Below are 57,671 nucleotides of genomic sequence, written 5' to 3' on the forward strand. Positions count from 1 at the left end.
TCGGGGACCGCGGTGGACTCCACAGCGGTCATGAGACACGCACCTTCGGGTTGAGCCAGCCGTACGCGATGTCCAGCAGCAGATTGACGGCGACGACGATGGCGACGGTGACCACGACGGTGCCGAGCAGCACGGGGGCGTCACCGCGTACGGCGGCCGAGTTGGCGAGGGAGCCGATGCCCGGCAGGCCGAACACCTTCTCCACCACGACGGCGCCGCTGATCAGCCCGATGAACTGCAGGGCGAGCACGGTCAGGGCGGGCGGGGCGGCGTTGCGCAGCGCGTGCCGGAACACGACGCTGCGGGTGCTCAGGCCCCGGCTGCGCAGGGTGCGCACGAAGTCGGCGCGCAGGACGTCGATCAGCGCGCCGCGCACCTGCATCGCGGTGGCCGCGGTCGCTGCGACGGCCAGCGACACCGCGGGCAGGATGATGGAGCGGAGCCAGTCGGCGCCGGAGGTGCCGAGGGCGACATAGCCGGTGGCGGGCAGCCACCCGAGCTTGACCGCCAGGGTGACCGCGAGGACCAGGGCGATCAGGAAGCTGGGCACCGCGGTGCCGAGCACCGCGGCGAACTGCACCACGCGGTCCACCCAGCCGCCGCGCAGCGCCGCCGCCGTGCCCAGGGCGACGCTGAGGACCGCGGCGATCAGCAGGCCCACGAGCACGATGGAGAGGGTGACCGGCAAGGTGTCCACCAGGGACTGGTTCACCGGGTTGCCGGTGAACCACGAGCTGCCCAGGTTTCCCTGGGCGGCCTGTTCGACCCAGTGCCAGTAGCGCTCCACCAGGGGCTGGTCCAGGCCGAGTTCATGGCTCTTGGCGGCCACGGCGGACGGCGAGGCCGTCTCGCCCAGGACGTTGCGGGCGACATCGGTCCCCGTGAGGTTCAGCAGCAGGAACGTCGCGGTGGCCACGACGACCACCAGGACGGCACCGGCGACGATCCGCCGGAACAAGAACGCGAGCACGGTCAGTTCCTCCTTCCGCGCGTCGGAATGGTCGGGTGGCTACTTCGCGGCCGGCGCGTAGTTGCGGATCGGCGGGTACTGGGTGCCGGGCTGCGGTGTCACCTTGACGTCCTTCGCGGTGGCGTACGCGTTGGCGATGACGCTCCAGGGCGCGTTCCAGGCCTGGTCGACGACATAGGTGTTGAGCTCCTTGAACAGCGCCGCCCGCTTGGCTCCGGTCGCCTTGCCGATGCGCGCGACGAGGCCCTCGGCCTTCGCGTCGTGGTACTTGAGGGGGTTCCAGGTCGACTTCGTCGTCAGCTGCAGCTGGACCTTGTCCCAGGCCGTGGGCGCGCCCAGCTTGAAGTACGACATCGCGTACTTGCCGGACAGCATGCTGCTGAAGATCTGGTCGCCGGGCAGGTTGTCCAGCTTCACCTTGATGCCGATGTCCTTGAGGCTCTGGGTGAGCGCGGCCTGCTCCTGCGGGAAGTTCGCGGAGAGGTCCGGCAGGGTGACGGAGAAGCCGTTCGGGTAGCCGGCCTCGGCCAGCAGCTTCCTGGCCTTCGCCGGGTCGTAGGAGTAGGTGTCGTCGAGCCCGGCGTCGTGGCCGTCCTCACCGGGCGCGAACAGCTGCGTGGTGGGGGTGCCGAGCCCGGTCTTGGCGGAGGTGATGATGGCCTTCCTGTCGAAGGCGTAATTGAGCGCCTGGCGAACCTTCAGCTTGCCGAGGGCCGGGACCTTCTTGCCGGCTCGGTCCCAGATGTACAGCCCCTCGATGTCGCCGGGCTGGTAGGTGACGACGTTCAGGCCGCGGCCCTTGACGGTCTTGACCCGGTTGAGGTTGAGGGTGGCGCCGTCGAGCTGACCGGACAGCAGCGCGTTGGTGCGTGCGGTGGGGTCGGCCAGGTACTTGATGACGATCTTGTCGTAGGGGAAGGCCTTGGTGTTCCAGTAGTCCGGGTTGCGGGTGTAGGTGTACGCCTGGCCCGCGGTGGTGGCCGAGGCGTCCAGCCGGTACGGGCCCGAACCGACCGGAGCCTTGGGGTCGGTGAGCGACTTGGGGCTGGCGATCATGCCGGAGACCTGGCCCAACGCCGTCAGCAGGGACGCGGTGGGGTGGCTCAGCCTGATGGCCACCGTGTGGGTGTCCACGACGTCGACGCCGGTGATGTCCTGGATCTCGCCCGCGGCCGAGCCCGTGCCGCTCTTGGTATGCAGCAGGCTCCGCTTGACCGCCTCGGCGTCGAGTGCGGCGCCGTCGGTGAACTTCACGCTGGTGCGCAGCTTCAGCGTCAGGGTCGTCTGCGCCTTGTCGTACGACCACGACGTGGCCAGGTTGGGGGTGGGCTCGCCCTTGGTGTCGAGCCGGACCAGCGTGTCGAAGACCGGCTGGTAGTACTGGGCCTCGGGGCCCATGCTCGCCTTGGCCAGGTCCCACGGCGTGGCCGTGACCGACTCGGCGAGGGTCAGTGTCTTGTTGTCGTTCGCTGCCTGCGTACCGCCGCCGCAGGCCGTCACCGTGGCCGTCAGAAGTCCGGCGCCGATGAACGCCACTGTCTTGCGCATGGTCTCTCCACCTGGTTCACGTGTCGGATCACCTCGATGTCCCCCCGGGTCGTCCCGCCTCCGGCCGTGCGCGGCCGGTCCCGCTCCGCGACGCTCGGTCGATGGCTACGCGTGCGCCGCGGCCCACTCCCCGCACAGCCGCACGCTCTCCTCGGGGGTCGGTCGCGCCCCCCGGTCGACCTCGACGATCAGCCAGCCGTCGAAGGCCTCGGGCAGCGCGCCGACGAAGCCCTCGATATCGGCGTTTCCGCGGCCCGGCTCCGACCACAGCCCGGCCAGCACCGTCTTCCGGTAGTCCCAGCCCGCTTCCCTGGCCTTGGCCGCGAGGCCGAGGTCCAGATCCTTGATGTGGACGCTCGCCACGCGGTCCGCGTAGTCGCGCACCAGTCGCTCGGCGTCCGCGCCCGCCCAGGACAGATGGCCCATGTCCGGTCCGAAGGCGAGGACGGACGCGTCGACGGTGTCGAGGACGAAGCGGGTCTCCTCCTCGGTCTCGGCCCAGGTGCCCACGTGCGGGTGGAAGGCGGGGGTGATGCCCTGCGCCCGGATGATCCCGGCGATCTCGGCCAGCAGGTCCCGTACCCGCTCCAGCCGGCCCCGGTCGGCGAGGTGGCCGACCGCGGGGCGGGCCACGCGCTCGGCGTCCTTCGCCATTCCCATGGCGAGGAACACCGTGTCCACGCCGAGCGCCGCGTGCTGTTCGGCGACGCGCGCCGCGGTGTCCCGGAACGCCTGCCGCTCGGTCTCGTCCTCGGTGAGCCGGACGGCGACATAGCCGGGCGCGGGGCTGATGCCGTGGTCGGCGAGGCGGGCCGCGTACTCCTGCGGGGTCAGGTCGCCGGGCACCGCGCTGTGCAGGGCCTTGATGCCCGCGTCGCGGATGACCGCCAGCTGCCGGTCGAGCGGCGGGGCGAGCGTGGGATCGATCCAGCCGTCGGCGCTCGCGACCCACTGGAGGGGGTTGATGGCGAGGCGGTCCTGCCTGATCTTCATCGTCTGTGGTCCTTTCAGTGGGCGTAGCGCGGCTGGGGGCGTTCGCAGCTGCTCCGCAGCTGGACGACCCGGTTCTCCTGTTGTGCGGTCTCGAAGCTCGCCAGCACCTCGAGGGTGTGGAAGGCGAACCGCGGATTGGCGCGGTGCGGGCCGCCGTCGATCGCGCCCGCGAGGTCCTGTACGCCCAGTCCGCGGCGGTGCTGCTCGGGGGTGTCCACGGCGCCGAAGAGCTCGGTGACCGGGGTGAGCACCTGCCAGTGGCTGTCGTGGTGGCGCTTGATGCGCACATCGCCGTCGAAGAAGTTGGGGTTGGGCAGCGCGAGGGTGCCCTCGGTGCCGTAGATCTCCATGCGCGGCAGTTCGGTGTCCCAGACGTCGAAGCTCATCAGGGTGGTGCCGATGGCCCCGGAGGCGAAGGTCAGCACGGCCGAGGCGTGAGTGGGTACCTCGACGGTGATCTCGTCGACCACCCGCTCGGGGCTGGTGACCGTGCGGGTCTTCGCTCCGATACGGGTGGCGGCGGACACCTGCCGGACCGGGCCGAGGCAGTTGACGAGGGCGGCCACGTAGTAGGGGCCCATGTCGAGCACGGGCCCACCGGCCGGCCCGTAGAAGGCCCGCGGGTCCGGGTGCCAGGTCTCGGCGCGGCTGGACCGTACGAAGGCGGTGGCGCCGACGGGTTCGCCGATCAGGCCGGTGTCGATCGCGTGCCGGGCGGTCTGCACGGCGCTGCCGAGGAAGGTGTCCGGGGCCGAGCCCAGCAGCTTCCCGCCGGCCGCGGCGGCTTCGAGGACCTCGCGGGCCTCCTCGACGGTGGCCGCGATCGGCTTTTCGACATAGACGTGCTTGCCGGCCTCCAGGGCGGCGATGACGGTCTTCGCGTGGAACCGCGGCGGAGTGATGTTGATGACGATCTCGACGGCGTCGTCGTCGAGCAGCTCGTCGGCGTCGCCCCAGGCCGGGATGGCGTGTTCGGACGCGGCCTGCTTCGCGCGGGCCGTGTCGACGTCGGCCACACGGACCACTTCGAGCTCCGGAAAGGTGCGCAGGCCCTCGGCGTAGCGGCCGAATATGTTGCCGGCGCCCAGAATCCCGATGCGGTGCCGTGCTTGTTGCTGAGCCATGAATCTCCTGCGGTCGTGAGTCGTGAGTCGTGAGGGGGACGTCAACCGGCGATCAGGCGACGATCAGAGGCCGCAGGGTCCGGTGGGCGATCTCCAGACCGGTTTTGACCCGCTCCTCGGTGCCGCTCCACACCGGGTCCTCGTGCTCGACGGAGAGCGTCCCGGAGAAACCGTTCTCGTACAGCGCGTCCACGACGGCGTTCCAGTCGACCTGGCCGCGGCCCGGGACGCGATAGCGCCACCAGCCGGTGTCCCACGGGTCGTCGCGCCGGACCGCCTTGCCGAAGAAGCCGTAGCGGTCGACCGTGCCGGGGAGGATCTGGAGGTCCTTGGCCTGGGCGTGCACGATCTTGTCCGCGTAGGGCGCGATGGTCGTCACCGGGTCGATGCCGATCCAGGTCAGATGTGACGGGTCCCAGTTCAGATACAGCCCGAGGGAGAACATCCACTCCCACAGCTCGGGCGAGTAGGCGAGGTTGCCCGGATAGCCGTCCGGGTGCCAGCCCTCCATCACACAGTTCTCGATGATGATCCGCACCCCGCGCTCCCCCGCGTACTCGACGAGCTCGGGGAAGACCTTCTGGGCCTCGTCGAGGTTGTGGGCGACCGGCCTGGTCCAGTCGCGGCCGACGAAGGTCCCCACGTACGGGACCGCCAGCGCCTGCGCCGCGTCCACCACCGCCTTGAGGTGGGTGTGGATCTCGGCCCGCCGCCCGGGATCGGGATGGAGGTTGTTCTCGTAGTAGGCGAGCGCGGAGATGTCGAGGCCGTGGCAGCCGAGCAGCGCCCGGGTCTCGTCGGCCGCGCGGTCGTCGAAGCCGGTCACCGGCAGGTGGGCCGCCTCGAAGTCACGGCCGCCGGTGCGGGGCCAGGCGGCGACCTCCAGCGCCTGGTATCCGGCGGCGCCCGCCCAGGAGGCGATCTCGGCGAGGGAGAGCTGGGGCAGGCAGGCGGTGAGCATGCCGAGTTTCATGCGGTGGACTCCAGGGCTGTCAGTGCTGTCGGGGCTATCGGGGCTGACTGGGCTGTCGGGGCGCGGTCGACATCGACCCAGGTGAGCGAGGCGGAGGAGGTCAGCACGGCCTCGACGAGCCGCGCCGAGCGGACGCCGTCCTCCCCGGTGGGCAGACCCTCGGGCGCTTCGCCGCGGATCGCCGCGTAGGCGTCGGCGACAAAGGAGGTGAAGCAGTCGGCGTAGCCCTGTACGTGGCCGGCGGGCAGCCGGGAGAGCCTTCGCTGCTCGGCCGATCCGTGATTCGGGTCCCTGACCAGCACACGCGCTCCGTCCGGGGCGCCGAGCCATACGGTCTCGGGGTTCTCCTGGTCGAAGACCGCGCTCGCGGCCGAGCCGTCGAGCTCGAACCACAGCCGGTTCTTGCGGCCGGCCGACACCTGGGAGACGGTCAGCGTGGCCAGGACACCGTCGTCGGTGCGCAGCAACACCGTCGCCACGTCCTCGGTACGCACCCGCACCCGCGGGCCCTCGCCCGCCGTAGCGAAGCTGGCGCCCGTACCGGCGGGGCGCGTGGCGACGGTGGTGCCGAGCCGCGCGGTCAGGGTGGTGAAACGGACTCCGGCGACCCATTCGACGAGGTCACACCAGTGGGATCCGATGTCCGCGAACGCCCGCGACGGTCCGCCGTCGGCCGGGTCGACCCGCCAGGACATCGCGTCCTCGGAGAGCATCCAGTCCTGGAGGTAGCTGCCGTGGAGCAGCTGCCACGCGCCGAACTCGCCACGCAGCCGACGGTCGCGGATCTCCCGGACGAGGGGGTGGTAGCGGTAGACGAAGGGGACCGCGAGCACCAGGCCCGCCTCCTCCGCCAGCCTCGTCAGCCGTTCCGCGTCGGCGGCCGAGGTGGCGAGCGGCTTCTCGCAGATCACATGCTTTCCCGCGCGCAGCGCCGCCTCGGCCTGACCGACGTGCAGCGCGTTCGGGGTGCACACATGGACCACCGAGACGCTGTCGTCGGCGAGCACGGCCGCGAAGTCCGGATAGCGGGCGGGCACCCCCCACTCATCGGCGACCCGGGCGCCGCGCTCGGGGGTCGAGGCCACCACTCCGGCGAGTTCGCCCCCGGCCGCACGGATCGCGGCCGCGTGCACGGCACCGATCATCCCGGCGCCGGAAACCACCGCTCGCAGCGAGTCATTCATCCTGCCCACCTCCGCCGTTCAGCAGCCGAACCGCGGTCTGAACGCCGCGCTGCGCATCACCATCGTTTAGTTCACGCAGCAAGCACAAGATGGGATATTTAATTTTTTTCAAGGCCTAAAATCGGCCAATCTTCGGCCGTCATGCCCCATTAACTCCCTATGGGCACCGTCCGAGAAGAGAACCGTTGACGGACCCAGGGAGGCATCATTACGGTCACTTGAATGCATAAAGACGACGGCTACGCGGAGGAACCGGCCCCCGGATCGGTCTCCCAGGCCCTGCGCCGGGTGTTGGGCCTCGTGGTCTCCGGGGAGGCGACCAACCGCGCCGAAATCGCCCGGCGCAGCGGCCTGGCCCGGTCCACCGTGGGCCAGCAGGTCGACCACCTCGTCGGCACCGGCATCCTCCAGGAGGTCGAGTCCAGGCGGTCCGTCCGGGGGCGGCCGCCCCGGGTGCTGACGATCAGCCCACAGGCCGGAACCGTCGTCGTCGCGGACATCGACACCGCCGCCTCCCACGTGGCCATCGCCGATCTCACCCGACGGCTCATCGCGCAGAGCACGGTCGCCGTCCGGATCGACGCCGGCCCGCAGGCGGTGCTGGACGCGGTGACCGAGCGGCTGCGCGAGCTGCTGGAGAAACACCACCGCGACCCCGACCGCGTGCGCGAGGTGGTCATCGGCCTGCCCGGGCCGGTCGACTTCCAGCAGGGCTGCGCGGTACAGCCGACCGGCATGCCCGGCTGGGACGGCTACCCCGTCGCCGACTACCTCCGGACACGTTTCCGCGCCCCCGTCGTGGTGGACAACGACGTCAACCTGATGGCCCTGGGCGAGGCCGTACAGGGCGGGGCGGAGACGCCCCTGCTGTGCATCAAGATCTCAAACGGCATCGGGGCCGGCCTCATCACCGCGGCCGGCGATGTGTACCGCGGCGCCGACGGGGCCGCCGGCGACATCGGCCACATCCGGGCCGTCGGCGGCGGCAACGTCCTGTGCGTGTGCGGCAACATCGGCTGTGTCGGAGCGGTCGCCTCCCACCGGGCCGTCCTGCGCGGCCTCGGCATCCCCGAGTCGACCGACGACGACCTGCTGTACGGCACGCGTGTGCTCGCCGAGCTCATCGCCAACAGCGAGCCGACCGCCCTGCACGCCGTGCGTCAGGCCGCCACGGAGATCGGCGAGGTGGTGGCCATGCTGGTCCACATGTTCAACCCGCGCAGCGTGATCCTGGCCGGCCCGTTGAGCGAGCTCCGCGACGACCTGGTCTCCTCCGTACGAGCCGCGGTGTACCAGCGCGCCCTGCCCCTGGCCACCCGCAAACTGACCATCACCGCGTCACAGCTGAAGGGCGGCTCCGGGCTGCATGGTGGCGTCGCCCTCGCCACCCAGGACGTCTTCGGGCCCGCGGGCATCGCGCGACTCCTGGCCGACGCGTCCGGGGTGGCTGATTAGGCGCGGGCGGCGCCGGGGATCGTCGTCGGCGCGCTGCCGAGCAGAAAGGCGCCCACCGGAACCTCGGTGTGCGCGGCGAGGCCGAAGGCGCGTACCGGGGTCTCGCTGTCCCCGCCGCCCACGGCACAGCCCGACAAGCCCATCGCGGTGGCGACGAGAGAGAGGGTCTGGAGCAGGACGCCGGTGTTCTTGAGGGTCAGGGCGTAGGAGTGCGCCGCGTACTTCCACGACAGCCGCTTGATGCGGGACACCAGGGTGAGGTGCACATCGGGCGGGGGCGCGGCTCCGGTGGCGGCGGAGGCCTCGCGCAGCAGGTCGTCGACGGCTCCGGCGACGCCGGGCAGGGCGGTCAGGGCGTGGCCCAGCGGGTCGTAGTGGTACAGGCCCCGGTCCAGCCCGTGGCAGCGGTGGACGGCGGCGTACAGCTCCAGTTCGTAGGCGGAGCCGGCGCTCGGGTAGGGGCGGCTGGTGACCGGGTAAGGGCGGTCGTCCTCGGGGTGGGCGTCCAGCACGGTGCGCACGCGGGCGGCCCGGTACAGCAACTCCCCCAACTGGTCCCTCGTCAGGGGCTGTTCGCCATACGTACGCCGGGAGGCCCGCGATTCGAGCACGTCGGTGAAGGTGCGGTCCTCGCGGGCCGTCCTGTCCAGGTCCGGGTGGCGGAGGGGGATCGTACGTCCCGGGGGAGGCCGGGTGACGGGCGGAGCCGGTGGCTCGGTGTCGCGCAGCGGAAAGACCGGCCCGTACAGGCGGTCGCGCGGGCCGGCCCGGGCGCCGTCGTAGGCGAGCAGTTCGTGGAAGGTCCAGCCGGGCGGGAGGTCGGCGGCGTCAGCGTGCCCGGCGTCGTCGGCGGGGTGCAGGAAGCCGGTCGCGTGCAGGAGGGCCAGGAGCGCTGTCAGGGCGTCTTCGGGCAGATCGCTACAGTGGCGGCCCAGCTCCGCGCGGGAGGCGGGGCGGGCGAGCAGGGCGAGCGGCGTGGCGGCGCGGGGGTCCTCGACCCGGACCCGGAAGTGTGACCGCGGTGACTCCAGGGCGAGTTGGCCGTCCACCGGCCGCAGATGGGCGGCGCGGTCCAGGGTGAGTGGGGTGTCGGGGACGGGCCCGGGGCGCGGTGCGGCTTCGGGGGCGAGCGGCACGGCGGTCGCCAGGCGGCGAGAGCGGCAGGTGGCGTGTCGCCGCAGGGTGTGCCCGAGCCGCTCCAGGCAGTGGTGGAGCAGGGCGAGTTGGGGTTCCGGCGGCAGCCCGGCGCTCCGCGCCATGGCGCGGAGCCGGTCCGCCACCTCGTCGACGGCCGCGGGGCCCGCCGCGAGGGTGCGCAGCGCTTCGGCGAGGGGCGGGGTGTGCGGGCCGAGCGGCGTGTGGCCCCAGCGGTGGCGGGCGGTCAGCAGGCCCTGGTCGTCGTGGAGTGTGGTGCCGGGGTGCAGGGAGAGAAGGAGCGGGCTCATGGTCGGCGGGCCTCGCTGTCGGCGGCGTGCAGATCGGCCGCCGCGCGTGCGGCGAAGTGGCGCAGCAGCGCTTCCTGCGGCCCGTACAGCCCGAGTCGGTTGCACATCAGATGGGCGCAGCGGTTGGCGGTCAGGGCGGCGCGGGGGCTGGGGAGGGAGAGCAGGGAGGGATCGTCGCGCAGCGCGCCCAGGTCGGGCGTGAACTCCCCCGTTTCCTCCAGGGCTTCGAGCGAGGCGTGCAGCCGGGAGACGCTGTGGTGCCATGCGGCGATGGGCCCCGTGGGACCCTCGGGCCGCGGCCGCGGGTCGGGGGCGAGCAGTCGTCCGGCTCGGCGTACGAGGGCTCCTCGGCCGTTCTCGTAGGCGCGGTCGAATGCCTTGGTGTCGTACGCGGGGCCGAGCATGCGGCGCCACGCCTCGGCGCCGGCGCGCAGCGCGTCGAGGCGCCGACGCGGGTCGGGTTCCACCACGGCCCAGGTGAGCAGGGACACCGCGAAGCCTGCCGAGAGCCGCTCGGCGGGCCCGGGACGCCCGGTGAGGAGGGCTTCGGCGCAGTGGCTGGCCTCCATGAAGTGCCGTTCCACCGCCGTGAGCGAGGCGCCGGTGCCGTAGCGGTCGTGTTCGGGCAGATAGGTGCGGGCCTCCGCGCGGTCGTGCAGGCCGCGCCACGGCTCGTAGCCGGGCAGCCCTTCGCGGGCGGCGGCCTCGGTGGCGAAGCTCAGATAGGCCGCCTCGTCGACGGAGCGCGGCGAGGGGTGGTCCTCCAGCCAGGCGTTCCAGCGGTCGATGAGCTCGGTGGCGAGGTCCTGGGAGCCGTCCCGCGCGGGTGCGCCGGAGAGCACACGTACCCGCAGGTGCGGACCGCCCTCCCAGTAGCGCAGAAAGAAGTGGCCCTGGATGCGGCCCGCCTGGGCGAGGTCGGCCAGGGCGGGGGCGACGGCGTCCAGCAGCAGCGTGTCGAGGTCGCCTTGGTGGAAGAGGTGCACGGCCACCCAGTGCCCGGACGGCGTCGGCGGATCAGACGGCCGGCTCATGGAAGTCTCCCGGGAGTTCGATGACGAATTCGCTCGTATACGGGCTGTCGCCGTCGGTCGCGGCCGGGTCCGGCAGCGCCTCCTCGATATGGACGACGGTGTCCGGACCGCCGAGGGAGCGGGTGAAGGCGGTGGTCAGGAGGGGGGAGGCGAAGTCGACGTACGCGGGTTTGTAGCCCTTGTCCGCGAAGGTGTCCGCGCCGTGGCTCCCGGGTGCGCGGGTGCGGACGAAGCAGGAGGCGGGAAGCCCCAGCTCACGGCGCCAGGCGAGCAGCTTCAGGAAGTGTTCGTGGTCTCGCTCGCCCGGCGTACGGCGGGGCACGGCCGCGGCCCGGGTGAGCCAGGCGCGGCGGCGCAGCACCACGCGCCCGGCCTCGATCCGGGGCAGGCTCACCACGCCCCGGTCCGGCACGTCGTCGGCGAACGGCCCCGGCAGCAGTGGGTGTCCGGTGCGGAAGAGCGTATGCGGGTCGCCGAAGAGGCGCAGCAGGGTCGCCAGTGGCGGTGGCAGCAGCAGCGGGCTCATCAGGCCGAGGTGGACGGGCACCGGATCGGCGTCGCACCGGGGTGAGCGGAGCGCGGGCAGCCCGGCCCGGTCGAGGTGCACGGTCAGCTCTCCGAGCGGAAGGCGCCCGGGGCCGTTCCGGGCGCCGCGGGTGAACGGGTGGTCGAAGGCGTGGGGCAGGGTGGGATGGCGGAGGTTGGTGTTCGAGGCGTACAGGCCCCCGATGTCGACGGGGATCCGGCCCTGGCCCGCACGGACGGTGGGGGCCGGGGCCGTGGGCACGGGGCCACCGGTGGCGCGGGCCCGCATCCGGTCGAGGCGGCCCTGCCAGTGGCCGTGGCCGACGGTGACGGAGTTGAGCACGGCGCGCGGCCGTCCGTCCGGGCCGGGCAGCGGCTGGAGGTAGTAGGCGAGGCTGAGGGGCGGGCGGGGCGCGGTGACGTCGGTGGGCGGTTCGCCCGCGTACAAGGCGCGGAGGACGGTGGCGCGGTGGTCGGCCAGGCGCTGGAGTGCGGGCAGCGGACTGCCCGTCAGGAGCGTTTCGTCGATGCCGAATCCGGGCCGCAGCAGGGCCCGGACGTGCTCGGCGGCGGGCGACCGGTCTTCCTGCAGCTCGTGCAGGACAAGCAGCAGCGGCACCCGGGGGCGCGGGCCGTGCCGGCCGGCGAGCCACGCGGCCGCGGCGTACCGGGCGGGCAGATCGCGGTCGAGCACGGCCAGGGCGCGTCCGACCGAGGCCAGGTCGGCGAGCAGCGGCCGCCAGGGTTCGCGTCCGAGGGTGAGGGCCGTGCCGTCGAGCACGGAGTCCTCGTGGACGGGGTGGCGTTCGTACGGCTCGCCGGGGGGCGGGAGGCGCAGGGCGCGTTCCACGGCGAGCAGCCGGTCGCGGACCGTGCGGGCCCGGTGGCGGTGGTCGGCGTGGTCCGCGGCGCGGGGGCGGCGTGGCAGCGCGGAGCGCAGGGCCGTCAGTTCACCGAGCGTGTCCCTGAGCGCGGTGGGGCCGTTGCCGGTGGGGTTGTTGCCGGTGTGGTTGTTCTCGGTGGGGTTGTTCTCGGTGAGCCAGGCGATGAGGGCGTCGAGGTGGCAGGGCTCCAGATCGTCAAGCGGAAGGTCCTCCTGGAGGATTCCGGCGGCCACGAAGCGCCGGACTCCGGGCCCCGCGTCGGCCGGGGTGGCTCCATCGAGGCCGCTCAAGGTGTCCAGGAGCCGCGGTGTCCGGTCCGCGGCCGGGAGGGCGATGACGCGGGTCCCGGGGCCGGGGGCGATGAGACGGAGGGTGCCGGTGGCGACGTCGAGTGCCGGGTTGAGGCGCAGCCGCAGGGTGTCCCGCAGGGTCGGATGGGCGCGCAGCAGCCCGTCGGCGATGCGGCGCAGCCGGGCGAGGTTGAGTTCGGCGGTCGTGGCGCGCCGCTCCAGGTCTCCGGTGCGCAGCCAGGGGCCGTGGGCGGTCCAGCGGGCTTGGCCGGTGGCGGTGAACGTGCCCTGCGGGCTGGTCTTCACGGCGGCCCGGGACAGGTAACGGGCCAGGCTCACCAGGGCTTTGGTGCCGGGTGGCGGGTGGCCCGGGGCGGCGATCCAGCGGTTCAGGACGTCGTCGAGTTCGGGGGTGGCGTGCAGCAGTCCCTGCCGGAAGCGAGGGTGCGCGAGGGCCTCCCGCAGGGCGGCGAGTAAGGCGTGTGTCTCCTCCTGGAGTACGGCCGCCAGGGAGTCGACGTGTTCCGTGCACTGTGCGCGCCGGTCGAGCCAGCGCCGGATCCGGTCGGCGAGCGGACCGGGCAGCGCGGCCCGTACGGCCGTGTCCCATTCGGCGGCCCGCGGGGAGCGGCCCTGATGAGCCGCCCGGCGCAAGCCGATGATCCGGGGCTTGAGGGCGGGGTCGGGCAGTGCCCCGATGACCGGGTGCAGGGCGTCGGCGATACGGCGGCCCTCCTCGGCGGCCTGTTCCCGCGCCTGGAGGATGTGCTCGGCGAGCTCGAAGCTCTTCGGGGTGTTCAGGACGGCGAGCGTGGAGCGGGGGACGCCAGCGACGCGCACCACCGGGTCGGGCGGGGTGTTCATGGCAGCGCTCCAGAGGTGGCGAGGCGGACGGGGACACGGAGGCGGGGTTCGGGTCGCGCGTGGCCGACGGTGATGTGGCACGCCACGTCCGCCACGCCGGGGGTGAGCCCGAGGAGCGCGGCAGCCGCCGGAGTCGGCGCGCCGTCGCACCATGCGGTGAGCCCCGCGGCGGACGCGGCGACCCGCACCCGCAGGGCTTCGGCGGCGCGTGGGGTGCCGTCGCCGACGAGGTGCACGATGGCCGCGGCGGCGGCGAGAGCCGCGGCGGCGGGGTGTCCGCCACGGGTGAGGACATGGGCGTACGGCGCGGTGGGCCCGCGCCAGACGGGTTCGAGCGGCCCCTGAGCGGTGTCGGCCCGGTACACACCGGCGTCCATGCCGTCCACGGAGTGGACGGTCACGCGGTACGGCGGGTCGGGCGCCGCCTTGCGCAGCAGGGTCAGCAGGTCGCGGGCGGTGAGCCGGCCGGGTGCCGCCGGGTAGGCGGGAGGCTCGACGGGCAGGGCGGCCAACGCGTCCGCCATGCCCACGGAGACGGGGCCGGGCGAGGGCGCTCGGGGCGCGGAGGCGACGTACAAGAGCAGGGTGTCCGGATCGCCCGGCGCGGGGTGGGCGCACAGACCGCAAGCGGCGGCGGTGAGCCGTACGCGTGCGGCCGTCTCCCCCGCGCCGTCGTCCAGACGCAGCGCGAGCGCCCCGTCGGGCGCCCGGGCGTGGTCGGCGCCTTGCGGGACGAGCTGATGCGCCATCGGGTCGTACGCGTAACGCCCGTGCGGCACCGACGAGTTGGGTCCGACGGTCAGCCGGGTCTCGGCGCTGTGTCCACGGAGGCCGGGGCGCTCACCGGGCCGCGCCTCGAAGGGGCCGGCGCCGCAGGCGTGGCCGAGCACGGCGGCCCATCGCGCGAGGGCCGCCGTGCCCGGCGTCCCGGCGCCGCAGGTGCAGCGGCGGGCGGCCCACAAGGCGTCGTCGACCGTGCCCAGAGCCGGCGGCGGGGGCAGCTGAACGGCGCCGGGGCGGCGGCCGGTCATGGGAAGGGGTGGGGGTCGGCGGACAGGTCACCGGTCAGCCGGGGCAGCCCCTCGGTGCGCCGCATGAGGGGCCCGTAGGTGACCGCGGCGGTGCCGGGAACGACGACCTTGGCCGCCGCCAGGTCCAGCGCGGCCACTTCGGCGGTGGTCTGGTCGACGGCGATCACATCGAGTCCGGTGTCCAGGTATCTGCGGATGAGGTCGCGCAGGTCGTCCGTGAGGTCCCGGTGGTGTCGGGGCAGGCGCCGGCCGCGGTGCACCTCGGTGAACGCCCGGGGCGGCTTGCCGTCGAGCAGGAACGCCAGGCGTGCGAACGCTTCGGGTGCGGCGGCGGCCAGGGCGTGGTCGGCGGGGTGCGCGATGAGCGAGGGGTCGAGCGCCAGCCGACGGGCGCGTGCCCGCTCGGCCCGGTAGCGGGAGATCAGCAGGGTCAGGTGGGGCACGAGCTCCATCAGGGCGCGTACGGCGGCCCGTTCCGGATCGGGATGGGCGCCGGCCGCGACGGCCGCGCGGGGCGTGTCCGCTCGCCCGTCCTCGTCCACGGCGAGGGCCACGACGCAGGGGATGTGCTGTTCCTGGGTGGCGTCGAGGAGATGGACGCGGTGGCCGGTGAGCTGGGTGAGGTGTTCGACGAGGAGCGGTACGGCGCGGTCGCGGGCGCTGTCCGGGTCGATGGCGTCGAGCGGGGTGCGCCGGTACCAGGTGGTGAAGAAGGCGTCCCGCTCGGCCACTTCGAGCAGCCCGTGCAGCTGGGCCTCCTCGGGGCAGCTGCCCAGCGCGCAGCCGTTGGACACCTCGAAGACGAAGGCGGGGTCCCGCTCGGTGGCGGACAGGAAGTACACGTAGGACCGCGGCAGCAGCACGGGCCGGGCCCGGCCGTACGACCAGCCCCACACCCAGTCGGTCACCGCCGCCTCGTCGAAGCGGCGGAAGGGGAACCCGGGCAGGTCGTAGTGGCCGTCCGGGTGGAGCCCCAGCGTGCGCGGGTCGACGGCGTCCTCGCGCACCTCGGCGTACGCGGCCCGGACCGCCGTGCGCCGCGCCCGCGGCCGGACACTCCCGTACCGCTCGACGCCTTCCAGCAGCGCCGCCGCCCTCGCGGAACTCCAGTCGTCGCCCGTCCCCAGACCCGCCTCGGGTTCACCGCCACCGGGCAGCGCGAGCGGAGCCCGCGCGAGCGGCACCCCGGCGGACACCGCGCTGACCCCGCGCAGAAGCCCGGTCTCGGGGTCGGCGAGCGCGGCGCGCAGCCGGGTGGTGTCGGGGCGGTGCAGCCGGTGGCCCGGGCGGGGCTTGGGGCGGGGGCGGAGGGTCCGGGGCGCGGCCTGGGGGCTGTCGTCCGGCAGCCCACCGCATCCGGGGCAGCAGGGATCGGGGAGGAAGGCGTGGCTGCTCACGTCGAGGGTGCGCAGGCCGATGACGGTCAGTTCTCGAAAGGAGCGGCCGGGAGTGGCCGTGCCGGGTACGGCCCTGACGCGCGCGGCGACGAGGTGGGCCGTGACATCGGCGGCCACCGCGGTGAGCAGCGGAGACCGCTCGGGCACCGGCTCGGTGGCGTACCGTTCCCGCACCGCCCGCACCGCCGGCCAGTCCTCGCGGGCGTGGGCGCGCCGCATGCGCAGACAGCGGTGGCAACCGGGGGTGTCCGGACGGACCAGCGGCCCGATCAGGACGCGGGCGCCCTCGGTCCACACGGGAAGCCACGGGACGCCGGAGGCGAGGGCACGGTGCCGGTGGCGGTCGTGTGCCGCGTCGCTCTCCCATCCGTCGCTCACGGTCAGCAGGACGGCGTGCCCCCGCAGGTCCCGCCCCTCCCCCGGGCCGTCCGCGGGCGCCGACTCCGGGCCGTCCGCGGGCGCCGGCTCCGCGCCCGCGGCCAGATGTTCGGCGATGGCCCGGTGCAGCAGGCCGCCGTCTCCGGCCACGGCGGCAGGGAGTTCAGCGGGCCTCATCGAGAACCACCCGGGCGACGAAGGGGACAAGCGTGTGGAAGTCCGGGTCGTGGTCGAGCGGCACGGCGTACGCGGTGTATCCCTCAGCCGCCAGGCTCGTGGCGAGGAAGGCGACGCGCTCCCGGGGCCCGGGGCCGGGCAGCGGCGCGGGCAGGTGGCCGGCGGGCGGTGTCGATGCGGGAAGGAGCGGCGGGCCTCCAGCCGCCGGCTCGGTACCCCGTTGCCGGGCGAGCAGCAGCTCCTGTGCGGCCTCGGCGAGCGCTCCGGCCGCGGTGGCGGCGCAGCCCACCGAGACGAGACGGTCCCCGGCCACCAGACCGATGACCGGCGCGACCAGCCCACCGGAGAGGTCCCGCACCTCGGGTACCGGGCCGAGCGTGCGCAACAGCCGCCAGTGGCGGACCGCTTCGGGGTCCGTCAGCAGCCCTTCCGGCAGCAGCGTCGCAGGCGGCGGCGTGTCGGCCGCGCGGCGCCGGGCGAGCGAGCGTACGGCGTGGAGGAGGGCGGCCTCCACCGCGGCATCCCAGCTCTCGGCACAGGCGGTACCCGCGCCCGCGGGGCGGCCACCCCGCTGCCCCTCCCCCGCCGGACACGGCAGCACCAGCGGCGCGGGCAGAGCGCGCACGCTGCCGTCCGTCAGGCGCTCGGCGCGGAAAGAGGCGGCGGCCCCGGCGGCTTGACCGGCCGACCGCGGTGGTACGAACCCGGCGGCGGACAGCGCGTACGACGCCCCGGCACGGCGCAGCGCGACGGCCGTGGCGGCCCGTGGGTCCAGGGAGGCACCGACCACCGCGCCCGCGCCCGCGACGACGCATCGCGCGACGGTGAGCGGTATCTGGCCGCCGTAGTCCGTGGTGGGCGGTGTGTACGGTCCCGTGATGTCGTCGGCGCAGTCGGCGAGCCGTTCGGTGAGCTCGTGGGGGTCGAGCGCGGGGGTTTCGCGCAGCTCTTTCATCCGGCGCTGGGCGTCCTCCGGACCGTGGCCCGGTGGGGCGGGGAGCACACGGTGGCGGCGCGCGGCGAGTGTGGCGAGGTCGACGCGGAGGATCTCGGGTACGGGGCCGGGGGCGGCGGCGTCCTCGTCGGGGACGCCGGTGAGGAGCCGGAAGACGGCCAGGGCGAGCCGTCCGCCGACGAGGGCGGCGGCCGCCGCCGTCATGGGTCCGGCGCTGTCCGGGGTGGCGGCGGGCCGTATCCGGTGTCGTACGTCGGCCCAGCTGAGGGGGGTGGTGGGCGGGAGGAGCCAGCAGTCGCCCGGCCGGCTCAGGGCGCGGAACAGCGGCGCTCCGCCGCAGCCACGTTCGACGGCCGCGACGTCCGGCCCCGCTTGGGGCGTGGTCGCGTCGCCCGTGTACACCACGGCGTCGGCGGTGTGAGCCGCCGCGCGCAGGATGTCGTACGGAGCCCGCGCGTCCTCGGTGAACACCTGGCGCAGTCCGCAGGCGAGGAGGGCGTGCCGGGCGGCGGCGTGCAGCGGACCGTCGCCGAGCAGCAGCACGCGGGCGGTCCGATAGCGCTCGAAACGGTGTTCAGGGGAGTCCAGCCAGTGCCCGATGTAGGCGATCTCGTGGCGGTGGCGGTGCAGCTCCGTGGCGGTGAGGCCGTGCGGGCGTGGCTCGGTGGCCTCCCTCAGGAAGCCCCGCCGCTGGAGGGTTTCCAGCAGGCGGTTGGCGACCGCCCGGTGTCCGTCGGGGAGTCGGGCGAGGACGGCGTCCACGTCCTGAGCGCCGTCCAGGAGCGGCCACAGCCGCTCCAGCCACGCGTACACGGTGGCTCCCCGCAGGGCGAGCGCGCCGGACGGCCCGAGTACGGCGGCGCCGTTCTCGGTCGGCGCGTACCGAACCTGCCGCACCGGCTTCAGCCGACGGCCGCCCATGACGGACATCCCCTCTCCCGACCCCTCTCGCCCATCTCCCGGGCTCTCCGGCCCGCGCCACCGAGGGGGCCGGTCCCCGGCGGCGCGACATCCGCGCCGCCGGGGACCGGCCGATGTGTCACGACAGCGCGCAGGAGCTGCTCGCGCTCTGACAACAGGCGTACGCCCACGCCGAGCCCGCGCCGCCGTTGTCCTCGGTCGTGTCCGACTCGACTACCTCGAACATCTCGTCGCCGAGCTGTTCGAGGTCGAGGAGAGAGGTGTTCTCCATTTCCTCATTCCTTTCGATGGACTGCAAAGGACATTCGAATAGATATCCCGCTCCAAAGACTTCGGACACCCCTCTTACATATTTCTTGCACGGCGCTTGCGGAAGCTTGTTTCACCGCTGTCCCTCCGCTGACCTCCGTCTGCCCGATCGTTTCCGTACAAACACCGATGCTGATGCACAGCCTTGGAGCGGGAGGAAGCGGGAGGAGATGACGGGTGAAGAAGGTCCATTTCGATGGCACGCATCGAGTCCGGCATCCAGAGGAGACCTGGGCGCTCATCAATGGGCTGCGGGACAGGTTCGGTATCACGCGGGTCGCCGATGTCACCGGACTGGACACGCTGGGCGTGCCGGTGGTGATGGCCGTGCGCCCGGCGGCCAAGACCCTCACCGTCTCGCAGGGCAAGGGGACTTCGCTGCTGCTGGCCCGCGTCTCCGCCGTCATGGAGTCCGTGGAGCTGTGGCACTCCGAGTACGCGTGTCCGGCCCCCGAGCTGAGGCACACCCCCGCGTGCGAGCTGGAGTTGCCGTACGACGTGTGTGATCTACAGCAGCACCACGGCAGCCTGCTGAGCGACCGGACACCGCTGGACTGGGTCATCGGCGTCGACGCCGTCAGCGGCACCAAGACCCTGGTGCCGCGGGCGTACGTCGGGGTCGACTACCAGGTGTCCCGGGCCTGGCAGCCACCGCTGCTGCACGGCTCCACCAACGGCCTGGCCAGCGGGAACAGTTACGACGAGGCGGTGGCCCACGCGCTGTACGAGGTGATCGAGCGGGACTGCACGGCGACCATCGGCTCGCTGCCCGTGTCCGAGCGGCGGCATGTGGACCCCTCGAGCGTGGACGATCCGCTGTGTGCGGCGGTGCTCGAGCGGATCGCCGGCGCGGGCGCCTGGGTCGAGATCGTGGAGGTGCCCAACCGCTGGGGGCTGCCCTGCTTCGTCAGCTACGTCTGGTCGGAGGACTTCCCGGCGCTGGCGGTCGGCTCCGGGGTGCACGGCTCTCCGGCCGTGGCGCTCAGCCGCGCCGTGACGGAGTCGGCTCAGAGCCGGCTGACCGCGATCGCGGGCAGCCGCGACGACCTGGCCGCGGTGCTGTTCGCCAACGGCCCCTCTGCCGTCGGGCCGCCACCGGTCACCGAAGGCGAGATCGTCCCCTGGAGGGACATCTGCGGGCGGGGCGTTGAGTTCGTGGAGGACACCGAGGAGACGCGCTGGCTCGCGGGCGAGGTGCACCAGGTGACCGGCCGTCCGCCGGTGGTCGTCGACCTCAGTACGGAAGGAGGCTTCAGCGTGGTCAAAGTGGTGGCCGCGGGGCTGGAGTTCGACGGCCGCCACGAGATTCCACGGCCTCTCACGGCCGCGTCCTCGTCCATCGCCGGTCCGAAGGGGGCCTCATGACCATCCATGTGTTCATCGGGCCCACCCTCTCCGCGGCGGACGTCCTGGCGGTGGTGGACCGCGCGGTGGTGCACCGCCCGGTGCGGCACGGCGATCTGCTCGCCCTGGACACGGGCGCGACGGACACCGTGCTGATCATCGACGGGGTGTTCCACCAGACCGCCCCGGTGCGGCACAAAGAGATCATCGATGTGCTGGCCCGGCGCACCCGTGTCATCGGCGCCTCCAGCATGGGCGCGCTACGGGCCGCCGAGCTGTGGCCGTACGGCATGGAGGGCGTGGGGCTGGTCTTCGGCATGTACGCGCAGGGCGAGCTGGATTCCGACGAGGAGGTCGCGGTCGGCCATCTGCCTTCGGGTGCACACCGGCAGCTGACCGTTCCGCTGGTCAACGTGCGGTGGACGATCTCCAACGCGGTCACCGGGAAGGCGCTGGCTCCCGAGGACGGCGCGGCGCTGCTGGACGCGGCCCGGGCCCTGCACTACACCGAGCGGAGCTGGGCGGCGATCGTGCACACCGCCCGGCGGCTGCACCCGGCTTCGGCCGAAGCGGCCGAGGCGCTGCGCGAGTTCGCGGGGTGCCACCCCGACCTGTCCGACCTCAAGCGGCGCGACGCGCTGCTGGCGCTGTCGCACTGCTCGACCCCGCGCGGCTCCGCCTCCTTCCCCGGGTTCACGCCTGCCTGGATGGTGCCGCGCACGATGTATCTGGAGCGCTGGCGCGGCACGTACCGCCCCGCGGTGCGCACCCGGCGCGCGGCCGCGGTCTCCGAACTCGACGTCCTGCGTTTCCAGCAGCTGTACGCGCCGGACTTCCCCCTGCGCTACCGGCGGTTCGCGCTGACCCGGATCGCCGACGTCCCGTCAACCCCCGCCTCCCTCTCCGCCCCCGACCCCGCCGACCCCGCCTCCGCCTCCGCCGACTCCGGCCTCACCCGCCTCGTCCACGCCGCGCTGGAGGCCGCGGACCGGCGCGGCATCTCGGCGCGGACGTTGCCGCAAACCGCCTGGGCGTACTGGCTGACACCGCGGGAACAGCGCGAGGGCAGCCCCGAACACCGCCTCTCGACGCTCCTGGTGCGCTCGTTCCGGAGCGCCCCGGGGGCGGTGCCCTTCCACGGCGCCCCCGCGGAGCTGCGCGGCGCGGACGAGGCCTGGGCCGCGAGCGCCGACGCCGTGGCGGCGGCGGACCGCCTCAACGAGCAGATGGCCCGCACCGGCGAGCGCCGCACCCCGCGTCATCTGCCCCAGGCCCTGGTGCGGAGGCACCTGGTGGACGCCTGGCGCGTCGAGGAGCCCGCCGCGCTGACGGCCGTGGCGCGCGACCGGGGGTTCATCTCCCTCGGGGAGGCCGAGGACGCCGCCCGGCGGTTTGTGCTGCTGCGCCGGGCACGTGGGGAGCGGCGTCCCGAAGCCCCTGCCTGCTGAACGGACTATTCACCGCACCCCTGGGCGAAGACCTTTCATCTTCATCTCCATTGAAAATCAGACGACTCGCTTGATAAACAAGAGCCAGGGGAAAAACCGTTCGGTCAGGACAATCGCGGTATCGATATGCGGCTCCGCCGCGTGTCGCGATCGCGCTCCGCCCATGGGGGAGGACCAGATCCATGAACATCCTGATCGTCGAGGATGACGACAGAATAGCCGAGGCCCTTAAGCAGACCTTACGCGTCCACGGTTACGCATCGAATTGCGCAGGCACCGGCGCGGAAGCCCTGGCCCGATTCGCGGACGCGGGCCTGGTCCTGCTCGACCTCGGCCTGCCGGACCTCGACGGCCACGAGGTCTGCCGGCGCATCCGCGAGCTGTCGTGCGTACCCGTCATCGTGCTCAGCGGCAGAACCGAGGAACTGGACCGGGTGATGGCCCTGCACATGGGCGCGGACGACTTTGTCGCCAAACCCTTCAGCCGCTACGAGCTGGTGGCCCGCATCCAGGCCGTCCTGCGCAGGGCAGGGGGCTGCCCCCGGCACGGAGCCGTCCAGGCGGCCTCCGCCGCCGTCCCCCTGGGGACGCCCGTTCCGCAAGCGGAAGCGGAGCCGGAGCCGGACCGTACGAGGCAGATCCCGCCGCAGGCCCCGCTCCAGGTCGGCCCGGTCCGGCTGGACCCGCGCGCCCGCAAGCTGTTCGTGGACGGATCGGAAGTGCACATCACCCGCAAGGAGTTCGATCTGCTGGCGATGTTGCTCGAAGAGCCCGGAGTGGTGATGGAGCGCCAGGACATCATGTGCCGGGTATGGGACGAGAACTGGTTCGGGTCCACCCGGACCCTCGACGTCCACGTGGGCTCGCTGCGCAGCAAGCTCGGCCATACGGAGTGGATCGAGACCGTGCGCGGAGTCGGCTACCGGTTGACGGTGCCGACCGCCGCGCACGCCTGAGACTGGACGTACCGCGATGACCAAGAGCCTGCCCGCCCCCGCACCGGTCCCGGCACCGTCGCTCCCCGGTGTCGGCTCCCCCTCCATGGCCGCGGTGGCCGCGCATCAGGTGCGCGGCCCCCTGTCCTCCGTACGACTCCGTCTGGAGCTGCTCCAGGACAGACTGACCGGTGCGTCCCACACGGCCGCCAGACGCGAGGTCTCCGGCGTGCTCCACGAGATGGACCGCCTCTCCCATGTGCTGGAACAGGTGCTGGCCTGGGGCACCGTCGACGGCGGCGCCGACACCCCGGTCGAGACGGTCGACGTCCTGAGCGTGGCCGCGTCCCGCGTCGACGCCTGGTCCGCCCTGGCCTCGGACCGCGGCGTGCGGCTGCGGATGGACGGGACCGCCGTCACCGGAACGCACGTCCGCAGTTCCCTGGAACAGGTCCTGGACGTCCTGCTCGACAACGCCCTGCATATGACGCCGGGCGGCGGCAGCGTGCTCGTGGCGGTGCACACCGCCGCCTCCGAGGCCCGCGTGGAGGTCCGCGATCAGGGGCCCGGAATGACGAACGAGGAGATCTCACACGCCTGCGAACCGTTCTGGCGCGGGAGCTCAGGACGCGACCGCAAGGGAACGGGCCTCGGGCTGACGATCGCCGCGGCGCTCCTGGCCGCCTCGGGCGGCCGCCTCGAACTGGGCCGCTCCCCCCGCGGCGGGCTACGGGCGGTGGCGGTGCTGCCACGGGCCGAGTGACGATCGCCGCTGGTGCGCGAGGTATTGACGCGATCGGCGAGTCCCCTATCATCCATGACGTCCGAAAGCCCGACATGTATTCGAGATATCGAACCAACGTGGCCGGGCCGGCTTGTACGTGCCGCACAAGCCGAGCACGACAGCACCCGCGTCATCCGTTCCGGTAAGGCCCTCCCCACGCGCCACCGTGCCGGACTCGCAAGGGAGCACACGGTGTTCGTCTGGCGGGCCCCGACCGCCCCTTGGAGCCCCGCATGCTTCTCCCGCGACAACGCCCTCACTTACGCCCCGCTCACGCGGCCCTCGTCCTCCTGTTAGGCCTGGCGATGTCCCTGTTCGCCATCCCCATGGAGTCGTCCGCCGCCCCGGCCCCGAAGACACAGCCGGCCGCGAAGGCACAGCCGGCCCCGAAAGCCACCGCCGCCCAGCTACCGGGCAGCTTCCAGTGGTCCTCCAGCGGCCAGCTGATCTCCCCCAAGCCCGACGCGAGCCACCCCGTCGTCTCCGTCAAGGACCCGACGGTGATCCAGGCGAACGGCAAGTGGCACGTCTTCATGACGACCGCGAACACCTCGGGCGCCTGGAGCATGGCCTACACCAGTTTCACCGACTGGTCCCAGGCGAGCTCGGCCCCGCTGACCTATCTGGACACCAACCCCAACATCGGCACCCGGTACGCCGCCGCTCCCCAGGTGTTCTACTTCGCGCCGAAGAACCTGTGGTACCTCGTGTACCAGACCGGCCCGCCGTCGTACTCCACCAGCACCGACCCCGGCAACCCCAAGAGCTGGTCGGCGCCCAGGACCTTCACCAACGCGGCCCCGTCGGGCACGCTCGACTACTGGGTCATCTGCGACAGCGCCATGTGCTACCTGTTCTCCGCGGACGACAACGGCCACGTGTACCGGTCGGAGACCACCGTCGCCGAGTTCCCGAACGGCTTCCGCAACACCCAACTCGTGCTCCAGGACTCCAAGTTCGCCTTGTTCGAAGGCGGCGCCGTCTACCGCGTCCAGGGCGGCAACACCTACCTGCTGATGATGGAGGCCATCGGCAGCGACGGCAGGCGCTACTACCGCTCCTTCACCGCCCAGGGCCTCACCGGCCAGTGGCAGCCCCTGGCCGCCACCGAGGCCAACCCGTTCGCCCGCAGCAACAACGTGACCTTCCCCTCCGGCGCATGGACGAAGGACATCAGCCACGGCGAACTCGTCCGGACCGGAAACGACCAGACCATGACCATCAACCCCTGCCGGCTGCAATTCCTCTACCAGGGCATGAACCCCTCGGCCAGTGGCGACTACTCCCAGCTCCCCTGGCGCCTGGGACTGCTCACCCAGACGAACAACACCTGCTGACCACCCCGGGCCCCGCGCCCAGCGCCCGGGAGACCGTCCCGGTCCCGCAAGAAGGCCCCGTCTGACGCGCACGCCAGGCGTCCGCGTCAGACGGCGTGTTCGGCGCACAGACAGCTCACGCCCCTCTCGATCCACTCCTGCCCGGCCCACTCCGGGTGCCGTTCGATCATCACCGCCCTGACCTCCTCGATGATCGTCTCTTCGCTCATGGCCGAGTCCCGGCGCACCCACGTCTCGTCGCGCAGCGACTGGAGGTAGTCGCGGACATCGGCCAGCAGCCGCGAGCCGCCGATGTCGCCGTGGCCGGGGACCACCACCCGCGGGTCCTCGGCGGCCAGGTGGCGCATCACCTCGATCCAGCGGGTGCCGGACACGTCGGTGTCGTGCGGCGGAAACCAGGGGAAGATCGCGAACTGCCCGGTCTCCGCCAGGTCGCCGGTGAACATCACCCCCGCGTCGGGGACCGTGACCACCTGGTCGCCCTTGCTGTGCGCCCGGCCGGTGGCGCGCAGCCGCACCACCCGGCCGCCCAGGTCGAGGTCGTACGAGGTGTCGTAGACGACGTCCGGAGCCGCCAGTTCGACGCCCTCCAGCCGCCGGGCGACCGGCTCGCCGAGTCCCTTGAACATCTCGAGGTAACCGGGGCCCTTGGTGGCCAGGTCCTCGGCCTGCGCCTTGTTGATCAGGAACGTCGCCTGGCCGGCGAACACCCGCGCGCCGAAGGCGTGCTCCGGGTGGAAGTGCGTCGTCGTCAGGTAGAGCTTGCGGCCGCCCGCGTAATCGGCCGCGAATTTCAGCACAGTGCCGGCGTTGCCCGGCCCCATTCCGGTCTCGACGACCAGCACGGAGTGCGTGCCACCGATGACTCCGATGTTGGGCACCAGCTGTACGCCCCGGTTCGGGATCACCACCAGATCACGCGCGAGCTCCCGCGCCTCCGTGGTCCGCACCACGGGATCGGGCAACGTGTATTCGGTCATGACACGGGCTCCTTTCGGGTCTGTCCCAGTCCAGCGCGGGACACCCGGGCGGTCCAACACCCGTTCCGTACGCCCGATACCGTGCGGGTATCGTTGCGGATGATGGACCTACGCTCGCTCCGCTACTTCGTGGCCGTCGCCGAGGAGCGCCACTTCGGGCGCGCCGCGGTCCGTCTGCACATGACCCAGCCGCCGCTGAGCCGGGCCGTCAAGCAGCTGGAGAGCGAGCTCGGCACGCCCCTGCTGCACCGCTCCGCCACAGGGGTCACGCTCACCGCCGCCGGAAGCGCGCTCTACGACGAGGCGCGCACGCTGCTGGCGCGGGCCGAGCAGGCACGCGCCCGGGTCACCGCGGCGGCCGGCACCGCCACCATCACCATCGGCACCCTCGCCGACAGCGCCGAGCAGGCCGGTCACCGCCTCGTCGCGGCCTTCCGCCGGCGTCACCCCGACGTCCATGTCGGCATCCGCGAAGCCGACTTCACCGACCCGACCACGGGCCTTCGGGCCGGTCTCGTCGATGTCGCGCTCACCCGGACGCCGTTCGACGACACCGGAATCAGCATCCATGTGCTGCGCTCCGACCCGGTCGGGGTGGTCCTGCGCGCCGAGGACCCGCTCGCCCGCCGCGCCACCCTGCGCCTGCCCGATCTCGCCGAGCGCCGGTGGTTCCGGCTGCCCGAGGGCACCGATCCCCTCTGGCACGCCTACTGGACCGGCGCCACGCCCCTCGGGGAGCTCCGGGACGGCCCCGTGGTGCGCACCGCCCAGGAGTGTCTACAGGCCGTTCTCTGGAACGGCACGGTCGGGGTGATGCCCCTCGGGCATACGCTGCCCAAGGGGCTCACCGTCGTTCCGCTGGCCGACATGGCGCCCAGCCGCCTCGTGGTCGCCTGGAAAACCGGCGACGCCGATCCGCTCGTCCACTCGTTCAGCCGCATCGCCGCGGCCCTCTACCGCCCGGCGGGGCCGACGGCCGGCGCGGCGGCCACGGCAGGCGGACCGGCCTGAGACCCTGCCGCAGGGAATCAGAGGGACAGGCCGAGCTTGCGGCGCAGACCCTCCGCCTTGGACTCGGTGTCACGGGCGGCGCGGGCCCGCAGAGCCAGCAGGTAGTTCTCGCGCGTCCGCATGATGTGCGACTTGAGGATCTCTTCGAGCTCGTCCGTCCGGCCGGCGGCGAAGATCTCGATGATCCGCTGGTGTTCCTCGAAGGAGCGCGCCGGTTCCGTCGCGGCGAGGAAGGTGAGGTGGACGCGGAGGGCCGAGACGCGGGCCAGGCTCATCTGGTAGGCGTCGCTCAGATAGCGGTTGCCGCACTGGGCGAAGAACGCCTCGTGGAAGGCCGTGTCGGCGGTGTTGTAGGCCTTGGTGTCGTTGCCCGCCCGGGCCTCGGTCATGACGGCGACGGCCCCGCGCATGGTGGCGAGGGCGGCGTCCGGGTTGCGCTCGAGGGCCAGCTCGGCGGCGCGGATCTCCAGGGTGGTGCGGTACTCGCACAGCTCGAAGATCTCGTCCTCAGTGGGCTGGAAGACATACGTGCCCGACTTCGGCACGATCTCGACCAGCCCCTGGAGCTGGAGCATGCGCAGCGCCTCACGGACCGGGGTGCGGCTCACTCCGAGGGCGGAGGCGAGGCCGTCCTCGGAGAGGGCCTCGCCCAGGTCGAAGTCGCCGTCCACGATCGCCGCGCGGAGACGCCGGGCCACGTCGGAGGCCAGCGACGAGGACCGTTTGCCGCTCGTCGTGTGTGCCATGCCCCTCCCAGCGATCACTGCCACTCCCGCGGATATCCCGGACGCTAGCTTATCGCCGGATCCGGCCCGGCCAGTGGCGAGACGGGGTGGACACCGTGGTTGACCAAGTACGTGGGCAGCCGCCCCTGGGCGACCTCCACCACATTGCGGGCCGTCTTCGTACGGATCTCGAGCTCGGAGTCCTCCGAGTACCAGGCGGTGTGCGGGGAGAGGACCACGTTCTCGCACCGGGCCAGCGGGCTGTGGGGCCCGAGGGGTTCGTGTGCGAAGACGTCCAGACCGGCGCCCGCGATGCGTCCGGTCCGCAGCGCCTCGATGAGCGCGGCCTCGTCCACGACCGGTCCGCGTGCCGTGTTGACCAGGCAGGCGGTGGGCTTCATGGCGGCGAACTGCGCGCGCCCGATCAGCCCTTCGGTCTCCGCGGTGAGCGGAGCGTGTACGGACAGCACGTCGGACGCGCGGCAGAGGGTGTCGAGGTCCACGAGCCGGACGCCGAGTGCCGCCGCCCGGGAGGGGTCGGCGAACGGGTCGTGGGCGAGGACCGTCATCCCGAAGCCGGCCATCTTCTCGGCGAGCAGCCGCGGGATGCGGCCGAACCCGACCAGCCCCAGCGTGCGCCCGCGCAGCCGCCGCAGCGGCGCCGCGACGGTGTAGTCCCAGGTGCCGCGGCGGATCGCGGCGTCGTAGCGGCGCAGCCCCCGGGCGAGGGCGAGGATCAGCGCGGCGGCGTGGTCGGACACCTCCTCCAGGGAGCCGTCCGGCACATTGGCGACGACGATGCCCGCCTCGGTCGCCGCCGGGACGTCGATGGTGTTGAGCCCGATGCCGTAGCGGGAGATCACCCGGCAGCGGGCAAGGTTCCGGATCACCTTGGCCGTGACGGGGGCGTACTGGTTGATCAGGGCGTCGGCGTCGGCGCAGAGCTCGATCAGCTCGTCCTCGGTGCCGGCCTGTGCCGGTACGAGGGTGAGTCCCGCCGCTTCCAGGATCTGCCGCTCGGGCTCCAGGTCGGCGAATTCGTAGTCGGTCACGACCACCTTGAACATGGCGGCTTTGGGCATGGCGGCTCTCAGCTCCCGAAGCGGTGGTCGAGGTCCTGGTGGAAGCCGAGGTCGACGAGGTCGCAGAACTCGGCGTAGGTGTGCTGGGCCGGGCCGCCCGCGGGGGTCCCGGCCGCCCGCAGGTGGTCCAGGGCGTCGGCGATCGCGCGGGTGGCGGTGAACAGCGCCGTGACCGCGTAGAACACCATCGAGAACCCCATGTCGGCCAGGTCGGTGGCGGTCAGCCGGGTCGTCTCGTTGCCGTCCACGATGGAGACGACCTTGGGTCCTTCGATGGCCTTGGCGACCGCCTCCACCTCCGCGATCCGTTTGATGCCGTCGACGAACACCAGGTCGGCGCCGGCGTCCTGGTAGCGGCGGGCGCGGCGGACCGCCTCCTCGATCCCGGCGGCGGGCAGCGCGTCGGTGCGTCCGATGACGAGCAGGTCGTCCGCGCCCCGGGCCTCGACGGCGCAGGCGAGCCGCGCGGCGCTCTCCTCCACCGGCATCAGCCGGATGCCGGTCATCTGGCCGCACCGCTTCGGGGCCACCTGGTCCTCGAGGTGGATGGCCGCCACCCCGGCCTGGATGTACTCCCGCACCGTGCGGTGGATGTTGGACGGGCCGCCGTATCCGGTGTCCGCGTCCGCGATGACCGGAATGGCCACCGCGCGGGTCATGTTGCGGGCGTGTTCGGTCATCTCGGTCTGGCTGAGCAGCCCGATGTCGGGCGTGCCCAGCCGGCTGGCCGTGGCGCCGAAACCCGTCATGTAGACGGCCGGGAAACCCGCGGCCCGGACGAGGCGGGCGGTGACCGAGTCGGGCGCGCCCGGGGCCTGGACGATGCCGGGACCGTCCAGGAGGGACGCGAGCGAGGTGGCGGCTGACAACGGTCGGCTCCTTAACAGGTGGGGTCGGGGTGCGTCAGCGGGCGGCGGCGGGTGCGTCGGCCGTCGGCGCCGGGTCGGTCTCGGCACCCGGCTGCCGGGCCGGGCTGCGCCACAGCAGGATCAGCACGGTCGAGAGGACCAGGGACACCACGGGGATCAGCAGGCCCGCGGTGACGGTGGAGCCGTCGGTCTCCTTGCCGACGATGTACGGGCCGATGAACCCGCCCAGGTTGCCGATGGAGTTGATGGTGGCGATGCCGACCGCGACATGGGTCCTGGAGATGCTGTCGGTGGCAAGCGACCAGAACGGCGGCAGCCAGGCGAAGGCCCCGATCCCGGTCACCGCGAGCGCGACCACCGCGAGCCCGGGGTGGTGGCGCAGCGCGATCACCCCGGCGAGGCCCGTGGCCGCGAGGGTGAGCGGCACCGCGACCAGGTACTTGCGCTCGCGGACCCGCTTCGACAGCTGGGCGGTGACCAGCAGCCCGATCGCGGCGCAGACATAGGGGACGACCGCGATGAAGCCGATGTTCGTGGCCGAGTAGTCGGGGTTGATCTGTTTGATGATCAGGGGCAGGAAGAGGTTGAACCCGTAGGTGCCGACGGCGAGCGCGAGATGGGTCGCGGCCAGGTGCAGCACCCGGCGGTTCTTCAGGGCGGCGAGCTGGGCCCGTACGCCCTCGTCATGGCCGGTGCCCTGCTCGGCCTCCAGGGAGGAGTGCAGCCAATCGCGGTGGGCGGGGTCGAGCCAGCGCGCGGTCGCCGGGGAGTTGGGGAGGAACACGAAGGTCACGACCGCCATCAGGATCGCCGGTATGCCGGTCAGGATGAACAGCCAGCGCCAGCCGGGCAGGCCCAGCCAGCCGGTGTGGTCCAGGATCAGGCCGCCGAGGAGCCCGCCGCAGATGAACGAGATCGGCTGGGCCAGCACCAGCCAGCCGAGCGCGACGGCCCGGTCCCCGGAGCGGAACCACATGGTCAGGTAGACGATGATGCCGGGGAAGAAACCGGCTTCCGCGACGCCGAGCAGAAAGCGCATCACGTACAGCATCTGCACGCTGGTGGTGAACCCGGTGATGACCGTGATGATCCCCCAGGTCGCCATGATGCGGGCGAGCCAGGCGCGGGCGCCGAAGCGGCGCAGCAGCAGGTTGCTCGGCACTTCGAAGAAGAAGTACGCGATGAAGAAGATCGAGGCGGCGAGGCCGTACGCCGCGGCCTTGATGCCCAGTTCCTCGCCCATGCCCAGCTGGGCGAAGCCGACGTTGGTGCGGTCGATGTACGCGATGACGTAGCCGACGGCGATGAGCGGAAGGATGCGCCAGGAGATGTGCGCGACGGCTGCCCGCTCCCCGGCCTCGTCCAGAGTCGTGGTGGGGGGCCCGCTTGGTGCGTGTGTCATGTGCTTCCTCGATCCGGCGGGGATGCGGGGGTCTGGCGGAGGTGGGGGGTTCTGGCGGAGGTGGGGGGGTCTGGCGGGGGGTCTGGCGGGGGGCCGGCCGGTGGGGGCGGCTCAGCTCATGATCAGTCCGCCGTCGATGTTGACGGCCTGCCCGGTCATGTAGTCGGAGTCCGGTGAGCAGAGGTAGAGGGCGAGGCCCGCGACGTCCTCCGGCGTCTGCGGGCGGCCCATCGGGACGACGGCGGTGCGCCGCTGCCACGCCTCGCCCGCGGCCCAGCCCTCGGCGGCGGCCCACTCCTGGTCGATCTGGCGCCACATGTCGGTCTCGACCAGGCCGGGGCAGATGGCGTTGACGGTGATGTCCGGGGCCAGCGCGTAGGCCGCGGTCTGGGTGAGGCTGATGACCGACGCCTTGCTGGCGCGGTAGTGGGGGGTGAGGGGTGCCATCGGGCCGGCGCCGTACCGTCCGGCGATCGACGACATCGTGATGATCTTTCCACGGGGGCGGGCGGCGGCCAGGGGTTCCTGGGCGCGCATCCGGGCGGCGGCGGCCTGCATGGTCAGGAACGCACCCTTGACGTTGACGGCGAAGGTGGCGTCCCAGTCCTCCTCGGTGATCTCCAGGAAGGGCTTGACCTGCACGATGCCCGCGTTGCAGACCATGACGTCGAGCCGCCCGAGCCCGTCGGCGGTGCGCTGGACCATCTCGGCGCAGTCGGCGGCGCGCGTCACATCGCCCCGCACGGCGAGCGCCGGGCGGCCGAGAGCGGCCACCTCGGCGCGTACGGCCTCGGCGCGGGAGGCGTCGCGGTCGATGACGGCCAGGTGTGCGCCCGCCGAGGCGAGCCGCAGGGCGATCGACCGTCCGATGCCGCGCCCGGCACCGGTGACCGCGATACAGAGACCGGTGAGGTCTGCCACTCTCGTCCCTTCGTCGATGCGCCCGGCCGCGTCAGCAGGGCCGCTCGAGCTGGGACACTAGAGATCCGTAATCTTGGATACAAGACTTGTGTACTAGATATTTCCGCGAGACATCGGTGCGCGAGGCGCCGGCCGGGATCAGCGGTCCGCTGGCGAGCCCCCGACCACCGCGGTATTTCTGGAGAGTGTCCTGGCTCGCATGACCGGTATCGCGAAGGAGACGAACCGATGACGACATGGACGAGCGACGAGCTCAGCAGAATCGAGGCGGCGGACGAACTGGAGATGGCGCCGCTCCGCGGCGACGGCACGCCGCGCACACCGGTGCCGATCTGGGTGGTGCGCGAGGGTGACGACCTCTATGTCCGCTCGTACCGAGGCAGCGAGGGCTCCTGGTACCGCGCGGCGCGGGCCAGCCACGCGGGCCACATCCACTCCGGCGGCATCGACAAGGACGTCACCCTCGTCGAGGCACCCGATCCCGGCGTCAACGCCCGCGTCGACGCCGCCTACCGCTCCAAGTACAGCCGCTACAGCGGAACGTACGTCAGGCCCATCGTCGCGGACACGGCGCGCGCCACAACGCTCAAGCTCGTGCCGCGCTGAACGCACCCATCGGTCCCACGACCGCCCCTCCCCGACACCTCCACGGGAAACCCGCTCGGCCGTGTCGACGCCGGCAGTTACAGTGGCTCATCCGGGAGGCGCGACGGCTCGAGGGTGCCCGGTGCGCAGGCAGCGGATACTTCTGGATCACCGATCCTCGCGGGTTCGAATCCCGCCGCCGGCCTCATGGCCGGCGTGGCCGAGCGGCCGAAGGCAAGGTCACCGCAGCCGACGACTGATCTCGGGCACCCTCGTCCTCGTCGCGACCGGTGATACCGGCCTACCGCCGGTCAGCGGGCGCGCTCCGGCGGGGGCGCGGCGACGCTGTCGCGTACGACGATGTGGGTGCCGAGCAAGTGGTGGGCTCCCGCGGCGTGTTCGGGGTCGCGCAGGGCGATGCGTACGGCGGCGCGGCCGAGTTCCTCGGCGGGGGTGCGGACCGTGGTGAGCGGGGGGCTGAAGTCCTCGGCGAGGGGGATGTCGTTGTAGCCGACGACGGAGATGTCGTCGGGGACGCGCAGACCCGCGTCGGCGATGGCGCGCAGGGCACCCGCGGCGACCATGTCGTCCCCGGCGAACACGGCGGTGAACTCTGGTGTGTCCTTCAGGAGTTCGCTCATGGCGCGGTGTCCGGCGGCGCGGCCCAGGCCGCAGTCGACGACATGCGCGGCCTCGGGCGGCAGGCCGTGTTGGGCGAGGGCGGCCCGGTAACCGGCGACGCGTGCGTCCAGGGCCGTGTTGCCGGGCAGCCCGCCGAGGAAGACGATCCTGCGGTGACCCGCGGAGAGCAGGTGTCCGGTGACGGCGTGGGCCCCGGCCTCGTTGTCGAACTCGACGACGAGCGCGGGGATGTCCGGGTCGGGCGCGGGCCGTCCGCACAGCACGAGCCGGGCGCCGGAGGCGTCGAGGGCCTGCGCGTAGTGGGCCACGCGCTCGCGGTAGGCGTCGTCCTCCACGACCCCGCCCACCAGCACCACCAGCCGGGCGCCCTCCTCCCGCATGAGCTGCACGAACTCCAGCTCACGCTGCGGGTCGCCGCCCGTGGTGCCCACCAGGCACAGCCAGCCGCGCGCGGCCGCCTCCGCCTCCACGCCCTCGGCCACCTGCGCGTAGAAGGGGCTGGTGACCTGGCGCAGCACGACGGCCACCATCTTGCGGCCACCGCCGACCAGGGCACGGGCGTGGGCGTTGGCGACGTAGTCCAGGGCCCGTGCCGCCCGCACGACCCGGGTGCGGGTGGCCGGCGGGACCGGATAGTTCCCGCTCAGCACGCGCGAGACCGTGGCCACGGACACGCCCGCCCGCTCCGCCACCTCGCGGATCGTGACCCGCCCCTTTGCCGCCATCTCGCGCCCCGCTCTCTTCGCCTCGTACGTGTCCGCGTCCATTCTGTCGCCGACCCTCGTCAGTGATCGGTGGGTCCAGTCCCAAAGCTTGAACACAAATTACACACATCCCCTCTACATATACTGGCCCCGATGGTCTAGATTGACCGTGCTTCAGCTGTTCGGGCACGAGGCGACCCATAATGATCTATAGGTCCGGCACTACGGAAAGCCAGCAGTCGCGTCCCCCGCGCCAGACGTGGGGGTGATCAATTCTGGGGGCCCGAGAGGGGGCCTTGGGTGCGGGGAGCACCCGAGGTTTCGACGGGTTCCCGCGCACCTCGAGAGTCTGGCAGGACATGCGAGTCTGATGCCGCCAGGGTGGGTTGTTCAAGTAGCTCCGAAACAGCCGGGATGTCATGCGCGGGGGGTGGGGGCCTCCCGCGGGGAGAAACAGCGCGGCGCGGGGGGCGGGGGCCTCCCGAGGGGAGAAACAGTGCGGGGGGCGAGGGCCTCCCGGGGGGAGGAACAGTGTTAGGCGACCACGTCGAACCACTGGGGACCTGGGGGGTTCTGTGCGGCGAGGGGGATTAGTCAGCCCGTTTCCGTCAGCGCGCGGGCGTCTGGCGGACGGGGCAATCAGCCAGCCCGCGATCGACTGGGAGCAGCGGTACCGCCGTACCGTGATCACCAGCGATACCGTGGCCACCGCCTTCGTGGTGGCGGCGATCGGCAACTTCTTCGGGGCCCGGGACGCGGCCAACTGGCACGAGAAGTGGGGAATTCTCGCATTCGGCACCGAGCTGCTGGTGCTGGGGGCGCTTGCGGTGAGCCGGTCGTGGGCTCCGGCCGTGCTCGGCCAGGGCGCCGAGGAATTCCGCCGGCTCGGACGCTCACTGTTCACGGCGACCGTCGTACTGGCGCTCGGCGGGATCGCCCTCACCTCGCGCAACATCAAGCTCTGGATCTTCGTCGCGATCCCCGCGATCGCGCTCATCACCATGACCGCGCGGTATCTGCTGCGCCTCTGGCTGCACAAACAGCGGCAGGAAGGACAGTGCCTGCGACCGGTGCTCGCTGCCGGGAGCCTGGCCACCGTGCGCGACCTGATCACCCGAACCCGCAAGTTCCCGCACCTCGGCTGGCGGGTGGATGCGGTGTGCACGACGGACGGTCTCGGGCTCGACGGTGACCAACTGGACGGAGTGCCGGTCGTCGGCCGACTGACGGATGTCGCGGGCCACGTCCGCCGCGACGGCTACCGTGTCGTCGCGGTCACACCGGACCCGCACTGGTCACCGGACCGGCTGCAGCGGCTGGCCTGGAACCTCGAAGGCAGCGACGCCGAGATGGTCGTGGCCCCCGTGCTGATGGAGGTGGCCGGCCCGCGGCTGCACGTCGACGCGGTGCTCGGGATCCCGCTGCTGCGGGTCAGCATGCCGACCTTCACCGGGGGCCGCCGGGCGGTCAAAGGGGTCGTCGACCGGATGGGCGCAGCGATCCTGCTGATGCTGTTCGCGCCGCTGATGGTGTTCGTCGGGCTGCTCGTGGTGGTGGACAGTCGGGGTGGGGTGTTCTACCGCCAGCGCAGGGTCGGCAAGGACGGCCGCGAGTTCACCATTTTCAAGTTCCGCACCATGGTCGCCGGGGCCCACGGGGCACGTGCCGGACTGGCCCACCGCAACGAGGGCGCCGGCCTGCTGTTCAAGCTCCGCCGGGATCCGCGGGTGACCCGGGTGGGAGCGGTGCTGCGCCGGTACTCGATCGACGAGCTCCCGCAGCTTTTCAACGTGCTCACCGGCTCGATGTCGCTCGTCGGCCCGCGGCCTCCGTTACCGGAGGAGTCCGCTGCGTACGGCCCGGACATCCGGCGGCGGCTGCTGGTCAAGCCCGGGCTCACCGGCCTGTGGCAGATCAGCGGACGCAGCGACCTTCCGTGGGAGGAGGCGGTCCGGCTGGACCTGCGCTACGTGGAGGACTGGTCGCTCGCCCTGGACACAGTGATCTTGTGGAAGACGCTGCGTGCGGTGCTCCAAGGGCAGGGGGCCTACTGATGCGCGGGGGGCAGCGGCGGGGCGGACCCGCCGGAGTGTGGACCGCAGGCCGCAAGGGCCTGCCTGGGGGGAGGAACGGGTCATGAGGATCAGCGTCTTCGGGCTCGGCTACGTGGGCTGCGTGTCGGCCGCGTGCCTGGCCGGCATGGGTCACGAGGTCATCGGAGTGGACGTGAACCAGGTGAAGGTCGACCTGGTCAACGACGGCAAGGCCCCGGTGGTCGAGGAGCGGATCGGCGAGCTCATCGCCGACGTCGTGCGGACCGGAGCGTTACGCGCTACCGGCGACGTCCGCGAGGCGATCATGGACAGCGAGGTGTCGCTGGTCTGCGTGGGCACGCCCTCGGAGCCCAACGGCAGCCTGTGCACCACGTATTTGGAGCGGGTCACCGAGCAGATCGGCGCCGTGCTGACGGATCGCAGTGGGCGCAGTGGGCGGCACACCGTCGTGTTCCGCAGCACCATGCTCCCGGGCACCTGCCTGAACCTGCTGGTGCCGATCCTGGAGAAGTACGTCGGCGGCACGGCCGGGGTGGACTTCGGGGTCGCGGTCAGCCCGGAGTTCCTGCGCGAGGGCACGAGCGTGCGGGACTTCTTCGACCCGCCCAAGACCGTCATCGGCGAGCTCGACCCGGCAAGCGGCGACGTGGTGGCGGCGCTGTACGACGGCTTACCCGGCGAGGTGTTCCGGGTGCCGGTCCCGACGGCCGAGGCGATCAAATACGCGGACAACGCGTTCCACGGCCTCAAGATCGGCTTCGCGAACGAGCTGGGCGCGGTGTGCCAGGCGCTCGGGGTGGACTCGCACCAGGTGATGGACGTTTTCCTGGCCGACCGCAAGCTGAACATCAGCCCCGCCTACCTGCGGCCCGGCTTCGCCTTCGGTGGCTCCTGCCTGCCCAAGGACCTACGCAGCCTGGTCCATGCGGCGCAGCGGGCCGACGTCTCGGTGCCCATCCTCGCCCACGTACTGCCCTCCAACTCCGACCATCTGCAACGCGCGGTGGACCTGGTCGAGCGCACCGGCAAGCGCCGGATAGGCATGTTCGGGCTGTCCTTCAAACCCGGCACCGACGACCTCCGCGAGAGCCCGCTCGTCGAGCTGGCGGAGAGGCTCTTCGGCAAGGGTTACGACCTGCGGATCTACGACGCCAACGTGAACCTCTCCCGACTGATCGGCGCGAACCGCGAGTACATCGAGAACCGGCTGCCGCACCTCGCGCAGCTGCTCGCGGACTCCGTCGGCGAGGTGCTCGAGCACGCCGAGGTATGCCTGGTCGGGACCAGGGATCCGGCCGTGCTGTCGGCGCTGCCCCAGGGCGACGGCCCGGTGCTTGTCGACCTCATCCGCCTTCCCGACGCCGAGGCGCGCCGGGCCGAACCGGGGTATATGGGCCTTGCTTGGTGACACATCGTTTGGTGACACAGTCAGCGGCGACGGGGCGGACCGGCGCGCGCTGATCCTGGTGGAGAACCTGTCGGTGCCGTTCGACCGGCGGGTGTGGCAGGAGTGCACGACGCTGCGCGACGCGGGCTGGGAGGTGCACGTCATCTGTCCCCGGGGGGAGAAGCGGGACACGGAGCCGGAGGCGGTGATCGATGGGGTGCGGATTCACCGCTACCCGTTGCGCGCGGCCACCGGAGGGCCGGCCGGGTACCTGCGGGAGTACGGATCGGCTTTGTGGCATACGATCCGGCTGGCCCGCAAGGTCGGCCCGGTCGACGTGGTCCACGCCTGCAACCCGCCAGATCTGCTGTTTCTGCCGGCACTGTGGCTGAAGCGGCGCGGGGCGCGGTTCGTCTTCGACCAGCACGACCTGGTACCCGAGCTCTACCTCTCCCGGTTCGACCGCGGCGAAGACCTGCTCTACCGCGCCGTGTGCGCGCTGGAACGGCGGACCTACCGGGCCGCGGACATCGTGCTCGCCACGAACGAGAGCTACCGGGACGTCGCGCTGCGCCGTGGCGGTCGGCGGCCGGAGGACGTCTTCGTGGTGCGCAGCGCGCCCGCGATCGACCGGTTCCAACCGGTGCCACCGGAGCCGGAGTTGAAGCGCGGCAAGCCTCATCTGCTGTGCTACCTCGGTGTCATGGGCCCTCAGGACGGCGTCGACTACGCCTTGCGGGCCCTTGCGAAGCTGCGCGACGAGTTCGGGCGGACCGACTGGCATGCGGTGTTCGTCGGCGCCGGCGACGCCTTCGACGCGATGGTGGAGCTGTCCCGGCGGCTCGGGCTCTCGGAGCAGGTGCAGTTCACCGGGCGCGTTCCGGACGCCGACCTGGTGCGCTACCTGTCCACCGCGGACGTGTGCCTCTCCCCCGACCCGCGCAATCCGCTCAACGACGTGTCGACCATGAACAAGGTCCTGGAGTACATGGCGATGGGGCGGCCGATCGTCTCGTTCGACCTCCGGGAGGCGCGAGTCTCCGCCGGTGACGCCGCCGTCTACGCGCCCGCCAACGACGAGGCCGAGTTCGCGGGGCTCATCGCGCTGCTCCTTGACGATCCGGAGAAGCGGGCCCGGATGGGCAAGATCGGCCAGGAGCGGATCAGCGGGCCGCTTGCCTGGCGGAACTCGCAAGCGTCGCTGCTCGCCGCCTACGCCGCTGCCTGCCGTGACCACGCTCCGGTGTCGGCGGGCACCCCGGACCGGACAGGGAGGAGGCCGCGCCGTTGAGCGATGACACGATACGCCTGGTCACGATCGGGCGGATTATCCGTCGGCGCTGGCGGCTTCTCACCATCCTCGCCCTGGTGGGTGCGCTCGTCGGCTACGGCGCCTCTTTGCTGTTTCCGCCGCGTTACACGACGTCGGCACCGGTACTGCTGCCGGGGGCGTGGCAGGAGCGCGAGCTGCTGACTCAGGTGGAGATCGCGACCAGTTCGGCGGTGGTCGACCGCGCGGCTGCCACGCTCGGCTGGAAGGGCGTCAGCGGCGGCGAGCTGCGGGATCGAGTGAGCGCCAAGGCCGCCGACGGGAACATCATCAAGATCTCGGGTACAGCCGACACCCCGGCGCGCGCGCAGCAGCTCTCCGACCAAGTGGCCCAGGAGTTCGTCAGATTCGCCGCGCGGATCGCAGGCGGCAGCACCGACCCCGAAGCGGCTACGGGGTCCGAGGCGCTGCGGCAGAAGGTGGCGGAGACCAACCGCCGCATCACCGACCTGGCCAATGCGGCCGATCCGGGGCAGACCGTGGAGAGCGTGCAGGCCCGCACCGAGCTGGAGAAGCTGCGCACCGCGCTGCAGGAGGCCATGAAGAAGCTGGACGAGGCCGACCCGGCGGCCAACAAGGCCGGCATGGTCGTCATGGGGCCGGCGGCCCGGCCGACCGACGAGGCACCGCCGACGAGGATGCAGCTCATCGTCACGGGGGCGCTGCTGTTCTTCCTGCTCACGGTCATCGGCCATCTCGCCGCCGCACGGGTGAATCGCCGACTGCGCACCGAACCGGAGATCGCCGCGGCGCTGGGCTCGGCGCTGCTGGGTACCGTCGACGTGCCTGGTGAACGGCGCGCGCACCGGCCGGAAGGCCGTGGCCCGCGGGCCCGGATCCGCCGGCTGCTGGGCGTCGACGTCCGGTGGGACATTCCGACCCCGCAGACGTCCGGCGACGAGGCCAGCAGGCAGATCCGCTACCGGCGGGTGTGCGCCCGCCTCCGGGACCAGCTGCCGGCTCCCCGGCGGCTGCTGGTCGTCGTACCGGAGGACGACGAGACCGCCCGCCGGGCCGCCGGGCAGCTCGTCGCCGAGGCCGAGAGCGGTCCGCTGCTGCGGGTGGTGGGAGTTTCGGTGTCCCAGCCCCTGGTGCCGGACCGCGACACCGAGTCCGGCGCCCTGGTCGTGCTCAGCGCAGGCAGCTGGACCGCGGAGGAGCTCGCCGGCATCGCCGAGGCGTGTGCGGACGCAGGGCATGAGGTCGTCGGCATCGTCGTCGCCGTCACGGTCCGGGCCCGTCCGACACGGGCTGCCGGCCATCCTCCGGACGACGCCACTCCGGCGCTCGCGGTTCGCGGCCACGCGACGGGGGGTTCTGTGTGACGACGAGCAAGACTTCGGAGCCGTCGGCCGCCGCTCCGCTGCTTGACCTGCATGCGCTGGTGGTGGCGGTGCGCAGGCGCCGCCGCTTCTGGTGCACCATGGCGCTACTCGGGCTGCTGATCGGCGCGGCGATGTCGGTCGTGCTGCGGCCGCCGCCGGCCGCGGTGACCAAAGTGCTGGTCGCGCATCGGGAGGACCAGCCGAACGACTCCGGAACGCTGATCCGCACCGACGTCCAACTGCTGGGGACCACGCGGATCGCCGGCAAGGCCCTGAAGTCCCTCAAGTCCCGTGAAAAACCGGAAGACTTCATAGGCGACTACCGGGGTACCGGCTTGACCAACAACCTGATGCAGATCGATGTGACGGGCGACAGCGACGCGGAAGCGGTGGCCCGGGCCAAGGCGCTGGCCGACGCGTTCATCGCGGACCACGTGGAACGGATGCAGGAGGCCGCGAAGGCCGAGGCCAAGGCCCTGCTCGACCAGCGTGACCGCATGCGGGGCGAGCTCGCCCAGGTCAACAAGGCGATCGGGGACCGACCGCCGGGAAGCGACCCGAAAGCGTCGGCGAGCAGCGAGTCGCTCTTCGCCCGCCGGGCCGAGCTCAACTCGCGCATCTCCGACTTCGACCAGCGCGCCGCGGAGGCGCGCACCGGCACGCCCAAGGTCATCTCCGGCACGCAGATCGTGGACGCCCCGCGCGCGGTGCGGCACTCCCTGCCCAAGGCCGCTGCCACCAACGCCGCGATCGGGCTCGTCCTCGGGCTCGTCCTCGGGCTCGCGCTGGCCGCGGTCACCACGGTGGTCGCGGACCGCCCCGTGCTGCGCCGGGAGATCGCGGCGAACCTGGGCGCCTCGGTCATCACGGAGCTGCGCCGCGCGTCCTTGCGGCCGGCCAGGCCGTGGCAGCGCCGACGGACCCGGGCGGCACGGACAAGGCTCACCGCAAGCCTGGCCCGTACCGTGCGCGCCTCCGCGGAACCGGTGTCGCTGCTGGAACTGGGCTGTGCGCGCAGCACGAGCGTGATCGCCCTGGACCTCGCCGAGGCACTGGCACCGGACGGGCCCGTGGTGATCGTCGACGGTCTGCCCGGCCCGCAGCTGGCCGACCACGGCCAGAAGCCAGGAGGCCCGACCGTGGTCAGCGGCAAGGACGCCGCGGACGTGTCGCATCCGGAGCGCCGGTTCGGCGTCGGCTCGGTCGCGCCCGGCACGGCGTGGACCGACCTCCAGTACCTCGGTAGCCAGACCGTGCTCGTCGTGCGTGCCGGGCACGGCAGCGCCGCATGGCTGCACACCGTGGCGCGGCAGCTCGCGGACCTGAGCATTCCGGTGATCGGCGTGGTGCTGATCGACCCCGATCCGCGTGACCGGACCGACGGCACGCTGTGGGACGGGCTGCACACCGCGTTACGCGGCCACAACGAGCGGCTGTCCCGGCAGAACGGGACGGGCCTGCGGCGGACGGAGCGGCTGCCGATGTGGGCCACACGGGTCCCGGACAACGACCAGGAGGCACGGTAGGACATGTGTGGCATCGCAGGCACTTACCGATGGCCGGACGGGAAGGTCGTGACCGACCGGCTCACCGATACCCTCGCCCACCGCGGTCCGGACGGGGCGGGCTCGTACAGCCACCCCGCCGGTGACGGCGAAGTGCACCTCGGGCACCGTCGGCTGGCCATCATCGACCTGTCCGAGACCGGCGCCCAGCCGATGGTCTCGGGCGGCCTCGTCCTGACGTACAACGGCGAGCTGTACAACGCGCCCGAGCTGCGTGCCGAGTTGGCAGCCGCCGGGGTGCGCTTCCGCGGTACCTCCGACACCGAGGTGCTGCTGGAGGCCTGGCGGCGCTGGGGCACGGACTGCCTGCCCCGGCTGCGCGGCATGTTCGCGTTCGGGATCTTCGACGAGCGAACCGGTGACCTGGTGCTCGCCCGCGACCAGCTCGGCATCAAGCCGCTGTTCCTGCTCCGCCGCGGCGAGGGTCTGGTGTTCGCCTCCGAGCTCAAGGCGCTCGCCGCGGTGACCGGCGGGTCGCTGCAGGTGGACCATGCGGCGCTGGTGGCCTCGCTGCTGTACTACTGGGTGCCGGACTCACGGTGCGCGTTCCGCGAAGCGGAGAAGCTGCCGCCGGGGAGCTGGCTCCGGTGCCGGCCCGACGGCCGGGTGGAGCGCGGCCGGTACTGGCACCTGAAGGACGTCGCCGCCGAGGGCCGGGAGCGGGCCCGGAGCGGCGAGCAGCCGGACCTGGCCGCCATCGTCGAGGAGTCGACCCGGCGCCACCTGCTCTCCGACGTACCCGTGGCGACCTTCCTCTCCGGCGGGCTGGACTCCAGCTACCTCACCGCGCTGGCGGCCCGCGACCAACCCGGGATCTCCGCTTACACCATCGGGTTCCGCGCCGAGGACGCCAGGTTCGAGGCGATGCCGGACGACCTGCGCTATGCCCGGCGGGTGGCCGAGCGGTTCGGCGTCGACCTGCGTGAGATCGAGATCGCGCCGAATGTGCTCGACCTGCTGCCGCAGATGACGTACCACCTGGACGAGCCGATCGGCGACCCCGCCGCGATCAACACGTTCCTGATCTGCTCGGCCGCCCGGGAGGCCGGGGTCAAGGTGATGCTCTCGGGGATGGGCGCCGACGAGCTGTTCGCCGGTTACCGCAAGCACCTGGCCAACCTGATCGCGCTGCGCTACCAGCGCATCCCGCGGCCCCTGCGGCGCGGGGTGTCCACGACCGTGGACCGGCTGCCGGTCGCCACGGCCCGCCGGGGGTACCGGTCGGTGCGCTTCGCGAAGCGGTTCCTCTCCTTCGCCGATCTACCGGAGGAGACCGCGTTCCGGCGCAGCTACACCATGTACGACCAGGACGAGTTGCTCGCCCTGGTCGATCCGGACCTGGCCGGGACGGTCGACGACGTGCTCACCGAGCATGCGGACATCTACCAGGACAACGACCTCGACGACTTCGTCAACCGCATGTGCCTGGGCGACGCCCGGATGTTCCTGCCGGGCCTGAACCTTGCGTACACGGACCGGTCGAGCATGGCCGCGTCGACCGAGGTGCGGGTGCCGTACGTGGACGTCGAGGTGGTCAAGGCGGCGTTCGCCGTGCCCGGCAATCGCAAGATCGTCGGACGGCAGGGCAAGGCCGTCCTCAAGGAGGCGGCCACCTCGATCCTGCCCCGGGAGATCGTGTACCGGCCCAAGGGCCTGTTCAGCGCCCCGCTGCGGGCCTGGATGAGCCGGGATCTGGCGCCGCTGGTGCGCGAGGTGGTGAACGACGGCGTGCTTGTGAGTTCCGGGTTCCTGCGCCGCGACGCGCTGCAGCGGCTGGTCGCCGAGGACGCCGCCGGGCAGCGGGACTTCTCCAAACATCTGTGGCATGTGCTGACCCTCGAGTACTGGTATCGCGGCGCGACCTCCGGGGCCGGCCAGAACTCTCCCTTGACGGCGTAGAGACAAGAGGACTTCGGGTGAAACAGGTTGTGCAGAACTACAAGAGCGGCGAGCTGGCGCTGCTCGACGTGCCGGTGCCGGGGTGCAAGCCGGACGGTGTGCTGGTGCGGACCGCGTACTCGCTGATATCCACCGGGACCGAGCTCATGAAGGTGTCCGAGGCCGGCATGTCGATGCTGGGCAAGGCCCGCTCCCGTCCTGACCAGGTGGCCAAGGTCATGCAGAGCGTGGCCACCAACGGGGTACCCGCCACCTACCGCAAGGTGATGGGCAAGCTGGACTCCTATACGCCGCTGGGCTACTCGCTGTGCGGGGTGGTCGAGCAGGTCGGCGCCGGGATCGACGATGTGAAGGTCGGCGACCTCGTGGCCTGCGCCGGCAATGAGCACGCGCTGCATGCCGAGCTGAACTGGGTGCCGAAGAACCTCTACGCCCGGGTGCCGGACGGCCTCGCGCCGCGGCACGCGGCCTTCGGCACCGTCGGGTCGATCGCGTTGCAGGGCGTCCGCCGCGGCGAGCCACAGCTCGGCGACGTGGCGCTGGTCATCGGCCTCGGGCTGATCGGGCAGCTGGTGGTGCAGCTGCTGGCCGCCTCGGGAGTCCGCGTCGTCGGGGTCGACCCCGACCCGGTGCGCTGCGAGCTCGCCGAGCGCCTGGGCGCGGCGGCCTGCGGCGATCCCGCCTCCGCGGCCGTGGAGAACTCCGTCGCCGAACTCACCGGCGGTCACGGCGTGGACCAGGTGTACCTGGCCGCCGGCGGCGGCAGCAACCAGCCCGTCGAGCTGGCCGCCCGGCTGAGCCGGGACCGCGGCCGGGTCGTCGACATCGGCAAGTGCCGCCTGGACCTGCCGTGGAACGCGTACTACGAGAAGGAGCTCGACGTCCGGTTCTCCCGCTCGTACGGCCCCGGGCGCTACGACCCGGAGTACGAGCTCGAGGGGCGGGACTACCCGATCGGCTACGTGCGCTGGACCGAGCGCCGCAACCTGGCGTGTTTCCTCGATCTCCTCGCCCGCGGCCGCGTCGACGTGGAGCCCCTGGTCTCCCACATAGCCGACTTCGATGACGCCGTCGAGACGTACCAGAGCCTGAAGGACGGCGACCTGAAGGCCGTGGCTGTGCTGTTCCGGTACCCCGACCACCCCAACCAGGCTGCGGAAGCGGGGGCCCCGGAGGTGGCCGTGCCCGCGGTGCGACGCAGCGGCACAGTGCCCACCCCGGCCCGGTCTGCCAAGGCGTCGGTGCGGCTGGCGTTCGCCGGCGCGGGAAACTACGCGACGTCGATGCTGCTGCCGCACCTGGCACAGCGCGACGGCGTCGAGTTGTCCACGGTCGTCACCACGACGGCGCTGTCCGCGGCCAACGCGAAGCGGAAGTTCGGCTTCGCCAAGGCGACCACCGATCTCGACACCGTGCTCGGCGACCCGTCCATCGACGCGGTGTTCGTGGTCACCCGCCACAGCTCGCACGCCGAACTGACCCGAAGGGCGCTGCTGGCCGGCAAGGCGGTGTTCGTGGAGAAGCCGTTGGCGCTTGACCAGGACGAGCTGGCCGGCGTGCTCGCGGCGGTGGAGGAGTCCGGCAACGACCGGCTGCAGGTGGGCTTCAACCGCCGGTTCGCGCCGCTGTTGCAGGAGGCCAAAGAGCGGTTCGGCGCCCGGACCGGTCCGGCGAGCCTCCGCTACCTGGTCAACGCGGGCCGGCTGCAGCACGGCAGCTGGTACCTCCAACAGGGCACCGAGGGCTCGCGCTTCGCCGGCGAGGGCGGACACTTCATCGACACGGCGAGCTGGCTGCTCGAGGCCGACCCGGTATCGGTGTACGCGGTCGCCACGCCCGGCAACGAGGGCAGCGGTGACATTCAGGTCGTGCTGCGCTACCCGGACGGGTCCACCGCCACCATCAGCTACGTCACCACCGGCGCGCCCGCCTTCCCCAAGGAGACGCTGGACCTCGTCGCGGACGGCAAGGTGCTGCGGCTCGACGACTTCGTCCGTGCCTCGGTGTACGCCCGTAAGCGGTGGGTCAGTTCGCGGCTGCCCAAGGCCCGGGACAAGGGCCAGTCCGCCGAGCTGGCCGCGTTCATCAAGGCCGTGCGGACCGGCGGGCCGATGCCGGTGCCGCTGGAGTCGCTGGTCGCCACCACGTCGGCCACCCTCGCCGTCCAGACCGGCCTGGTCGGCGGCGCGCCGGTGACGTTGGCGAGAGCGCGATGACCATGAGTGCGAGCTGGTACCTGCGGCGGCTGTCCCGGATGGGACCGCGGGAGGTCGGCGGCCGGGTGGGCGACGCGGTGCGCAGGCGGCGGTGGCGGTCGGCGCGGCCGGACTGCCCGAGCGTGACCGGCGCCCGGTTCACCGCGGTACTGCCCGCAGGGGCGTTCGCCGCCGTGCCACCGGACGCCGCGAAGCGTCTCATCGCCGAGGCGGACCGGCTGATGTACGGGCACGCCGAGTACTTCGGGGTGGTCCGCGACGACCTGGCCGACCCGGACTGGTGGTGCGACCCGAAGACCGGGCGCCGGGCTCCGTGGGGCTACGCCTTCGACGTGCCGTACCGGAACGAGGACGCGGTCGGGGACATCAAGCAGATCTGGGAGCTGTCCCGGCATCAGTACCTCACCGTGCTCGCCGCCGCCTACGCGATCACCGGGAACGAGCGGTACGCCGAGCGAGTGGCCGAGCACCTGCGGTCGTGGTGGGCGGCCAACGCGCCGCTGCGCGGAGTGCACTGGATCAGCGGCATCGAGCTGGGCATCCGGCTGCTGTCCTGGGTGTGGATCCGTCGGCTGCTCGACGGCTGGCCGGGCGCGGCCGGGCTGTTCGAGGGCAACCCGGTGGCGGTGAACCAGATCTGGCACCACCAGCGCTGGCTGGCCGCCTTCCCCAGCCGGGGGTCTTCGGCGAACAACCACGTCATCGCCGAGACCGCCGGGCAGTTCGCCGCAGCCTGCGCGTTCGGCTGGTTCCCCTCCTCGGCGCGTTGGCGAGCCGACGCGCTGCGGTCGCTGGAGCGGCATCTGCGAAGCAACACCTTCGGCTCCGGCCTCAACCGCGAGTTGGCCACCGAGTATCACGGGCTTGTGCTGGAGCTCGGCCTGGCCGCGGTGGCCGAGGCGGATGCCGCCGGCGTGCCGGTCCCCGCGTCGATCCGGCTGGTGCTGCTGCGGATGACCGACGCGCTCGCGGCCGTCGTGGACAACCGGCTGCGGCCGCCGCGCCAGGGGGACGCGGACGACGGGCACGGTCTGGTCGTGGACGGCGCGGGCACCGACCGCTGGGCCTCGCTCCTTGCCACCGGGGACGCCGTGTTCGGCCGGCTCGCCTGGTGGCCGGCGGTGACCGGCACCGATGTGCGCACCCCGCTGCTGGCCGCGCTCATCCGGCCGTACTGGAAAAGTGAAACCGCACCGGCCGTGTCCCGCCCTCCAAGCCGACCGGCCCATTTCGCCGACGCGGGCATGACCATCCTGCGCGGTCCGGAAGAGATCTGGTGCCGCTGCGACGGTGGCCCGCACGGCTTCTTGTCCATCGCCGCGCATGCCCACGCGGACGCGCTGTCCGTGGAGGTCCGGCACGACGGGGTCGACGTGCTCGCCGACCCGGGGACGTTCTGCTATCACGGGCAGCCCGAGTGGCGGCAGTACTTCCGGTCGACCCTCGGCCACAACACCCTGCGACTGGACGGCGGTGACCAGTCCGTCTCCGGCGGCCCGTTCCTGTGGACCCGGCATGCCCGCAGCCGCGTCCTGGCCGCGGGCACATCCGGCACCTCCGACGGGGGGACGGCCCGCTGGTGTGCCGAGCACGACGGTTACCAGCCCTCCGTGCACCGCCGCCGGGTGGAGCTGACGGCCGCAGCTAAGGAGCTGAGGGTGGTCGACGAGGTGCGCGGCCCGCGCCGGGCCGTGCACCTGGCGTTCCACCTCGGCCCGGCGATCGCCGCGGACCTGGTGGGGAACCGGGCAGTGCTCACCTGGACCCGGGACGGCGAGGACCGCTCCGCGGTGCTCGACCTGCCCGGGCAGCTGTCCTGGCGGGCGCATCGCGGCGAGAGTGACCCGCCGCTGGGCTGGTACTCCGCCGGCTTCGGGCGCAAGGAACCCACCACAACGCTGGTCGGCACCGGCTTCGCCGATGGCGCGGAGGGGTTCACCACCGTACTCAGGTTCCGCGGCTAGGGGGGGGGACGCTTGGGGATCAAGTGGCGGCACTGGGCGTTGCCTGCGGCACCGCTGGCGCTGGCCCTGCTGGCGGCGACCGGCTGTGAGAGCACGTCGGATGCCCCGGCGGAGCCGAACGGTACGCCATCCACGTCCGGGGCGCACTCCACGTCCATGGCCCGGGTGTGCGCCAAGCCCGCGGCCGGGCCGGCGAAGGCGCCGGCGGGCGCGGTGACGGTCGACCCTGCGGTGGTCGGTGACCTGGCTGCGAAGACCAAGAGCAGCCCCCCGAACACCACGTTCTGGCTGCTACCGGGCAAGCACAGGCTCGAGCCGAACCGCTACGCCCAGGTCATGGCCAAGGAGGGGAACAGCTACCTCGGCGCGCCAGGCGCGGTGCTCGACGGCCGGAAGACCAACAACTACGCGTTCAGCGGTACCGCCCCCAACGTCACCATCCGCTATCTGACCGTGCAGGGTTTCGTCGCGCCGCACGACGAGGGCGTGGTCAACCACGACATGGCCGACGGGTGGGTGATCGAGCACGCGACGATCCAGAACAACTCCGGCGCCGGGCTGATGGCCGGTGCCCGTCAGCAGGTCCGCGCCAGCTGTCTGCGCGGCAACGGGCAGTACGGAATGAACGCGTACAAGACCGGCGACTCCATCAAGAGCCTGGTGGTCGAGGGCAACGAGGTCGTCGGCAACAACACCGACAACTGGGAGCGGCGGCAGCCGGGCTGCGGCTGCACAGGAGGCATCAAGTTCTGGGCCGTCAACGGCGCGGACATCCGCGGCAACTGGGTGCACGACAACCGCGGAGCCGGGTTGTGGGCGGACAACAACAACAACGACTTCCGCATCGAGAACAACGTGCTCGAAGCCAACGACGGTGCCGCGCTGATGTACGAGACCAGCTACAACGCGGTCATCCGGAACAACACGATCCGGCGGAACAACTGGGTCGAGGGCCGCAAGAACGCCGCCCGCGGCGACAACTTCCCGTACGCGACCATCTATGTGTCCGAGGCCGGCGGCGAACCACGGGTCCCGGCCCGCACGGACAAGATCGAGATCTACCGGAACGTACTGGAGAACAACTGGTCCGGGATCACCCTGTGGGAGAACGCCGACCGGTTCTGCAACAGCCCGGCCAACACATCGACCGGCTACTGCACCCTGCTGGTGAAGGACACCCGCCGCTGCAAGCAGCCGGCGATCACCACCGCTCCGCTCTACGCCGACTGCCGGTGGAAGACCCAGCGGGTGGACATCCACAGCAACCGCTTCGTCCTGGACACGTCCGTCGTCAAGTGCACGGTGGAGTGCGGCCGCATGGCGGTGCTCGCCAACTACGGCACCTATCCGGACTGGTCGCCGTACAAGGGCAAGCGAGTGGCCGAGGCGATCACCCTCAAGCAGCACAACCGCTGGCACGACAACGTCTACCGCGGACCGTGGAGCTTCGTCTCCGACGATCCGGACCAGAAGCTCGACTCCGCGCAGTGGCAGGGCATGCCGTACCAGCAGGACGCGGGCAGCACCTTCGACCCACTGGCCGGTGGTTGAGATGGGCGGGGACCCGATGCGCGGTGGGCTGCCGGGCGGACCGGGTACGGCGGTCACGCAGCCCGGTGCCGAACAACGCCCTGCCGGCACGCCGAAGGCCGTCTGGATCGTCTGGGCGTTGCTGGGCCTCAACACGCTTGGCTCCGCCGGGGCGAAGACCATCGTCACGCTGCCCCGCTCCCTCATCCAGATGGCCACCATGGGCGCGCTGGTCTCCGCGTTCGCGCTGGCGCTCGCACTCAATCTCCGGCTGCGCATCCGAGCCAGCGCCTTCGTGTTCCTGCTCACCCTGCTGCTGGTGCCGAGCGTGATCTCCAGCATGCACCTGGAGGTCGGGTTCGGTGCGCTGTTCCGCTGCGCCCGGCTGGCTCTCTTCGTCGGCACGCTGTGGCTGCTCAGCCGCTGGTGGGACGGCAGCCTGAGGTTCGTCCGGTACCACATCCGGATGTACTTCGCGGCGCTCGTGTCGGTGGCCGCCGGCCTGGCCATCTCACCGGGCACGGCCATGCCCGAGTACTACGGCGGGCGCCTGGTCGGCGCGTTGTGGCCGCTCACCCCGCCGCAGATCGGACAGTACTCCGCGGTGATCATCGGGCTCACCGTGCTGCTCTTGCTGGGCCGCCGGACCACCGGGGCCGGCGCGGCGGTGATCATCGTGCCGGCATTCGTCCTGCTCGCGATGACCCACACCCGGACGGCCACGGTCGGCCTGCTCATCGGGCTGGTGCTGGCGATCGGCTCGCTCGTCCTGACCAGCGCCGCCGCCCGCCGGTTCTTCGCCTGGGCGGTGCTGTGCGCCACGGTGGCCGCGGTGGCGTTCGCCTCCGCGCTGCAGGCGTGGTTCATGCGCGGACAGAGCAAGGAGAACTTCTCCAACCTCACCGGTCGGGCCAAGGTCTGGGACGCCCTGCTGGCAGAGCCCCGGACGATCCAGGAGAAGGTGTTCGGCACGGGCCTGGGCGACAAGTCGTTCGGCGGGCTGCCGATCGACAACAGCTGGCTGGCCGTTTACAACGAGCAGGGTCTGCTCGGCATCGCCCTCGTGGCGGCGATCATCGTCGTGCTGGGCGGTGTCGCGTTGCTGCGCCCGCCATCGCTGCCGAGGGCCTGCGCGATCTTCCTGATCAGCTACGTCGCGATCTCGTCGTACACCGAGGCCGGGCTTGGCGACGCCTCGCCGTATCTGCTGCATCTGACCCTGGCCGCCTCGCTCCTTGCGACACCTGCCGCGGCCACGCCCCTGACGACGCCCGCAGTCCCTCGACGACGTATCCCGCGATGGGACCGGAACCGGGAGGTGATCTGACCATGCACGTCCTCGTGGTGCACAACCGCTACTCCTCGGCGCAGCCGAGCGGGGAGAACAGGGTCGTCGATGAGGAGGTGGGGCTGCTGCGCGCGGCCGGCCACCGGGTCGACGTGTTCGAGCGGCGCAGCGACGACATCGCCGCCCGGTCCCTGCTCGGCAAGGCCGCGGTGCCGCTCCTTGTGCCGTGGAACCCGGCGGTCCGCGCGGAGCTCGCCGCCCGGCTCCGCACCGAGGGGCCGGACGTGGTGCACGTCCACAACGTCTTCCCGCTTCTGTCGCCCGCGGTGCTTGCCGCCTGCGCCGACGCCGGCGTGCCCGTCGTCGCCACGCTGCACAACTACACGCAGGTCTGCCCGCCCGGCACGCTGCATCGGGACGGCCGGCCGTGCACCGAGTGCGTCGGGTCGGCGGCGTCGCTGCCCGCCGTCCGGCACGGCTGCTACCGGAACTCCCGGCTTGCGACGGTGCCGCTCGCGGTCAGCCTGTCGGTCAACCGGCGGCGGTGGTGGTCCGGCGTGGAGCGGTTCTTCTGCATCTCCGCGGCGCAGCGCGACATCCTGGTGCGGTCCGGCATGCCGGCCGAGCGGCTGGCGGTGAAGCACAACTTCGTGCCCGACCCGGGCGCCCGCCGAGCGGGCGCCGGCGAGCATCTGCTCTTTCTCGGCCGGCTCGCGGAGGCCAAGGGCGTGCGGCTGCTCATGGCCGCGTGGGACGGGATCGCCGCGGACGGCGGTGTGGGTGTGCCGCTCGTGATCGCCGGCGCGGGGCCGCTGGAACCCGAGGTGACCGCCTGGGCGGCGGGCCGGGACGACGTGCGGTACGTCGGCCTGTACGACCCGGCTCAGTGCCGGCAGGCCATCGCGCGATCGGTCGCCGTGGTGGCTCCCTCGATGTCCCTGGAGACGTTCGGCCTGGTGGTCGCCGAGGCGATGGCGGCGGGGGTCCCGGCCGTCGCCGCCGGTCACGGCGCCTTCGTCGAACTCGTCGAGGAAGGGGTGACCGGGCTGCTGCACCGGCCGGGCGAGGCCGCCTCGCTGGCGTCCTGCCTGCGCCGGATCACGGCAGAGCCGGACCGCAACCGGGAAATGGGCCAGGCGGCCCGGCGCCGTTACGAGCAGGGCTTCAGCCCGGCCGTCGGCCTTGAGCGCCTGGTGGACGAGTACCGCACCGCGATCGCGGGTCGGTCGGAATCAATGGGGGGCAGTAAATGACACGATGCCGACTCTGCGGCTCGGCGACGCTGGCGAGCGTCGTCGATCTGGGGGCGACCCCGCCGTGTGAGAGTTTTCTCGCCGCGGACCAACTGGACGAGCCGGAACCGGCGTACCCGCTGCACCTGCGGGTCTGCACCGACTGCTGGCTCGCGCAGATCCCTCCGCTGATCACGCCGGAGGAGACGTTCAAGGAGTACGCGTACTTCTCCTCGTACTCGACCTCCTGGGTGGAGCACGCGCGCACGTTCGTCGCCGACGCCGTACAGCGGGTGGGCCTCGGCCCCGACGCCTTCGTGGTCGAGGTCGCGAGCAACGACGGGTACCTGCTGAAGCACGTGGTGGACCGGGGGATCCGCTGCCTCGGCATCGAGCCGTCGGTGAACGTCGGCGCCGCGGCGCGGGACGCGGGTGTGCCCACGCTCACGGAGTTCCTGGACCCGGACACTGGTTCGGCCGTCCGCGCCGAGCACGGCCCGGCGGACCTGGTCGTGGCCAACAACGTGTATGCGCACATCCCCGACGTGGTCGGGTTCACCCGGGGGCTGCGCGCCCTGGTCGCCGACGACGGCTGGGTCTCCATCGAGGTGCAGCACCTGCTGACCCTGATCGAGGAGAACCAGTACGACACGATCTACCACGAGCACTTCCAGTACTACACGGTCGCGTCCGCGACCCGGGCGCTGGCGAGCGGCGGACTCGCGCTCGTGGACGTCGAGCTGCTGCCCACCCACGGCGGCTCCATCCGGCTGTGGGCCCGGCCGACCGAGGTGGCCGGCGAGCCGACGGATGGGGTATCCCCTGCTCGAGCGGAGCCGAGAGCTCGGGGAAAGGTGGCCGACGTACTGGCCCGGGAGAAGGCCGCCGGGCTGCAGGAGCTGTCCGGGTACACCGAGTTCTCCGCTCGGGTGGCCAAGGTGCGCCGGGACCTGCTGCGGTTCCTCATCGAGGTGGCCGAGCGTGGCGAGACGGTCGTCGGCTACGGCGCCCCGGGCAAGGGCAACACCCTGCTCAACCACTGCGGCATCCGGCCCGACCTGCTCCCGTACACGGTCGACCGCAACCCCTACAAGCACGGCAGGTTCACCCCGGGCACCCGCATCCCGATCCTGTCGCCCGACCAGATAGCCGCCGACAGACCGGACTACGTCCTCGTCCTCCCGTGGAACCTGCGGGCCGAGCTGGTCGAGCAGCTGTCCTTCGTGCACGACTGGGGCGGCCGGCTGGTCTTCCCCATCCCGGAACTGAGCATTGTCGAGGTCGCGTCTTGAAAGAGGTCACAGCATGAAGGTCGTTCTGTTCTGCGGCGGCTACGGGATGCGGATGCGGAGCGGTGCCGCAGACGACGTGCCCAAGCCGATGGCGATGGTCGGCCCGCGACCGCTGATCTGGCACGTCATGCGCTACTACGCGCACTTCGGGCACACGGAGTTCATCCTGTGCCTCGGCTACGGGGCCCACCACATCAAGAAGTTCTTCCTCAACTACGAGGAGACGACGTCCAACGACTTCGTGCTGCGGGGCGGGCGGACCGAGCTGCTGTCCACCGACATCTCCGACTGGACGATCACGTTCGCGCAGACCGGCATCGAGTCACCGATCGGGGAGCGGCTGCGCCGGGTGCGACACCACCTGGACGGCGACGACATGTTCCTCGCCAACTACGCCGACGTACTCACCGACGCCCCGCTGGACGAGATGATCGACCGGTTCGCCCGGCGCGACGCCGGTGCGTCGATGATGGTGGTGCCGCCGCAGTCCTCGTTCCACTGCGTGGATCTGGGCGAGGACGGCCTGGTGGGGGGCATCACCGCGGTGAGCGACCTGCCGCTGTGGGAGAACGGCGGCTACTTCGTACTCCGCCAGGAAGTCTTCGACCACATACCGGAGAACGGGGACCTGGTCGCCGACGGATGCGCCCAACTGGCCAAGCAGGGTCGGTTGGTGGCGCACCAGCACCGCGGCTTCTGGAAGCCGACCGACACCGTGAAGGAGCGGGCCGCGCTCGACGCCGCCTACGCCCGGGGCGACCGCCCGTGGGCCGTGTGGGAACGGGACAGCGCCGGAGCGCGGGCGTGATCCGGCTCGGGGCCGGGCCCCTGGACCAGATCGTCGCGGTAGGGGCGCACTGCGACGACATCGCCATCGGCGCCGGCGGCACACTGCTGGCGCTGTGCCTCGCACGGCCGGGCATCCGCGTCGACGCGCTGGTGCTCTCCGGCGGTGGCAGCGAACGGGAGCAGGAGGAGCGGGCCGCGCTCGCCGCCTTCTGCCCGGGTGCCGACCTGCGGCTGACCGTGCACAAGCTGCCGGACGGCCGGCTGCCCGCGCACTGGGACGAGGCCAAGGCCGCGGTCGAGGAACTGCGCGAGCGGACCGAGCCGGATCTCGTGCTGGCCCCACGCACCGATGACGCGCACCAGGACCACCGCGGCCTGGCGCAACTGCTGCCCACGGCATTCCGCGACCACCTGGTGCTCGGCTACGAGATCGTCAAGTGGGACGGCGATCTCGGCCGTCCGTCGGCGTACCAGCCGCTGTCGCCGGAGATCGCCGAACAAAAGGTGCGGCTGTTGCAGGAGCACTACCCCTCGCAGCGGCACCGGCCCTGGTACGACCGCGAGGCCTTCCTCGGCCTCGCACGAATCCGCGGCATCGAATGCCACGCGCGCTACGCCGAGGCGTTCGCCGTCACCAAACTCACTCTCAACCTGGGGGAATGAACCTTGCGCGTACTGCTGACCGGGCACCAGGGCTACCTGGGCACCGTCATGGCCCCGGTCCTCACGGCTGCCGGGCACGAGGTCGTCGGCCTTGACTCCGGCCTGTTCGCCGACTGCGTCCTCGGCCCGACGCCCGCGGACCCGCCGGGGCGACGGGTGGACCTGCGGGACGTCACGGCCGAACACGTGGCCGGGGTGGACGCCGTGATCCACCTGGCCGCCCTGTCCAACGACCCCCTGGGATCGCTGGCGCCGGACCTCACCTACGACATCAACCACCACGCCTCCGTACGGCTGGCCCGGCTGGCCCGAGACGCCGGAGTGCGGCGCTTCCTGTACGCGTCGACCTGCTCGGTCTACGGCGCCGCCGGCGGTGACGACCTGGTGGCCGAGGACGCCCCGCTGCGCCCGGTGACGCCGTACGCGGAGTCCAAGGTGCGGGTGGAGGACGACCTGCACGCGCTGGTCGACGGCGACTTCAGCCCGGTGTTCATGCGCAACGCCACCGCCTTCGGCTACTCGCCCCGACTACGCGCAGACATCGTGCTGAACAACCTGGTGGGCCACGCGCTCCTGTCCGGCGAGGTCCTCGTGCTCTCCGACGGCACCCCCTGGCGCCCGCTGGTGCACGCCGCCGACATCGCACGGGCCTTCGCGGCCGCGCTGTCCGCGCCGCGGGAAGCGGTGCACGACCGGGCGTTCAACATCGGCAGCGAGGTCAACAACGTCACGGTCGCCGAGATCGCCGAGCAGGTCGCCGAGGCGGTGCCCGGCGCGAAGGTGGTGATCACCGGGGAGACCGGTGCCGATCCGCGGTCGTACCGGGTGGACTTCTCCCGGTTCCGCGCCGCGGTGCCCGGCTTCGACTGCGAGTGGACGGTGAAGCAGGGCGCGCTCGAACTCGCCGACGCCTACCGGAAACACGGGCTGACCCGGGAGGACTTCGAGCGACGCTTCACCCGCCTCGCCGTGCTGCGCGCGGCGTCCGACGCCGGCACCGTCGACGACACCCTGCGGCGGCGCCGATGACCGCGGCCGGCGAAGAGATGCACGCGCTGGTGGAGCGGCTGTACCCGCTGTGCCGGAGCATCACCGGCGACGGTGTGCGCGCCACCCTGAAGGTCGTCGGCGAGTACGTCCCGCTGCATGTGCACGAGGTGGCGACCGGGACTCAGGTACTCGACTGGACTGTGCCGCAGGAGTGGAACATCCGGGACGCGTACATCGCCGACACCGCGGGCAAGCGGGTCGTCGACTTCGCCGCGTCCAGCCTGCACGTGCTCGGCTACAGCGTGCCGGTGTCGGCGACCATGCCGCTGGCCGAGCTGCGCGGACACCTGCACACCCTGCCGGAACACCCGAGTTGGGTGCCGTACCGCACCAGCTACTACAAGCCGGAATGGGGGTTCTGCCTGGCCCAGGAGACCCTGGACGCGATGCCGGACGGCGAGTACGAGGTGCGCGTCGACTCCACGCTCGCGGACGGCCACCTCACCTACGCCGAGCACGTGGTCCCCGGTCAGGTCCCCGACGAGGTGATCGTCTCCTGCCACGTCTGCCACCCGTCGCTGGCCAACGACAACCTGGCCGGCATCGCGGTGGCGGTGTTCCTGGCCCGGGCGCTGGCCGAGCAGACGCCTTACTACACCTACCGGTTCATATTCGCGCCCGGCACCATCGGGGCGATCACCTGGCTGGCCCGCAACGCGGAGCGGATCGACCGGGTCAAGCACGGGCTTGTGCTGGCCTGCGCCGGCGACCCGGGCCAACTGACGTACAAGCAGAGCAGGCGCGGCGACGCGGAGATCGACCGGGTGATGCGGCACGTGCTGGGCGCGTCCGAACGCCCGCACCACGTCACCGAGTTCACGCCGTACGGCTACGACGAGCGGCAGTTCTGCTCGCCCGGGTTCGATCTCGGCGTGGGCTCGCTCAGCCGGACCCCGTACGCGGGCTACCCCGAGTACCACACCTCGGCGGACAACCTGGACTTCGTCTCCTCGGAGGCGATGGCGGACACGCTCGCCCTCTGCCGCGAGGCGTTCGCCGTCCTCGACCGCAACCGGCGGTACCTCAACCTCAGCCCTTACGGCGAACCGCAATTGGGCCGACGTGGGTTGTACGACGCGCTCGGCGGCCGCAGCGACACCAAGCAGGCCCAGATGGCCATGCTCTGGGTGCTCAACCTCTCCGACGGCGAGCACAGTCTGCTGGACGTCGCCGAGCGGTCCGGGCTGCCGTTCGACACCGTCGCCACCGCGGCCGGCGCCCTGCACGGCGCCGGGCTGATCAAGGCATGACGCCGATGACCGGCGAGGGGGAGAATCCGCAGACAATAGCGCCACCGGCCGGATCCACCCGGCGGGCCCTCGTCGGCCGGCTGTCCTGGGGGCTGGCCGACCAGGCGGCCTCCAGCGTGAGCAACTTCGTGGTGGGGATCTACGTGGCCCGCTCGCTGGGGGTGACCGCGTTCGGCGTGTTCAGCCTGGCCTGGGTGACCTACGGTGTGGTGCTCAACGTCTCCCGCGGGCTGGCCACCGATCCGCTCGTGGTGCGCTTCAGCGGCGTGGCGGACACGTCCTGGCGCGGGGCGGTGGCCCGGTCGACGGGTACCGCGCTCGGCGTCGGTGCCGCCCTCGGCGCGGCGTGTCTGGTGGTCGGGCTCGGCCTCGGCGGCCGCGTGGGGCCCGCGTTCGCCGCCCTTGGTGTCATGCTGCCGGGGCTGTTGCTGCAGGACGCCTGGCGGTTCTCGTTCTTCGCCGCCGGCACCGGGCGGAAGGCGTTCGTCAACGACGTCGTGTGGGGTGTCGCACTCGTCCCGGCCATGGTGGTGGCGGCCCGTGTGGGCAGCGTGGCCGCTTTCGTGCTCGCCTGGGGCGCGTCCGCCACGGTGGCGGCGGGGTACGGCTACATCCAGTCCGGCATCCGGCCCCGGATGACCGAGGCGCGCGGGTGGCTTCGCGAGCAGCGCGATCTCGGCTACCGCTACCTGGTCGAGAACGTCAGCCTCAGTGGCGCGAGCCAGCTGCGGGCGTACGGGCTCGGCGCGATCGTCGGGGTCGGCGCGGTGGGTGCGGTGCGGGGCGCCGAGCTCCTGCTCGGCCCGTTCCTGGCGGTGCTCATGGGGCTTTCGCTGGTCACCGTCCCGGAGGCGGCACGGGTGCTACGGCAGGCACCTCACCGGCTCGGCACGTTCTGCCTCCTGCTGGGCGGGGGGCAGGCCGCCGGCGCGCTGCTCTGGGGCGCGGCGCTGCTGCTGATGCCCGGCCGGCTCGGCGAGCTGGTGCTCGGCGGCGTCTGGCACTCCGCCTCGGAGCTCATCTTGCCGGTCACCCTCGGCGTCGCGGGCGCGGGCCTCGGCACCGGCGCGGCGGCCGGGCTTCGCGCGCTCGCCGCGGCCCGGCGCAGCCTGCGCTGCCAGCTGATCGCCTCCACCTTCTATGTCAGCGGTGGGCTCGGCGGGGCGGCCGTGGCCGGCACGGTCGGCTCGGCCTGGGGCGTCGCCGCCGCGACGTTGAGCGCCTCGGCCGTGTGGTGGCTGCACCTGCGGTCCGCCCTGCGCGAGCACCACCACGAACCCATCCCCGAAGTGAGGACGCCATGACCGCCCAACCCAGGCTGAGCATCGGCCTGCCCGTGTACAACGGCGAGGAGTACCTGGCCGAGTCGCTCGACGCCCTGCTCGGCCAGACCTACGAGGACTTCGAGCTGGTCATCTCCGACAACGCCTCGACCGACGGGACCCAGGACATCTGCCGCCGGTACGCCGAGAAGGACTCGCGGATCCGGTACATCCGGCTGTCCCGGAACATCGGCGCCACGCCGAACCACAACCATGTGTTCGCCGAGTGCCGCGGCGAGCTGTTCAAATGGGCCTCGCACGACGACCTTTACGGCCGGGACCTGCTGCG

The 57,671-nt window shown here is 72.0% G+C and carries 47 protein-coding genes (2 of these 47 running past the window's edge); 26 read left to right on the forward strand and 21 right to left on the reverse strand.

What is annotated here, in order from left to right; all coding sequences use genetic code 11:
• The 7 genes from ACWY4P_RS09115 to ACWY4P_RS09145 form a co-directional block, all read right to left on the reverse strand.
• A protein-coding gene (locus tag ACWY4P_RS09115) for a dipeptide/oligopeptide/nickel ABC transporter permease/ATP-binding protein (protein WP_456209830.1) crosses the window boundary here: on the reverse strand, positions 1-32 show its 5' portion. Its footprint begins 1,729 nt before the window's first position; the window shows 32 of its 1,761 coding nt (coding positions 1-32); the start codon lies at positions 30-32; its stop codon lies off the left edge, out of view.
• Positions 29-970: an ABC transporter permease gene (locus tag ACWY4P_RS09120; RefSeq protein WP_456209832.1), complete on the reverse strand. Its 942-nt coding sequence runs from the start codon at positions 968-970 to the stop codon at positions 29-31. The genes ACWY4P_RS09115 and ACWY4P_RS09120 overlap by 4 nt, the downstream gene beginning before the upstream one ends.
• Before the next feature lie 39 nt (positions 971-1,009).
• Positions 1,010-2,518 (reverse strand): ABC transporter substrate-binding protein, encoded by a 1,509-nt coding sequence (locus ACWY4P_RS09125; protein ID WP_456209834.1) that lies wholly within the window; start codon positions 2,516-2,518, stop codon positions 1,010-1,012.
• A gap of 105 nt (positions 2,519-2,623) precedes the next feature.
• Positions 2,624-3,511 carry a sugar phosphate isomerase/epimerase family protein gene (locus ACWY4P_RS09130; protein WP_456209835.1) on the reverse strand — a complete coding sequence of 296 codons (888 nt, stop codon included), beginning with the start codon at positions 3,509-3,511 and terminating at the stop codon, positions 2,624-2,626.
• Positions 3,512-3,525: 14 nt separating this feature from the next.
• Complete coding sequence (locus ACWY4P_RS09135) at positions 3,526-4,635, reverse strand: Gfo/Idh/MocA family protein (RefSeq protein WP_456209836.1); 1,110 nt, start codon at positions 4,633-4,635, stop codon at positions 3,526-3,528.
• 52 nt (positions 4,636-4,687) lie between these two features.
• Positions 4,688-5,608 carry a sugar phosphate isomerase/epimerase family protein gene (locus ACWY4P_RS09140; RefSeq protein ID WP_456209837.1) on the reverse strand — a complete coding sequence of 307 codons (921 nt, stop codon included), beginning with the start codon at positions 5,606-5,608 and terminating at the stop codon, positions 4,688-4,690.
• The gene (locus ACWY4P_RS09145) at positions 5,605-6,792 is read right to left on the reverse strand and encodes a Gfo/Idh/MocA family protein (protein ID WP_456209838.1); all 1,188 of its coding nucleotides are present in this window, start codon (positions 6,790-6,792) and stop codon (positions 5,605-5,607) included. Before ACWY4P_RS09145 ends, ACWY4P_RS09140 begins: the two co-directional genes overlap by 4 nt.
• A 222-nt stretch (positions 6,793-7,014) precedes the next feature.
• Here ACWY4P_RS09145 and ACWY4P_RS09150 point away from each other — a divergent pair, with 222 nt between their 5' ends.
• Positions 7,015-8,247 (forward strand): ROK family protein, encoded by a 1,233-nt coding sequence (locus ACWY4P_RS09150; protein ID WP_456209839.1) that lies wholly within the window; start codon positions 7,015-7,017, stop codon positions 8,245-8,247.
• Here ACWY4P_RS09150 and ACWY4P_RS09155 read toward each other — a convergent pair.
• From ACWY4P_RS09155 to ACWY4P_RS09185, 7 genes are all read right to left on the reverse strand, one after another.
• Complete coding sequence (locus tag ACWY4P_RS09155; RefSeq protein WP_456209840.1) at positions 8,244-9,692, reverse strand: SagB family peptide dehydrogenase; 1,449 nt, start codon at positions 9,690-9,692, stop codon at positions 8,244-8,246. The two genes, ACWY4P_RS09150 and ACWY4P_RS09155, sit on opposite strands and share 4 nt — an antisense overlap.
• Positions 9,689-10,726 carry a lantibiotic dehydratase C-terminal domain-containing protein gene (locus ACWY4P_RS09160; RefSeq protein ID WP_456209841.1) on the reverse strand — a complete coding sequence of 346 codons (1,038 nt, stop codon included), beginning with the start codon at positions 10,724-10,726 and terminating at the stop codon, positions 9,689-9,691. Before ACWY4P_RS09160 ends, ACWY4P_RS09155 begins: the two co-directional genes overlap by 4 nt.
• On the reverse strand, positions 10,710-13,289 hold the full coding sequence (locus tag ACWY4P_RS09165) for a lantibiotic dehydratase (protein WP_456209842.1): 2,580 nt from the start codon (positions 13,287-13,289) through the stop codon (positions 10,710-10,712). Before ACWY4P_RS09165 ends, ACWY4P_RS09160 begins: the two co-directional genes overlap by 17 nt.
• Positions 13,286-14,320 (reverse strand): hypothetical protein, encoded by a 1,035-nt coding sequence (locus ACWY4P_RS09170; protein WP_456209843.1) that lies wholly within the window; start codon positions 14,318-14,320, stop codon positions 13,286-13,288. The genes ACWY4P_RS09165 and ACWY4P_RS09170 overlap by 4 nt, the downstream gene beginning before the upstream one ends.
• On the reverse strand, positions 14,317-16,272 hold the full coding sequence (locus tag ACWY4P_RS09175) for a TOMM precursor leader peptide-binding protein (RefSeq protein ID WP_456209844.1): 1,956 nt from the start codon (positions 16,270-16,272) through the stop codon (positions 14,317-14,319). The genes ACWY4P_RS09170 and ACWY4P_RS09175 overlap by 4 nt, the downstream gene beginning before the upstream one ends.
• A complete protein-coding gene (locus ACWY4P_RS09180) occupies positions 16,259-18,157 on the reverse strand; it encodes a group-specific protein (RefSeq protein WP_456209845.1) in 1,899 nt (632 codons plus the stop codon). Before ACWY4P_RS09180 ends, ACWY4P_RS09175 begins: the two co-directional genes overlap by 14 nt.
• A gap of 109 nt (positions 18,158-18,266) precedes the next feature.
• A complete protein-coding gene (locus ACWY4P_RS09185; protein ID WP_398527298.1) occupies positions 18,267-18,419 on the reverse strand; it encodes a hypothetical protein in 153 nt (50 codons plus the stop codon).
• A gap of 215 nt (positions 18,420-18,634) precedes the next feature.
• Here ACWY4P_RS09185 and ACWY4P_RS09190 point away from each other — a divergent pair, with 215 nt between their 5' ends.
• The 5 genes from ACWY4P_RS09190 to ACWY4P_RS09210 all read left to right on the forward strand — a co-directional run bounded on the left by ACWY4P_RS09190 (position 18,635) and on the right by ACWY4P_RS09210 (position 24,305).
• Complete coding sequence (locus ACWY4P_RS09190) at positions 18,635-19,822, forward strand: YcaO-like family protein (RefSeq protein WP_456209846.1); 1,188 nt, start codon at positions 18,635-18,637, stop codon at positions 19,820-19,822.
• Positions 19,819-21,249 (forward strand): TfuA-like protein, encoded by a 1,431-nt coding sequence (locus ACWY4P_RS09195; protein WP_456209847.1) that lies wholly within the window; start codon positions 19,819-19,821, stop codon positions 21,247-21,249. The genes ACWY4P_RS09190 and ACWY4P_RS09195 overlap by 4 nt, the downstream gene beginning before the upstream one ends.
• A 182-nt stretch (positions 21,250-21,431) precedes the next feature.
• Positions 21,432-22,205 (forward strand): response regulator transcription factor, encoded by a 774-nt coding sequence (locus ACWY4P_RS09200; RefSeq protein WP_456209848.1) that lies wholly within the window; start codon positions 21,432-21,434, stop codon positions 22,203-22,205.
• Positions 22,206-22,221: 16 nt separating this feature from the next.
• Entirely contained in the window at positions 22,222-22,947 is a 726-nt protein-coding gene (locus ACWY4P_RS09205; protein ID WP_456209849.1) for a sensor histidine kinase, read from the forward strand.
• Between the two features lie 326 nt (positions 22,948-23,273).
• Complete coding sequence (locus ACWY4P_RS09210; RefSeq protein ID WP_456209850.1) at positions 23,274-24,305, forward strand: non-reducing end alpha-L-arabinofuranosidase family hydrolase; 1,032 nt, start codon at positions 23,274-23,276, stop codon at positions 24,303-24,305.
• An 86-nt stretch (positions 24,306-24,391) separates the two neighbouring features.
• On the opposite strand, the gene ACWY4P_RS09215 is transcribed toward ACWY4P_RS09210, so the two are convergent.
• Positions 24,392-25,285 carry an MBL fold metallo-hydrolase gene (locus ACWY4P_RS09215; RefSeq protein WP_456209851.1) on the reverse strand — a complete coding sequence of 298 codons (894 nt, stop codon included), beginning with the start codon at positions 25,283-25,285 and terminating at the stop codon, positions 24,392-24,394.
• A 102-nt stretch (positions 25,286-25,387) separates the two neighbouring features.
• On the opposite strand from ACWY4P_RS09215, the gene ACWY4P_RS09220 reads away from it, so the two are divergent.
• Positions 25,388-26,296: a LysR substrate-binding domain-containing protein gene (locus ACWY4P_RS09220; protein ID WP_456212861.1), complete on the forward strand. Its 909-nt coding sequence runs from the start codon at positions 25,388-25,390 to the stop codon at positions 26,294-26,296.
• Between the two features lie 17 nt (positions 26,297-26,313).
• On the opposite strand, the gene ACWY4P_RS09225 is transcribed toward ACWY4P_RS09220, so the two are convergent.
• From ACWY4P_RS09225 to ACWY4P_RS09245, 5 genes are all read right to left on the reverse strand, one after another.
• Positions 26,314-27,042, reverse strand: a complete 729-nt coding sequence (locus ACWY4P_RS09225) for a GntR family transcriptional regulator (protein ID WP_456209852.1) — start codon at positions 27,040-27,042, stop codon at positions 26,314-26,316.
• Positions 27,043-27,086: 44 nt separating this feature from the next.
• On the reverse strand, positions 27,087-28,103 hold the full coding sequence (locus ACWY4P_RS09230) for a C-terminal binding protein (protein WP_456209853.1): 1,017 nt from the start codon (positions 28,101-28,103) through the stop codon (positions 27,087-27,089).
• An 8-nt stretch (positions 28,104-28,111) separates the two neighbouring features.
• A complete protein-coding gene (locus tag ACWY4P_RS09235; protein WP_456209854.1) occupies positions 28,112-28,972 on the reverse strand; it encodes an isocitrate lyase/PEP mutase family protein in 861 nt (286 codons plus the stop codon).
• A gap of 34 nt (positions 28,973-29,006) precedes the next feature.
• Positions 29,007-30,374, reverse strand: coding sequence for an MFS transporter (locus ACWY4P_RS09240; RefSeq protein ID WP_456209855.1), 1,368 nt, complete (start codon positions 30,372-30,374; stop codon positions 29,007-29,009).
• A 111-nt stretch (positions 30,375-30,485) separates the two neighbouring features.
• Positions 30,486-31,295 carry an SDR family NAD(P)-dependent oxidoreductase gene (locus ACWY4P_RS09245; RefSeq protein ID WP_456209856.1) on the reverse strand — a complete coding sequence of 270 codons (810 nt, stop codon included), beginning with the start codon at positions 31,293-31,295 and terminating at the stop codon, positions 30,486-30,488.
• A gap of 228 nt (positions 31,296-31,523) precedes the next feature.
• Here ACWY4P_RS09245 and ACWY4P_RS09250 point away from each other — a divergent pair, with 228 nt between their 5' ends.
• Positions 31,524-31,901 (forward strand): DUF2255 family protein, encoded by a 378-nt coding sequence (locus tag ACWY4P_RS09250; protein ID WP_456209857.1) that lies wholly within the window; start codon positions 31,524-31,526, stop codon positions 31,899-31,901.
• Between the two features lie 290 nt (positions 31,902-32,191).
• On the opposite strand, the gene ACWY4P_RS09255 is transcribed toward ACWY4P_RS09250, so the two are convergent.
• Positions 32,192-33,247 carry a LacI family DNA-binding transcriptional regulator gene (locus ACWY4P_RS09255; protein ID WP_456212862.1) on the reverse strand — a complete coding sequence of 352 codons (1,056 nt, stop codon included), beginning with the start codon at positions 33,245-33,247 and terminating at the stop codon, positions 32,192-32,194.
• Between the two features lie 554 nt (positions 33,248-33,801).
• On the opposite strand from ACWY4P_RS09255, the gene ACWY4P_RS09260 reads away from it, so the two are divergent.
• The 18 genes from ACWY4P_RS09260 to ACWY4P_RS09345 form a co-directional block, all read left to right on the forward strand.
• Positions 33,802-35,280, forward strand: a complete 1,479-nt coding sequence (locus ACWY4P_RS09260; protein ID WP_456209858.1) for a sugar transferase — start codon at positions 33,802-33,804, stop codon at positions 35,278-35,280.
• 82 nt (positions 35,281-35,362) lie between these two features.
• On the forward strand, positions 35,363-36,688 hold the full coding sequence (locus ACWY4P_RS09265) for a nucleotide sugar dehydrogenase (RefSeq protein ID WP_456209859.1): 1,326 nt from the start codon (positions 35,363-35,365) through the stop codon (positions 36,686-36,688).
• Positions 36,678-37,958, forward strand: coding sequence for a glycosyltransferase family 4 protein (locus tag ACWY4P_RS09270; protein ID WP_456209860.1), 1,281 nt, complete (start codon positions 36,678-36,680; stop codon positions 37,956-37,958). Before ACWY4P_RS09265 ends, ACWY4P_RS09270 begins: the two co-directional genes overlap by 11 nt.
• Positions 37,955-39,322, forward strand: a complete 1,368-nt coding sequence (locus tag ACWY4P_RS09275) for a Wzz/FepE/Etk N-terminal domain-containing protein (RefSeq protein WP_456209861.1) — start codon at positions 37,955-37,957, stop codon at positions 39,320-39,322. Before ACWY4P_RS09270 ends, ACWY4P_RS09275 begins: the two co-directional genes overlap by 4 nt.
• Positions 39,319-40,848, forward strand: coding sequence for a Wzz/FepE/Etk N-terminal domain-containing protein (locus tag ACWY4P_RS09280; RefSeq protein ID WP_456209862.1), 1,530 nt, complete (start codon positions 39,319-39,321; stop codon positions 40,846-40,848). The genes ACWY4P_RS09275 and ACWY4P_RS09280 overlap by 4 nt, the downstream gene beginning before the upstream one ends.
• A 3-nt stretch (positions 40,849-40,851) precedes the next feature.
• On the forward strand, positions 40,852-42,786 hold the full coding sequence (gene asnB, locus ACWY4P_RS09285; RefSeq protein ID WP_456209863.1) for an asparagine synthase (glutamine-hydrolyzing): 1,935 nt from the start codon (positions 40,852-40,854) through the stop codon (positions 42,784-42,786).
• A gap of 17 nt (positions 42,787-42,803) precedes the next feature.
• A complete protein-coding gene (locus ACWY4P_RS09290) occupies positions 42,804-45,002 on the forward strand; it encodes a bi-domain-containing oxidoreductase (protein ID WP_456209864.1) in 2,199 nt (732 codons plus the stop codon).
• Complete coding sequence (locus tag ACWY4P_RS09295) at positions 44,999-46,966, forward strand: alginate lyase family protein (protein ID WP_456209865.1); 1,968 nt, start codon at positions 44,999-45,001, stop codon at positions 46,964-46,966. The genes ACWY4P_RS09290 and ACWY4P_RS09295 overlap by 4 nt, the downstream gene beginning before the upstream one ends.
• A gap of 12 nt (positions 46,967-46,978) precedes the next feature.
• Positions 46,979-48,517, forward strand: a complete 1,539-nt coding sequence (locus ACWY4P_RS09300) for a right-handed parallel beta-helix repeat-containing protein (protein WP_456209866.1) — start codon at positions 46,979-46,981, stop codon at positions 48,515-48,517.
• Between the two features lies 1 nt (position 48,518).
• Complete coding sequence (locus ACWY4P_RS09305) at positions 48,519-49,823, forward strand: O-antigen ligase domain-containing protein (RefSeq protein WP_456212863.1); 1,305 nt, start codon at positions 48,519-48,521, stop codon at positions 49,821-49,823.
• A gap of 2 nt (positions 49,824-49,825) precedes the next feature.
• Positions 49,826-51,037, forward strand: a complete 1,212-nt coding sequence (locus ACWY4P_RS09310) for a glycosyltransferase (RefSeq protein ID WP_456209867.1) — start codon at positions 49,826-49,828, stop codon at positions 51,035-51,037.
• On the forward strand, positions 51,034-52,308 hold the full coding sequence (locus ACWY4P_RS09315; RefSeq protein ID WP_456209868.1) for a class I SAM-dependent methyltransferase: 1,275 nt from the start codon (positions 51,034-51,036) through the stop codon (positions 52,306-52,308). The genes ACWY4P_RS09310 and ACWY4P_RS09315 overlap by 4 nt, the downstream gene beginning before the upstream one ends.
• A 13-nt stretch (positions 52,309-52,321) precedes the next feature.
• Positions 52,322-53,116, forward strand: coding sequence for a glucose-1-phosphate cytidylyltransferase (locus ACWY4P_RS09320; protein ID WP_456209869.1), 795 nt, complete (start codon positions 52,322-52,324; stop codon positions 53,114-53,116).
• Complete coding sequence (locus ACWY4P_RS09325; protein ID WP_456209870.1) at positions 53,113-53,760, forward strand: PIG-L deacetylase family protein; 648 nt, start codon at positions 53,113-53,115, stop codon at positions 53,758-53,760. Before ACWY4P_RS09320 ends, ACWY4P_RS09325 begins: the two co-directional genes overlap by 4 nt.
• A 3-nt stretch (positions 53,761-53,763) precedes the next feature.
• On the forward strand, positions 53,764-54,789 hold the full coding sequence (locus ACWY4P_RS09330) for an NAD-dependent epimerase/dehydratase family protein (RefSeq protein WP_456209871.1): 1,026 nt from the start codon (positions 53,764-53,766) through the stop codon (positions 54,787-54,789).
• Positions 54,786-56,060 carry a DUF4910 domain-containing protein gene (locus tag ACWY4P_RS09335; RefSeq protein ID WP_456209872.1) on the forward strand — a complete coding sequence of 425 codons (1,275 nt, stop codon included), beginning with the start codon at positions 54,786-54,788 and terminating at the stop codon, positions 56,058-56,060. The genes ACWY4P_RS09330 and ACWY4P_RS09335 overlap by 4 nt, the downstream gene beginning before the upstream one ends.
• Positions 56,057-57,364, forward strand: a complete 1,308-nt coding sequence (locus ACWY4P_RS09340) for a hypothetical protein (protein ID WP_456209873.1) — start codon at positions 56,057-56,059, stop codon at positions 57,362-57,364. The genes ACWY4P_RS09335 and ACWY4P_RS09340 overlap by 4 nt, the downstream gene beginning before the upstream one ends.
• Positions 57,361-57,671, forward strand: the 5' portion of a protein-coding gene (locus tag ACWY4P_RS09345) for a glycosyltransferase family 2 protein (protein WP_456209874.1). 637 nt of this gene lie beyond the right edge of the window; only the first 311 of its 948 coding nucleotides appear in the window; the start codon lies at positions 57,361-57,363; its stop codon lies beyond the right edge, outside the window. The genes ACWY4P_RS09340 and ACWY4P_RS09345 overlap by 4 nt, the downstream gene beginning before the upstream one ends.

Source organism: Streptomyces sp. LZ34 (assembly GCF_053890475.1).

Coding starts and splice junctions, on each gene's coding strand:
- ACWY4P_RS09340 (WP_456209873.1), top strand. CDS start 56,057: ATGACGCCGATGACCGGCGAGGGGGAGAATCCGCAGACAATAGCGCCA.
- ACWY4P_RS09295 (WP_456209865.1), top strand. CDS start 44,999: ATGACCATGAGTGCGAGCTGGTACCTGCGGCGGCTGTCCCGGATGGGA.
- ACWY4P_RS09220 (WP_456212861.1), top strand. CDS start 25,388: ATGGACCTACGCTCGCTCCGCTACTTCGTGGCCGTCGCCGAGGAGCGC.
- ACWY4P_RS09130 (WP_456209835.1), bottom strand. CDS start 3,511: ATGAAGATCAGGCAGGACCGCCTCGCCATCAACCCCCTCCAGTGGGTC.
- asnB (WP_456209863.1), top strand. CDS start 40,852: ATGTGTGGCATCGCAGGCACTTACCGATGGCCGGACGGGAAGGTCGTG.
- ACWY4P_RS09315 (WP_456209868.1), top strand. CDS start 51,034: ATGACACGATGCCGACTCTGCGGCTCGGCGACGCTGGCGAGCGTCGTC.
- ACWY4P_RS09165 (WP_456209842.1), bottom strand. CDS start 13,289: ATGAACACCCCGCCCGACCCGGTGGTGCGCGTCGCTGGCGTCCCCCGC.
- ACWY4P_RS09240 (WP_456209855.1), bottom strand. CDS start 30,374: ATGACACACGCACCAAGCGGGCCCCCCACCACGACTCTGGACGAGGCC.
- ACWY4P_RS09305 (WP_456212863.1), top strand. CDS start 48,519: ATGGGCGGGGACCCGATGCGCGGTGGGCTGCCGGGCGGACCGGGTACG.
- ACWY4P_RS09145 (WP_456209838.1), bottom strand. CDS start 6,792: ATGAATGACTCGCTGCGAGCGGTGGTTTCCGGCGCCGGGATGATCGGT.
- ACWY4P_RS09310 (WP_456209867.1), top strand. CDS start 49,826: ATGCACGTCCTCGTGGTGCACAACCGCTACTCCTCGGCGCAGCCGAGC.
- ACWY4P_RS09150 (WP_456209839.1), top strand. CDS start 7,015: ATGCATAAAGACGACGGCTACGCGGAGGAACCGGCCCCCGGATCGGTC.
- ACWY4P_RS09255 (WP_456212862.1), bottom strand. CDS start 33,247: ATGGCGGCAAAGGGGCGGGTCACGATCCGCGAGGTGGCGGAGCGGGCG.
- ACWY4P_RS09170 (WP_456209843.1), bottom strand. CDS start 14,320: ATGACCGGCCGCCGCCCCGGCGCCGTTCAGCTGCCCCCGCCGCCGGCT.
- ACWY4P_RS09195 (WP_456209847.1), top strand. CDS start 19,819: ATGACCATCCATGTGTTCATCGGGCCCACCCTCTCCGCGGCGGACGTC.
- ACWY4P_RS09155 (WP_456209840.1), bottom strand. CDS start 9,692: ATGAGCCCGCTCCTTCTCTCCCTGCACCCCGGCACCACACTCCACGAC.
- ACWY4P_RS09160 (WP_456209841.1), bottom strand. CDS start 10,726: ATGAGCCGGCCGTCTGATCCGCCGACGCCGTCCGGGCACTGGGTGGCC.
- ACWY4P_RS09205 (WP_456209849.1), top strand. CDS start 22,222: ATGACCAAGAGCCTGCCCGCCCCCGCACCGGTCCCGGCACCGTCGCTC.
- ACWY4P_RS09230 (WP_456209853.1), bottom strand. CDS start 28,103: ATGCCCAAAGCCGCCATGTTCAAGGTGGTCGTGACCGACTACGAATTC.
- ACWY4P_RS09225 (WP_456209852.1), bottom strand. CDS start 27,042: ATGGCACACACGACGAGCGGCAAACGGTCCTCGTCGCTGGCCTCCGAC.
- ACWY4P_RS09125 (WP_456209834.1), bottom strand. CDS start 2,518: ATGCGCAAGACAGTGGCGTTCATCGGCGCCGGACTTCTGACGGCCACG.
- ACWY4P_RS09320 (WP_456209869.1), top strand. CDS start 52,322: ATGAAGGTCGTTCTGTTCTGCGGCGGCTACGGGATGCGGATGCGGAGC.
- ACWY4P_RS09265 (WP_456209859.1), top strand. CDS start 35,363: ATGAGGATCAGCGTCTTCGGGCTCGGCTACGTGGGCTGCGTGTCGGCC.
- ACWY4P_RS09140 (WP_456209837.1), bottom strand. CDS start 5,608: ATGAAACTCGGCATGCTCACCGCCTGCCTGCCCCAGCTCTCCCTCGCC.
- ACWY4P_RS09185 (WP_398527298.1), bottom strand. CDS start 18,419: ATGGAGAACACCTCTCTCCTCGACCTCGAACAGCTCGGCGACGAGATG.
- ACWY4P_RS09175 (WP_456209844.1), bottom strand. CDS start 16,272: ATGAGGCCCGCTGAACTCCCTGCCGCCGTGGCCGGAGACGGCGGCCTG.
- ACWY4P_RS09335 (WP_456209872.1), top strand. CDS start 54,786: ATGACCGCGGCCGGCGAAGAGATGCACGCGCTGGTGGAGCGGCTGTAC.
- ACWY4P_RS09210 (WP_456209850.1), top strand. CDS start 23,274: ATGTCCCTGTTCGCCATCCCCATGGAGTCGTCCGCCGCCCCGGCCCCG.
- ACWY4P_RS09180 (WP_456209845.1), bottom strand. CDS start 18,157: ATGTCCGTCATGGGCGGCCGTCGGCTGAAGCCGGTGCGGCAGGTTCGG.
- ACWY4P_RS09215 (WP_456209851.1), bottom strand. CDS start 25,285: ATGACCGAATACACGTTGCCCGATCCCGTGGTGCGGACCACGGAGGCG.
- ACWY4P_RS09250 (WP_456209857.1), top strand. CDS start 31,524: ATGACGACATGGACGAGCGACGAGCTCAGCAGAATCGAGGCGGCGGAC.
- ACWY4P_RS09135 (WP_456209836.1), bottom strand. CDS start 4,635: ATGGCTCAGCAACAAGCACGGCACCGCATCGGGATTCTGGGCGCCGGC.
- ACWY4P_RS09200 (WP_456209848.1), top strand. CDS start 21,432: ATGAACATCCTGATCGTCGAGGATGACGACAGAATAGCCGAGGCCCTT.